Raw genomic sequence first — 53,068 nt, 5'->3', positions numbered from 1 at the left:
TCTACAAGAGCCGCATCGCGAACGAAGGCGCAACCCGCGTCTATGAACTGGTCGACCGCCCGCTCGTCGCCGTGATCGCCAGGATGGAGCATGAAGGCATCAAGGTCGATCGCGAAGCCCTCTCCCGCCTGTCTGCCGAATTCACCGCCGAAATCGCCAAGCTGGAGGGCGAGATACACGCCATCGCGGGCCAGCCCTTCGCCATCGGATCGACCCAGCAGCTGGGCGCGATCCTGTTCGACAAGATGGGCTACAAAGGGGGCAAGAAAGGCAAGTCCGGCGCATATTCCACCGACGTCACCATCCTTGAGCAGCTGAAAGCGCAAGGCGCGGAGATCGCGGGAAAAGTGCTCGACTGGCGTCAGCTGTCAAAGCTCAAATCCACGTACACCGACGCGCTCCAGGCGCAGATCAACAAGGATTCAAGCCGCGTCCACACCAGCTACTCGCTGTCCGGCGCGCAGACCGGCCGCCTCTCCTCGACCGACCCCAATCTCCAGAACATCCCGATCCGTACCGAAGTCGGCCGCCAGATTCGCCACGCCTTCGTTGCCGAACCCGGCAATGTGATCCTCGCGGCTGACTATAGCCAGATCGAACTGCGCCTCGCCGCCCATATCGCGGACGTTCCCGCCCTCCGCGAAGCCTTCCTCGCGGGCGAGGACATTCACGCCGCGACCGCCGAGCAATTGTTCGGAGAAGTGAACCGCGACACCCGCAGCCGGGCCAAGACGATCAATTTCGCCATCCTCTACGGCATCTCCCGCTGGGGCCTTGCCGGGCGGCTGGAAATCACCGCCGACGAAGCGCAAGACATGATCAGCCGCTATTATGAGCGCTTCCCGGGCATCAGCCTCTACATCACCGACACGCTCGAGAAGGCGCGCGCGCGCGGCTACACTGAAACGCTCTTCGGCCGCAAAACCTGGTTCCCGCGTATCAAGGCACCGATCCAGCACGAACGCCAGGGTGCCGAACGCGCCGCGATCAACGCGCCGATCCAGGGCACCAGCGCCGACATCATCAAGCGCGCAATGGTCCGCATGGGCCCAGTGCTCGCGGCTGAGGGTCTGCACAATGTGAAGATGCTGCTTCAGGTCCATGACGAACTGGTCTTCGAACTGCCCGAAGCTGATGTGGAACAGGCCAGCACCGTCATCCGTCAGGTGATGGAAACGGCAGCCGAACCGATCGTGAAGCTCAGCGTGCCCCTAGGCGTGGAAATCGGACACGGCCCCAGTTGGGGAGCGGCCCACTAGCCTAACATCGTCATCCGGAGCGGAAGCTGGGATCTCGTGAGCCGGACCCGGCCCTCATCTCAGTTCCCAACCGCAGCGGGACCAATGCAGATCAATTGCGCGCGTAACGATCCTCATAGCGCACAATGTCATCCTCGCCCACATAGGACCCGGTCTGCACCTCGATGAACACCATCGGGATACGCCCCGGGTTCTCGATCCGATGCACTGCCCCCACCGGCACATAGACGGATTGGTTCTCTGACAGCAACTGCACCTCCTCGCCCACCGTCACCTTAGCCGTGCCCTCGACGATGATCCAATGTTCAGACCGGTGGAAATGGCTCTGCAAGCTGAGAGACGCGCCGGGCAGCACGGTGATGCGCTTCACCTGAAAGCGCGAGCCGACCACCAGGCTCTCATACCAGCCCCATGGCCGGTGATCCTTCGGAAATGCCTCCGCCTGCGATGCGCCTTTGCGTTGCAGCGCTTCCACGACCAGCTTCACATCCTGCGTGCGCGACTTGTCTGCGATCAACACCGCATCGTTCATCGCAACCGCGACGATATTGTCGAGACCGAGCCCGACCAACTCCAGCCCCTCGCTTTCCGACCGCAGCAATGTGTCGCGGCAATCCAACGCCGTCGCCGCGCCCGAGAGCGCAACCCCATTGTCATCAGGCTGCGAATGGCTCCAAACGGCGTCCCAACCGCCCAGATCAGACCATTCGGCGTCAAACGGTACGACCGACAGATTGGCCGCCCGCTCCATAATCGCATAATCGATTGCGACGCTTTCCGCCTCTCCCCAAGGTTCCGGGGCCAGCCGCAGGAAGCCGAGATCGCTTTCCGCCTGTTCGACAGCCCCGCGCACAGCCGTGAGGATGCGCGGCGCATGCTGCTCGAAGGCCGCGATCAAATCCTTGGCAGCGAACAGGAAAATGCCCGCATTCCACAGATAATCACCTGTCGCCAGCATCTCTTCCGCCCGGGCCGCATTGGGCTTTTCAACGAAGCTAGCAAGCTTGATCGGCTCGCCCGTTCCGTCAGGCTTACTCTGCGCCTGAAGATAGCCATAGCCGGTTTCCGGGCGCGTCGGCTTGATCCCGAAAGTCACAAGGTCGCCACCCTGCGCCGCCCCGAGGCCCTTGCCGACAGCTTCATGAAATGCCGACACATCGGGCACGACATGGTCCGAAGGCGCCACCAGCATGACAGCATCCGGCTTGCTCGCCACCAGATGCAGCGCCGCGGCCAATATCGCAGGGGCCGTATTGCGCCCTTCCGGCTCGATTAGGATGGCCTGCGGATCGATATTCTCCTTTGCCAACTGCTCGGCGATGATGAAGCGGAATAGCGAGTTGGTGAGGACCAACGGCCGACCAAAGGAAAATTTCTCAGCCTTGCCGGAAAGACGCCGCGCGACCGACTGGAACAATGTCGTTTCGCCCAGCAGCGGCACGAACTGCTTGGGATAGGATTTGCGCGACAACGGCCAAAGGCGAGTGCCAGATCCCCCGGCGAGAATGACGGGGGTGACCTCCATCTGAGGTGCATTGCTTATCGACATTAAAATCCTGGCCGCGAAGTGGAACTGAAGGAAAGCTCTAAAGGATCAGCGGGCAGAGGCAAGCGCTTCAAAAAAGGGACGGCGCAACGGCCGTCCTAATCGAACAGTTCTTCCAGGAAGCTCTTCTTGCGCTTCTTCTGATAATATCGGCCATCGTCACGATAATCGCGATCAGGCCGATAATGAGGCTGCTGAGGCGGTGGCGCTGCGGTGGCCGTCCCCGACCGCTCGATGATCTTGTCGAGTTCACCCCGGTCCAACCACACGCCCCGGCATTGCGGGCAATAGTCAATCTCCACCCCCTGCCGGTCCGTCATCGATAGTCCGACATGACAGACCGGGCAGAGCATCGCCGACACGGCTTCGGGCGTGCGCATCATTATTCCCGTTCGCCCGTCAGGCTCAGCAGCATCTGGAACAGGTTCACGAAATTCAGGTACAGCGACAGCGCGCCCATCACCTGCATCTTCTGCGCGACCTCATGACCGGCATAGTAGAAATATTCCGACTTGATGCGCTGCACGTCCCAGGCGGTCAGGCCGGTGAAGACCACGACGCCGATGATCGAGATCACCATCTGCATGGCCGAAGAGCCGATGAAGATGTTGATGAGGCTGGCGACCAGGATACCGATCAGGCCCATGATCAGGAATGACCCCATCTTCGACAGGTCACGCCCGGTGGTATAGCCCCACAGCGCCATCGCAAGGAACATCACCGCCGCCGAGAAAAAGGCCTGCGCTATGCTGGCGCCTGTGAAGACCAGGAAAATGCTGGCCAACGACACACCCATGACGGCCGAGAAGGCCCAGAAAGCCGTCCGCGCGCCAGCCGTAGTCATCTTTTCGATGCGAAAGCTGAAGAAGAACACGAACGCCAGCGGCGCGAAGATCGCCACCCACTTCAGCGGCGTATTGAAGATCGCGGCGGCCAGCGCTGGCGTATTGCCGATAAAGGCAGCGACCAAGCCAGTGATGACCAAGCCGATCCCCATGTTGCGGAAGACGCCCAGCATGTGACTGCGCAGCCCGGCGTCATGTTGCGCCGCCTGCGTCGTCCCATAATTTGGTGTACGAACGGGATTGTTCACGGCGTAAAAACTCCATCCTTCAAAACAAACTTCTGATTGGATCGAGTGGCCCGGCGCGGTCTTCGTGGAGCTTTGAGGGGGGATAAAGCCCACGAACCTGCACCGAGCGCACTCGATGCGGTCCGACATCACGATTGGATTATCCAACCGCCAGAGGGGCCCGGCCCGCACAAGCAATATTGGAGGTCGAACACGTGAAGGCAAGGGATCGGCCCGCCGGAAACAATTTGTTACAATAAAATAATAGATATCGATTATCATTCTCATACACAGATAAGGTGAAGCATTGTCCCCCTTTTTCTTCTCGCCGCTGCGCCGTTGACGCCTCCGCATCCCATCGACGCAGCTGATTGGGTCAGAGAAGAAGATTATCCTCCAACGTCCCTGCAAGTGGCGGAGCGGGGCTATTTTCTCGCCCATATCACGACATCTTCGTCCGGAATGCCGTTACGGTGCGATCCTGTGCGCCCATCGGCCTTCTCCCGATCCGTTTGTGAAACGGTTATGCAGCGTGCCCGTTTCAGTCCGGCGATGGACAGGAAAGGGCAAGCCACGACGGGCCTGTATCTTCACCGGATCACCTTCCGCTTTCCGCGAAAAACCTGCCGCCTGCGCCGCCAAAACATGTCGTGGCGCTGACCGTGGCCCGGTTGCCTTCCGGATCGCCAGATCCGGCGGATATTCGCGTTGCACTTGAGGTCTCTGCCGATGGAGGAATTGCCGATTGCGCGCCCCTGCCCGGCGGCTCGTCCCCACTTCAAGAACTTGGACAGCTGGGCGCTATCGCATGCCATCAGCTGACGCAAAGCTACAATCCACCTGTCGCCTACGATGGCCAGAGCCAACCGGTCTCATCCATCCAATCCGCCCTCATCCGTTTTCAAACATCTCGCTCGCTGAAGAAATAGCGCTTATCAGGCGATAGTCCGCTGTTGACCCCCGATGCGGTTCGCGACATGGCTTCACCATGCCCCATGATCAGCATGCCGACGCCCCGCTGCGCCTGTTCAACAGCCTTACCCGCGCCGTCGAACCTTTTGCCCCGATCGACCCCGGCCATGCGCGCGTCTACAGTTGCGGCCCGACCGTCTACAACTACGCTCATCTCGGCAATCTGCGCGCTTATGTGTTCACTGACACGCTGCGCCGTACATTGCTGTGGAAAGGCATGCACGTCACCCACATCATCAACATCACCGATGTCGGGCACCTGACCAGCGACGCAGACGCGGGCGATGATAAAATGGAGGCTGCCGCCCGCGCTCAGGCAAAAAGCATCTGGGACATAGCGGCGCATTATACCGACGCGTTCAAGCAGAACATCGCGGACCTCAACATCATCGAGCCAAGCGAATGGACGGTCGCCACCGACTATGTCCCGCAGATGATCGAGTTCGCGAAGAAGATCGCCCCTGCGCATTGCTACGAACTGGAAAGCGGCCTCTATTTCGACAGCAGCAGCGTGCCCGATTACGGCGCCCTGGCTGGCGGGCGGGACGACGCCGCCCACGCCCGGATCGATCCGGTCGCGGGCAAGCGCAATCCCTCCGACTTCGCCATCTGGCGCAAGTCCCCACCCGGGGAGCAGCGGCAGATGGAGTGGGACAGCCCTTGGGGCACAGGTGCGCCGGGGTGGCACCTTGAATGCTCGGTAATGAGCGAGGCGCGCCTTGGCCACCCGTTCGATATCCACACCGGCGGCATCGACCATCGCGAAATCCACCATCCCAACGAGATCGCACAAAATCAGGCCTATTGCGGCTGCACCGACGCCCAGCCCGGCTTCACTGGCGCACGCTGGTGGATGCACAACAACTTCTTGGTCGATCGCCAGGGCAAGATGAGCAAGTCGAAGGGCGGCTTCACCACCCTCTTCTCGCTGATCGACGCGGGCGTGCATCCGCTCGCCTATCGCCTGCTATGCCTTGGCGCTCATTATCGCAGCGAACTGGAATTCAGCGCGGAAAGCGTCGGCGCGGCCCTCACCCGTCTAAAGCGGCTGGTGATGGCTGTCGAGGGTCTCAAAGCGCGAGCAGAGGGCGTGACCTGGCAGTCTCCGCGCCTCGACTATCTTCGCACCAACCTGCACCCCAAGCTTTCTCCGCTGCTCGAACAATTTGACGCGGCGATCAGCGACGACCTGATGACGCCTCGCGCCCTGCCCCTTCTGGAAGAAGCCATTGCGCTCAAGAAGGTGCCGGTGGATGAAAAGCTCTGCCTCGTCGCCGCCTTTGATCAAGCCCTCGGGCTCAACCTTCTGGAGCTTAGCCGGGCCGACTTGCGTGTCATGCCAAAGGGTGCGCAAATCACGCCTGAAGAGATTGAAGCGGAACTGGACCGTCGCCAGTCCGCGCGCGTTGCGAAGGATTTCGCTCTGTCCGACGAGATCAGGGACCTTCTGATCGCTCGTGGAGTGGAGGTCATGGACGGCGACCCGCTGCGCTGGGATTGGCGGCTGGAACTAGGGTAATGCCCTTATTTACCATATGGTTACGAAACCGTTATGATGCGGTGGGCCGTGCCACGATTGCGCTTGTCCGGCTGGACAGGATCATGGCGGAAGGGCACCATCGACCCATGAAATTGCAACTCGCAGCGGCGCTGCTTCTTTCGGCTGTAAGCCCCGCTGCCGCGTCCCCGGTAGCTGCGCAGAATTTCATGTTCGAAACTGGCAGCACATTGCTTGCGAAGTGCCGCAACAAGGCGCCCGAATATGCGCTGGCTTGCACCGCCTACATCGTCGGGGCGGTGGATGGCATCAAGAAAGACGTGTTCATCGGCCGCGCGCTCCCCAATTGCTGGCCCGACAAGATGCAAGCTGAAGAAGTGCGAAAGATCGTCGTTGCCTATCTCCAACGCTATCCTGACCAACGCAACGCGCCCGCTTCGGTTCTGGTCAGCGTGGCCTTGAACGGACATTATCCGTGCGAGAAGTGACGCCGCGATAGGGCGGGTGGAGAGGCTGCGGGTTTACCAAGCCCCATATCGCTTTCGTGCCCGCCGCGCCTCAGCGCCACCCGTTGCCCTCCGCCGCTGGTATAAACTTGCTTTAGCCCCTACATCAGCGTAGGGGCGGCCCCTATTTCTATAGCTTTGGGAGAAAAGACGTGACGGCGAAGTGGACGCCGGAAAGCTGGCGCGAGCATAAGGGCATTCAGATGCCCGTCTATCGTGACGCACAGGCGCTTGCCGCCGTGGAAGGTCAGCTCAGCCAGTTTCCCCCGCTCGTCTTTGCCGGCGAAGCGCGCAACCTGAAGGCTGAACTCGCCAAGGTCACGACCGGCGAGGCCTTCCTGCTGCAGGGCGGCGACTGCGCCGAAAGCTTCGCCGAGTTTCACCCCAACAACATCCGCGACACTTTCCGCGTGCTGTTGCAGATGGCGGTGGTGCTGACCTTTGCGTCCAAGCTGCCGGTGGTGAAGGTCGGCCGCATGGCGGGCCAGTTCGCCAAGCCCCGCTCGGCCGATACGGAAACGATCGGCGGCGTGGAGCTGCCCAGCTATCGCGGCGACAATGTCAACGACATCGGTTTCACAGCAGAGTCGCGCGAACCCGATCCGGAACGCATGGTCCGCGCCTACAACCAGTCGGCCGCGACGCTCAACCTGCTGCGCGCTTTCTCGACGGGGGGCTATGCGAGCCTGGACCGTGTCCATGGCTGGATGCTCGATTTCATGGGCCGCAGCCCGCTCGCCGCGAAGTTCGACGCGGTCGCTGACCAGATCGGTGCGGCGCTCGACTTCATGCGCGCCTGCGGCCTTTCGCCCGAAACCGTGCCGCAGCTTGGCGGGACCAGCTTCTACACCAGCCACGAAGCGCTGCTGCTCCCCTATGAGCAGGCGCTGACCCGGCAGGATTCGCTGACCGGCGACTGGTACGACACGTCCGCGCACATGCTCTGGATCGGCGATCGCACGCGGTTCGAAGGGTCGGCGCATGTCGAATATCTGCGCGGCATCGGCAATCCGATCGGCATGAAGTGCGGCCCGAGCCTTGAGCCCGACGCGCTGATCCGCCTGCTCGACATCCTGAACCCCTCGCGTGAGGCCGGGCGCATCACCCTCATCACGCGCTACGGTCATGACAAGATCGAGGCGGGCCTGCCCAAGCTCGTTCGCGCGGTCATGAAGGAAGGTCATCCGGTCGTCTGGTCTTGCGACCCGATGCACGGCAACGTCATCAAGGCGGCCAATGGCTACAAGACGCGGCCCTTCGACCGCATCCTGGCCGAAGTGCGCGGCTTCTTCGCCGTGCACCGCGCCGAGGGCAGCTTCGGTGGCGGCATCCATGCCGAAATGACCGGGCAGAATGTGACGGAGTGCACCGGCGGCGCCATCGCCATCACCGACGAAGGCCTTGCCGATCGCTACCACACGCATTGCGACCCGCGCCTTAACGCGGCGCAGAGCCTCGAACTCGCATTCCTGCTTGCGGAGATGCTGAACGAGGAACTGAAGGAACGCCGCGCCGCGGCCTGATCCTTTCGGTCGAAACAGGAAGATCCCGCCGGTCATCTCCGGCGGGATTTTTCATAAGGTCCGCGCGTCTGTCACCACAGCGTCACCAACCTATGATTGTCCGCTTGCTTTGGCGGGTCAAAGCCGTAGCTTTCACCCATGGCAAAGGAACCGGCATTGGCGACCATCGCCGTTTACAGCCTCAAGGGTGGCGTGGGTAAGACCACTTTCGCGATCAATCTCGCCTGGGCATCCGCCACCATCTCGCGGCGACGCACTTTGCTGTGGGACCTCGATCCGCAAGCCGCGTCCAGCTGGCTGATCTCCACCGACAGGCAGAGCCGCGATGCTGCCCAGGCGATCTTCAGCAAGGATGTGGAGGTCCGCAAGCTCATCCAGCCTTCGACCGTTCCCGGCCTTGACCTCATCGCCGCCGACACGTCCCTGCGCAGCCTGGACCATCTCTTCCGGGAAATGGATAAAAAGAAGCGGCTCGCCAAGCTGATCGACAGCTTAGGCCGGGATTATGACCGCATCATCCTAGATTGCCCGCCCGGCCTTACGGAAACCAGCGAGCAGGTGCTGCGCGCCGCCGACATGATCGTCATCCCGGTCATCCCCTCCCCCCTGTCGCAACGGGCCATGGGTGAAGTCGCCCGCTACCTCGTCCAGCGCGGCGGATCGCATGCGCCGATCCTGCCCGTCTATTCGATGGTCGACCGCCGCCGCGCCCTCCACCGGAAAGCGCTGGAGGAACAGCCCGGCTGGGCCGCGATCCCGATGGCGAGCCTGGTCGAACAGATGACGGTCCAGAGAAAGCCTCTAGGCTCCTTCGCTGCATCATCGCCGCCAGCGCAAGCCTTCGCGGCCTTGTGGACCACAGTCGAGCGGCAATTGTCCAAGGCTTGAGCCCAGCCGGGCAGCGGCGCGCTGGCAGGTCCGATCAAACTGGCTGGACGCTCCAATCCGCGTAGGACCGGGGAGGCAGGCCGAAAGGCTCCAAGCGCTTGTTTTCCGCCGAAGTTCACAGTGTATGCGCGCGCGTACCCGCGCGCGCGTGTAGGTGAGGGCGCGATATACCTGACATTTCAAAGACGCACGGCGATTAGGCTCTCCGGCAGGAAATAGGACAGGGAAAAATCGCGCCCTGTTGGAGAAATAGGATGGTTTTTGGATATGGATGTGGCTGTTGGGTGACACTTGCCATGAGACAGGCGTGGTCATCATGCTGCATAGTGAAAGGTCCGGGAGCGACCAACCTTAGCGATTCATGAGCACTCGAGCAGTGTGTGAAAGGAGACCGGTAACTCTCACGGATCCAAGTAATTCCAGAGCGTGCGGGCAATGCCGATTTTTGCCGCTCATTTAGGCTTACACGTCAAGGTCAACTTCTACGCGCGGCCTTGATTACGTGCGGCGCAAAGCTAATAAATGCCAGAAATATAGTTGGAGAGGTTTATGGGGCTTAGGGGCGTAGATCGCGTTGTAATCGCAGTACATAATTTGGAGAAGTCGAAGCGCCAGTATAGTGAACTATTAGGTGCCACTTTCATGGATGCTGATTGGACGGGGGAGCCTTTCGGTATCAATGTCGCCATCTCTTGGGATGCGGGGATCGAGTTGTGCGCGCCGATGGCGGGCCGAGAAGAGGATAGCGCAGTGTCGCAATTTCTTGCTCGCCGTGGAGAAGGCATTTTGACCGTCTGCTTCGGCGTCGATGATGCGGACGCGGCGCATAAGCGGGCATCGGATCGTGGCTATGGCTGTGTTAACTCATTGGACTACACACAAGAGGAAATTGATCAGCATCTTGATGGTCTGTTCAACCGATACCAAGAGTTCTTCTTAGATGCGCATTCCAGCTGCGGCTTTGGTGTCGCTCTTGTCCGGATCGATCCTAAGCAGCAGCCATAAGGTCATGCCCCAAGCGGGGCTCATAAGAATTTGATTCCGGATAGCGCACCACCTTCCTCGTTCACAACGCGACGGCGGCTTCCTCTGCTTGCCATCGCATTGCGGAGGCTCCGCTAACCACCCATCTTCGTCATCCCGCACAGACGAGCACACGGAAATTTGAGCGGGAGATCTCCACATCAGCCAGTCTCGGCTGTCCACCCTTCGATGATCTGAGCGACATATCAATCTGGCGCGACCTGCCCGTAGGCAGGCCCTGCTCAGGCCGCGATGTCGTAGGGCCTGATCTCACCTGTCAGATACAGGTTGCGCGCCTTCGACCGGCTCAATTTGCCCGAACTGGTGCGCGGCAAGGTGCGCGGCGGGACCAGTTCGACGACGCAGTTCATGCCGGTGATCGCCCGCACCCGCTCGCGGATCTCGTCGCGCAACCGCGTGCGCTCGTCATTGTCGGACGTGCGGCAGTGCACCAGCACGGCGGGCGCTTCTTCACCACCTGGCGTGGTGATGGCGAAGGCCGCGATATCGCCCTGCTTGAAGCCCGGCAACTGCTCCACCGCCCATTCAATATCCTGCGGCCAGTGGTTCTTGCCGTTGATGATGATCATGTCCTTGGCGCGGCCGACGATGTACAGATAGCCATCGCTCAGATAGCCCATGTCGCCGGTGTCGAGCCAACCGTCCGCCATGCAGGCGTCAGTCGCTTCCTGATCGCGGAAATAGCCCACCATTAGCGAAGGCCCGGTGGTCCATACCTTGCCGATCTGCCGTTCGCCGAGCGGCGCGCCATCTTCGTCGCGGATTTCCACGATCATGTCGCGGGCAGGCCTGCCGCAGTTGACGATCGACCGGAAGCGCTGAGGCCGTCCCTCGGTCGCATCGCCGCCCGAGAGATCGGTTTCCTCGACCAGTTCGACGATGATACCCTCGCCCGGCGGCATGATGGTGACGGCCAGCGTGGCTTCGGCCAAGCCATAGCTCGGCAGGAACGCCTTTGGCGAGAAACCCGCGTCGGCGAACGCATCGACGAAGCTCTGCATCACGTCGGGACGGATCATGTCCGCACCATTGCCCGCAAGGCGCCAGCGCGACAGGTCGAACCGGTCCTGCGCCTTCGTCTGGCTCGACATGCGCCGCGCGCAAATGTCGTAACCGAAAGTCGGCGAATAGCTGATCGACGTGCCCTCGTTGCGGCTGATCAGGTCCAGCCACGCCAGCGGACGGCGGGCAAAATCCTCGGTCTTCATATAGTCGGTCGACACCTGGTTCGCGACCACCGACAGGAAGCAGCCGACCAAGCCCATGTCATGATACCAGGGCAGCCAGCTGATGCAGCGATCACTGTCCTGCACCTGCATGCCATGGCTGTGCGCGGCAAGATTGCTCAGCAGCGCATGGTGCGTCACAGCGACGCCATGGGGGAAGCGGGTCGAACCGCTGGAATATTGCAGATAGGCGATCTCGTCGCCCCTCGCCTGCGGCAGATCGCAAGCCACGGCCTCGCGCGCAATGAAATCCTCGAAAGCGATGCTCTCGACATTCTTCTGCCGCCCGGACTCGCCCGCCATCTCTTCCAGTTCCTTGGGGAAGAGGAACAGCATCGGGTCGCAGCTATCCAACTGGACGTTCAGCTGGTCGATATAGCTTTCCTTGCCGCCGAAGCTGGTGGGCAGCGGCAGCGGCACTGGCCAGGCGCCCGCATAGACGATCCCGAAGAACAGTTGCGCGAAATCCGCCCCCGTTTCCGCGACCAGGGCCACCCGGTCCTCTGGCTTGACGCCATGGGCGATCAGCCGCTGAGCGCAGGCGATCGCGTCATCGCGCAATTCCGAAAAAGGATAAGGCCGCGCCAGATTGCCGCGCGCATCGTGGAAGTTCAGGCCGCGCCGGCCGCTCGCCGCATAATCGAGCGCCTCGCCCAGGGTCTCGAAATCGGAGAAGCGCCGAGGCAGGCTGTCTTCGGTCGGCGTCGGTGCCATCATGCTCTGCGAACCCGTCATATTGGCGTCACCCGATTGTCTTCATCTTGTCTTCCGGCGGGGCCGCTATCATCTTTGAAGCAGCGATGCACCGGATAGTTGCATTCCAGCGTCGCTTTCTACAGCATAAGGCGCGGTAAAATTCCGGCCCCACTGTGGCATAATCAAGGCGGCGCTTGCATAAACCATTGCCATGAAGATGCGGACATGACCGGTAGACGCCCCCGACCGCCTCTGGATGGCGACAGCTTGCGCGATCTGGCGCTGCGCTATGTCAGCCGCTTTGCAACAAGCCGCGCGAAGCTGCTCGCCTATCTCAACCGCAAGCTACAGGAACGTGGATGGGATGGCGAAGGCCCGCCCGCGCCGGAGCGGCTCGTCGAACGGCTTGCAGAACTCCGCTATGTCGATGACCGCAGCTTTGCCGTCATGAAAAGTGCTGCGCTCACCCGTCGGGGCTATGGCGCGCGGCGGGTAGCGCAGACGCTCCGTGCCGACGGCATCGCCGATGCGGACAGGGAAGAAGCGGACACGCAGCTTTCCAACGACAGCTGGGACGCGGCCGATCGATTCGCTCGCCGAAAGCGCCTCGGCCCCTATGCCGCCGCACCAGCCGATCCCAAGCAGCGTGACAAGGCTCTGGCCGCCTTCCTGCGGGCGGGGCATGGTTTCGAAACGGCGCGCCGCTGGATCGACGCGGCTCCGGGGGAACCGCCCGAACGCGACCAGTGACGGCCTGAGGCGAAATCTATGGCGCTCCTCTTCCGCTTTGGGCTAGCAGCGGGGCATGAGGATCGCTCTTCCCCTTCTCGTCGCCTTGCTGGCTGGCTGCTCCCCGACGCAGCCCAAGGCGGAGAAAACCGCCAGCGCCGCAGCCCGGCAAGACAATCTGTTGCCGCTCGAAATCCGGACGAAGGGCGGCAGCCACCGCTTCGCCGTGGAAACCGCGGTCACGCCGCAGCAGCAGGAAAAGGGCCTGATGTTCCGCAAGTCGCTGGATGCGGACGGCGGCATGCTGTTCCCCATGACGCCGCCACGCACCGCCAGCTTCTGGATGAAGGACACGCTGATCCCGCTGGACATGCTCTTCATCCGGACCGATGGCACGATAGCCTTCATCGCCGCCAACGCCGCGCCCTATTCACGCGTGCCGGTTTCCGCCGGGGTCCCGGTGACCGCCGTCCTTGAACTGCGGGGCGGGCGCGCCGCTGAACTCGGCATTTCCGAGGGGGATAGCGTATCCTGGGGCAGTTGCGTCGATCCCGCGATCAAGAGCCCCGGCGAGCTTGATTTCTGCCCCTCGCGCGCGCGCTGACGCCATATCCGCCTTGCCAATGCCCCACGGCAGGCGCTAAGCGCTTGGCGCATGGGAATCCTGGCCAAGATCTTCACCTGGTGGAATGGCGCGACCATCGGCACCGCATTTTACACCTCCCGCAAGGGTAAGAAGGTGGGCGAAGACCATCAGGGCAACATCTATTATGAAGGCGGCACGGACGTGCACGGCCGCACCCGCCGTTGGGTGATCTACAACGGCAACAACGACGCCAGCCGCGTGCCCGCGGAATGGCACGGCTGGCTCCATCACACCATTGAGGGAACGCCGGAAAGCTTCCTTCCCCCGCCGCGCATATGGGAACGCGATTTCACGCCCAACGCGACTGGCACACCCAATGCCTACCGCCCGACCGGCGCGCTCGAAAAAGGTGCGCAGCGTCAGCGCGCGACCGGCGACTATGAAGCGTGGAGCCCCGACGCATCATGATCCTGCGCCCGGCGGGGGCGGTCCTGCCGATCCTGCCCCTTGCGTTGCTGCTGTTACTGGCGGCCTGCGGCGACAATGAGCCGCCGACTGAAAATCGCACCGGTCCGGTGAAGATCGAAGGGCAAAAGATCCGCAATGGCGGGTCCGATGCCCTGCCCGGCACCCCAATGGCGGAGCGGGTGGCCGTGATCGGACTGCTCAACAAGCGCAACGGCATAACGACCGACCTCACGATGAAGCCCGGCGACGCCTTGCGCCTGGGCGACGCCATCGTCCGGCTACAAGCCTGCGAAACCAGCGCGCCGTGGGAAAATGTCCAGGAAACCGGCGCCTTCGTCCAACTCGACGTACGCAGTACCGCCGACAACAGGTGGCGCCGCAATTTTTCGGGCTGGCTGTTCAAGGAGCGGCCTGAACGCAATGTCGTGCAGCATCCGATTTACGATGTCTGGGTGAGAAGCTGTACGATGTCCTGGCCGGAAAGCGGCCCCGATACGGTCAAGCTGGGCAGCAAAGGCGAACCCCCTGCCGCTGCGTCCCCCGCCAGCGGGGCAAATGCCAGCTCCGCCCAGGCTCCCGAACCGCCAGCCAATGCTGACGAACGCCCAGCACCGAGCGGCACTTCACCGAGCGCACCTGCCAGCAACGCAAGATAGTCCTTCTGGCTGATCTCTATGGCGCCCAGGGACCGGAGATGTTCGGTCATGAACTGGCAGTCCAGGAGGGTAAAGCCGGAAAAGCGCATCCGTGCGGTAAGCCACGCAAGAGCGACCTTTGACGCGTCGGTCCTTCGCGACACCATGCTCTCACCGAAAAATGCCTGGCCGAGCGCGACCCCGTAAAGCCCGCCTACCAGTTCATCGCCGTCCCATACCTCGATCGAATGGGCGAAGCCGATCTCGTGCAAATGCCGGTATGTCTGTTCAATCTCCCTGTTGATCCATGTCGAAGGCCGGTCCTTCGCCGCCTGTGCGCACAGCGATACAATCCCGCCAAAGTCGCGATTGGCCGTTACGCGGAATCTGTCCCGGCGGATCGTCCGGGCCAGCGAATGGGACATGTGAAAGCCATGAAGCGGCATGATCGCCCGCCGCTTGGGCTCGATCCAATACACCTCCTCCGCATCCCGATCATCGGACATGGGAAACACGCCGATGGCATAGGCCTGCAACAGGACCAGAGGATCGATCGTCATTGGAAGAAGACTTAGCGAGAGGAGGGACACTGCGCCAGAGGGGGTTTACCATTCTCAAGGCGGGTCAGCAGATGATGGGGACCAGCAACACCTGGGCCGCCTGTTTCGGGTCGGTGAATAGCAGCCATTCCCCCTTCCCGCAGGCGGGAGGGGGTCAGGGGGTGGGCCAGCGCAACGGCGGGAGATTGTTCTTGAACAGCGCCCCGGAAGCTCGCTGCGCTCGCGCCCACCCCTAGCCCCTCCCGCCTGCGGGAGGGGAAGAATCCCAACATATCACCCGTTTAATACTCGCCCTAATCATCCTTACCCGCCCGAACGAACCTCAGCACCCCCGCCATCCGCGCGCGCCCGCCATTATCGCTTGGATGCTTCTCACCATCCAGCACCGGAACCTCATCGAAGTCGAAGGGGCTCATTCCTTCGAGGCCTGCGACGTTCACGCCATATTCGTTCGCATTGGAGCGGCGCTGGTGATGGGTGTAGATCCCTCACCGCGAGCAGAAGAAGTGCTCGGCTGCTCCTGTATTGAAACGATAGCTGGTAAGCATGTCCGCGCCTCGCACGACATGTAGACCATCGAGCTTTGCCGACACCGCTACGGCACCCCGCATACGGCAAAATGAGCAGGTGCAACGCCGGGCGCTGTCAAAGCCATTGCTCAGCTCAACCTCGAACGCGACCGCGCCGCAATGGCATTGGCCAGAATGTCTGTTCGGGTTCGACATCGCCACCTCCATCAATATGTCAGACGACCCAATAAACGAAAAAAGGCGAGCCTTGCAGCCCGCCCTCTCGCATCCTGCCTGAGGCAGCGTCTTAGTAAACGCGTGCCTTGGGCTTGATATATTCCGCTTCGTCGGTGAGCGTATAGTCGTGCACCGGGCGGTAATCGAGCGACACCTTGCCGCCCTTGCCACCCCAGCCCTCGAACCAGCTGACGGTGTGCTTCATCCAGTTTTCGTCGTCGCGGTTCGGGAAATCCTCATGCGCATGCGCGCCGCGGCTTTCCTTGCGATTTTCCGCGCTGACCATGGTGCAGACCGCCTGGGACATGAGATTGTCCAGTTCCAGCGTCTCGATAAGGTCAGTGTTCCAGATCAACGAGCGGTCGCTGACCGCCACATCAGCCAAGCTGGCATTGACCTGCGCCATCTTGGTGACGCCCTCGCTCAGCAGCGCGCTGTCGCGGAACACGGCGGCATGCTTCTGCATTGTGTGCTGCATTTCCAGGCGGATCTTCGCCGTGGGCGAACCGCCCTTGGCGTTGCGATAATGGTCGAGACGCGAAAGCGCCAGATCGGCCGCATCGGTCGGCAGCGGACGGTGCGAGCCATTGGGCTTGATCGTTTCCTTCAGGTGCAGGCCCGTAGCGCGGCCGAACACAACAAGGTCGATCAGCGAGTTCGAACCCAGGCGGTTAGCGCCATGGACCGACACGCAGGCCGCTTCGCCGACTGCATAGAGGCCCGGCACGACGACTTCCGGATCATCGCCGACCTTCGTCACCACCTGGCCATGATAGTTACAGGGGATGCCGCCCATATTATAATGGACGGTCGGGGTCACAGGCAGCGGCTGGCGCGTCAGGTCAACGCCCGCGAAGATTTTGCCGCTTTCGGTGATGCCAGGCAGACGCTCGGCCAGCACCTTGGGATCGATATGGTCGAGGTGCAGGTAGATGTGATCCTTGTTCGGACCCACGCCGCGTCCTTCGCGCATTTCCATCGCCATCGAGCGCGACACCACGTCACGCGACGCAAGATCCTTCGCCGAGGGAGCATAGCGCTCCATGAACCGCTCGCCTTCGGAGTTGGTGAGGTAGCCGCCCTCGCCGCGCGCGCCTTCGGTGATCAGCACGCCCGCGCCGTAGATGCCGGTCGGGTGGAACTGAACGAACTCCAAATCCTGGAGCGGCAGACCCGCGCGCAGCACCATGCCGCCACCGTCGCCGGTGCAGCTATGTGCCGAGGTGGCGGAGAAATAGGCGCGGCCATAGCCGCCCGTCGCCAGCACGACCGCATGGCTGCGGAAGCGGTGGATCGAGCCATCTTCCATGCAGATGGCGATCACGCCACGGCATTCGCCATTTTCCATGATCAGGTCGATGGCGAAATATTCGATGTAGAAGTCCGCGTCATATTTCAGGCTCTGCTGGTACAGAGCGTGCAGCATGGCGTGGCCAGTACGGTCGGCGGCCGCGCAGGTGCGCTGCACTGGCGGGCCGGCGCCCATATTCTGCATATGGCCGCCGAACGGACGCTGGTAGATCGTCCCATTCTCGTTGCGGCTGAACGGCACGCCGGCATGTTCCAGCTCGATCACGGCCGCAGGCGCTTCACGCACCATATATTCGATCGCGTCCTGGTCGCCCAGCCAGTCCGACCCCTTGACGGTGTCGTACATATGCCAGGTCCAGTGGTCGGGCGAGTTGTTGCCGAGCGACGCGGCGATGCCGCCCTGCGCCGCGACTGTGTGCGAGCGGGTCGGGAACAGCTTCGTGATGCAGGCGGTCTTCAGGCCCGCTTCGGCGCTGCCCATGGTCGCGCGCAGGCCCGATCCGCCCGCGCCCACCACGACGGTGTCGTAGGTGTGGTCGATGATCTTATAGGCTTCGGTCATTACTTGACGACCCCCGTGAGCGCGATCTTGGCGATCGCGAAGATGCCAGCGGCGGCGCCAGCAATAGTGTAGAAGTTGAGCAGCAGGATGGCGAAGAAGTTCAGCCCCTTGTCGTGAACATAATCCTCCAGCATCACCTGCATGCCAAGGCGAAGGTGCCAAAAGACACTGACGAGCATCAGCATCAGCGGCACGGCGACGAGCGGATTGGCGATCCAGTTGCGGACGCTTTCATAATCCAGGCCCGGCAGGCTGACGAGGCTGAAGATCAGCCACAGCACCAAGAGCAGATTGCTGACCGACGTATAGCGATGCGTCAGCCAATGGCTTGCGCCGTGGCGCACCGAGCCCAAGCCACGAACGCGGCCGATTCCGGTTCCCGTTCCCATCAGAATTTCCCCGCGAAGATAAAGGCCCACAGCGCGACGGTGGCCAGTGTCGATAGAAACGGGATCACCAGCGCCCACCGCTTGTTGGTGCTGAGTTCATAGCCCGCGCCCAGGTCCAGCACCCAGTGGCGGATGCCCGACATCATATGCTGAAAGAAGAACCAGCTGATGCCGACCATCACCAGATAGCCCAGGGGCGAGGTGGCGCAGTTGATGAAGCTTGCATAGGCTTCCGGCCCGATCGCCGCCGCCATCAGCCACCATACAACCCCCATCACACCAACGGTTGCAAGACCGTTGCCGGTCACGCGGTGCAGGATGGAGATCGCCATGTGCGGCCCCCATTTCCAGATCGTCAAATGCGGCGAGAGCGGCCGGCTCGTGGTTCGCGCCATATCTACCTACGTCCCTGATGCTTGTCCCTGATTCCCGTCCCCTTAGGCACGATCGGTCAAGAGGGCAAGCCGCGCTGGCCGCGCGGGCGGGCGATCTCGGCTAAGAACTGATTAACCAGATCGCGCTATGACCTCGGACACGAACAAGACAATTGAGGTTTGCCGCATATGACGTCCGTCGCACCAGCGAAGAGCGCAATGATCGCCAGCATGGCCGAAATCGATCCAACCGGCGAATTGGCCGCGGGACTGCGCGAAATTCGTGACCTGATAGGCGACGCCTCGTCGGTCGTGGCCCGCACCTTTTTCGACAGCTATATGGACCAGTCGCATCTGCGCAGCACGCTGGCCGCTTCGACGATCGCGAAGATCGAGACCGAAGCGCATGAATATGTCCGGCAGAAGCTCAGCTTTTATGAAGCAGGCAGCTGGGCGGGCAGTTGCATTGCTTGTGTGCGGCTGGCTCGCAAGCGCGGCTTGCCGCTGGGTGTCGTCCTGACGGCGGTATCGGAAGCCAACAAGAAGCTGACGAGCCTCATTTGGCAAAAGGCTGCGGATGACGCCACTCGCCAGCGGCTGGTGAATATCATCACGATGGTCAGCATGGTCGACGCCAGCATGATGACAAACGCCTTCGCCGGCGACGAAGCCGAAGCGCAACGCAACGAGCGCCAGCGTATCGGCACCCTTTTCGAACAACGGATCATGGGCGAGATCGACGGCGCTTCGCATCTGGGCGAATCGCTTCGTGAACAGGCGAAGGACGCCTCCGCCGCCACGCGCGGCATGCTCGGCAAGGCCTCTGAAGTCGCTGCGGCGGCTGAACAGTCGGCCATTGCGATGCGGGAAGCGGCGCGTACTTCGGCGGGTCTCATCCGCGCGATCGAGGACGCCCGCACCGAGGTGGAGAGCGCCGCCGACGTCGCCCAGCGCGCTGCCCGCCAATCGGGGGATGCGGTGACGATGTCCGCCACCTTGTCGGAACATGCCAAATCGATCGAATCGATCCTTGGCCTGATCCGCGACATTGCGGGCCAGACGAACCTCCTTGCCCTTAACGCCACGATCGAAGCAGCCCGCGCAGGCGACGCGGGACGCGGCTTTGCTGTCGTTGCGCAGGAAGTGAAGAGCCTCGCCAACCAGACAGCGCGTGCCACCGACGAGATTGCAGGCAAGATCGCCGATATTCAGGCTTCGACGCGGCAGTCGGTGGAAACCAACGAGCGGATTCGCGACACGGTAGGCGAAGTGCAATCGAGCGCCGATCGCATCCGCCACGCAATGGATGCGCAGGCGCAGACGGTCACCATGATCACCGCCGCTGTCGACGAGACGGCGCTGGCGGCGGACTCCATGTCGAGCACCATTTCCGCGATCCGTCAGGATACGGAGGTCGTCGCTTCGGAAATCGACCAGCTGGAACGCGGCTTCATGAGCGTCGAAGGCAAGCTTGCCAGCCTGCGCGCCGCATCGTCCGATTTCGGACGGCAAGTGGCTTGACCCACTTCTCCCCTCCTGCACGCGGGAGGGGTCGGGGGTGGGCCCTGCAGAGCCCCTCGCTAACCGTCACACTAGCGACCCGAGGGGCGGCGTCAGGCAACGCCGGGGTCTTGCACGGCTAATTCGCACCATCGATAAAAGATGCCAGCTTCCGCTGGCATGACGAAACAGGTTGAGGGAAAAGCGCCCCCGCTTCCCCTCTCCCGTTCAAAGTTCTAAAGGCCGCGCCATGACCGATGCCGCGCCCTCATCCGCTCAAAGCTGGAAAGTGACCCTCCCCTGCACCCGCGCCGAAGCGGAGGCGTTGGACGGCGACATCGCGGCCTTTGCCCTCATGGACAAGCCGCCGGTGCTGATGACCAGCGAAGCGACGCCGGACGATGAAAATGCCTGGCAACTCGACGCCTATTTCGAAGGCGAGCCCAGCCCCGCCGCGGTCAAGCTTCTTCGTTCGCTGGTGCCGAGCGCGAATGGTATCAAGCCGGTGGTCGAACAGCTGCCCGACGAGGATTGGGTAACGCTGAGCCAGCAGGGTCTGGAGCCGGTTACCGCCGGGCGCTTCCACATCCGCAACCTTGCCAGCGATCCGGAACAGCCGGGGCATGTCAACTTCCTGATCGAGGCAAGCCGGGCGTTCGGCACCGGGCAGCATGAAACAACCGCAGGCTGCCTTCAGATGCTGGATCGGATGCGTCGTGTCGGCATGCGCTTTGGCAATGTTGCGGATATCGGCACGGGAACAGGATTGCTTGCGTTCGCAGCGCTTCACCTGTGGCCCAACGCCTATGCCACAGCATCCGACATCGACCCGGTTGCCGTTGATATCAGTGCGGCAAATGCTGCCGCCAATAAAATCCAGGCCGGAAAGGGACAAGGCCAGCTCGCGCTCTATGTCGCGGCGGGCGTCGATCATCCGGCTATCGCTACCCGGGCGCCCTATGATCTGCTGATCGCGAACATCCTTGCCGGTCCGCTGATCGAACTTGCGCCCTCGCTATGTGCGCTGGTGGAAGAAGGCGGCACGATCCTGCTCGCGGGATTGCTGAAGGAGCAGGCGGATGCCGTTCTGTCGGCCTATCGGGCTCAGGGCATGCGCCTCGCGGAACGTATAGACAATGGCGACTGGCCAACCTTGCGGCTGCGCAAGCGCCCGCGCATCGGCTGGAAACGCCCTACCCGGCTGGACAAGCAGGCGCGCGGCGAAGCACCGGGATATGGCAGCCTGTAACTTTGATGAAGGCCTGAAAAAGCGGGGCTGGCCAGCTTTCCTGGAAGCTGGTGGAGCGCGATAATCCACTTTCAAGACGTGATGCAACATTGCCACAGTGCGTGGTGCAATGCGGCATGTCGTTGTTTGCGAAGCTTTACTCGCCCCCGTCAGCCTCTCTAAAGCGCGCCCAACGACAACAGGAACCCAGAGAAGGAGCCTCCTCATGAAAAAACTCATCGCTTCGGCGCTGCTGCTTGCCAGCGTTTCGGCCCCCGCTTTCGCGCAGGACGCCGTGCCGTTTTCCGGTCCCTACGTCGCCGGTGTCGTCGGACTCGACCATGTGGATTTCGACGCCGACACCCATGACAGCGGCCTGCTCTATGGCGGCATCGTCGGCTATGACGTCAACGTCAACGGCGCGGTGTTCGGCATTGAAGGCGAATATGCCGATTCCGAAGTCAAGAAGTTCGGCGTTCGCTCGGACCGTGACCTTTATGCTGGCGTCCGCATCGGCGGCGAAATCGTGCCGAACGTCATGGCCTATGCAAAGGGCGGCTATACCAATGCTCGCTTCGAAGACGCTGCTGATGACGGCATCAAGCTCGACGGCTACCGCCTGGGCGCCGGTCTGGAAACGACCGTCCAGGGCTTCATCGCTCGCGCTGAATATCGCTATTCGCGCTACGAAAACGTCGGCGGCGTGAACCCCGAGCGTCACCAGGCTGCGCTGATCCTCGGCTACCGTTTCTAAGAAACGGCTCAGCAGAAAAAGAAAGGGCGTCCCTCTCACGAGGGACGCCCTTTTCTTGTGTGGGAAATGAACGCGCGGGCGCCCTTGTCACCTGCCCGAAGCAGCCTAATGTCGGCTTCGCTCTTCTTTTCAGCGAGGCCTGCCAATGACCATCACCCGCCGTGTCACGCTTCATGAAGGCCTTGGCGGCCCCTTCGAGAGCATGGCCGTCCTGGACAAGAGCGCAGGAGGACCCCGGCCCGGCATTCTGCTCTTCCCCAACGTTCTGGGGACCAAGGAAGCGGATTTCGCCTATGCTGAAAAGGTCGCGGCGCTTGGGTACACGGTGCTTGTCGCCGACATTTACGGCCAAGGGAAGCGCGCCAGCCGCGATGATCCGGATATGGCGCGCTACATGAACGCGCTCAACGCCAACCGCGCATTGCTCCGCGACCGGGTCAAGGCGTCACACAGCGTCCTGAAATCCCTGCCCGAAGTGGATGCGAGCCGGACGGCGGCGATCGGCTTTTGCTTCGGCGGCAAATGCGTGCTCGACCTGGCGCGCAGCGGTGCGGACATTGCTGGTGGCGTCAGCTTCCATGGGGTGTACGACGCGCCGCCCTTTCCCAATGCCGCCATCACCGCGAAGCTCTTGGTCTGCCATGGCTGGGATGATCCTATCGCTCCCCCGGCCGCCACGGTCGCGCTCGCCGAAGAGCTGACGCAATCGGGCTGCGATTGGCAGGTCCACGCCTATGGTCACACCGGGCACGCGTTCACCGATCATGCAGTCAATATGCCTGACAAGGGGCTCGCCTATAATCCAGACGCCGACAAACGCAGTTTCCGGTCCATGCGCGACTTCCTGGCAGATCTGTTCGGCTAGAGCGTTTTTGAAGCAGATAGAATCATCTGCCGACTCGGAAAACGCGGCAAAACAGAAACCTAGAGCAGACGAGCCGATGCAATCGGATCGGATACTGCTCTAGGACGCCGCCCGGCGCGCCTCAAAGCTCCCCGATCATCTCCGCCAGCACCGCGAGGCAGTCCTTGGCCAGCTGCTTCGACCGCGCCGGGGACCAGCCAAATTCCGGATCGGGCAGATCGTCATTGTCCTTGAACGGCATTTCCAGCGTCATCGCGACCGCGCCGAAACGCTCAGCGACCTGGTTGGTCGACATGGTCAGATTGCCCTTGCCCGGCGCCGATGAAGGATAGCCACGCGCCGTCTGGAAATCGGGCGTTCGGGCGGCGAGCGTGTCGCGGAACCGATTATAGAGCATAAGCTGCCGCTCGCTGAGCGACGGGATGCCTTCGAATCCCGCCAGAAACACGGCGGCAATGGCTTCATCGCCATGCACGTCCATCGCGAAATCTACGCCGGTTCGGTCCATTTCCTGCCGGACAAGAAAGACCTCCGGACTACGCTCCATCGACGGCTCATGCCATTCGCGATTGAGGTTCACGCCCGCCGCATTGGTCCGCAAATGCCCCCGGCGGCTGCCGTCAGGGTTCATGTTGGGCACGATATGCAATGTCGCCCGCGCCCGGAGCAATCTGGCGACGGCGTCTTCCTCGTCGCAAAGCCGCTCAAGCGCGCCCTCCATCCACCACTCCGCCATCGTCTCGCCCGGATGTTGGCGGGCATAGAGCCAGATCTGCTTTGGCCCATCGCCCAGCGTCAGCAGGTCAAGCGGCTGCTTGTCGAGCGTCAGGCCCAATTCCCGATGCTCGACGCCGGGCTGACAGGCTGCCCAGGCGATCAGGTCATGATGCCGTTCCATCGAATAGGGCGCGAAATAGGCGACCCACAGCGCGTTGCGATCCGGCGAGAGATTGATCGTGAGGACGCCGTCGGCGTAGCTTGTATCCGCCTGCGTCCAGACCTCCCGATCCTCGCTGATGCGCGCCTTGTAGCCGGGCCAGCCATCCGGATAGGCGGATGTTCCGCCATTGACGATCGCCAGTTCCACCTCGCGCCCGGCAACGCCCGCGATGCGGAAGTGGAACCATTGGTAGAAGTCGCTCTGCCTGTCCTTGACGATTTCCAGTTCGGCCCGGACCCTGTCGCCAGTATCGACGATGGAGAGGACACGAATATTGCCGCTGTCGAAGGCATTGCTGATCGAGATGGTCATTTGACGGTTATAGTGCGCCCCGATTCCCCCGGATAGCCCCCGATCAACGCACTGGCGAGCTTTTGCGCGGCCATGCCGGGCTGCGCGGTCGGCGTGCCTTCCCGCGCCTGGGTGAAGGCACGCCCCTCCCAAATCGTGGTCGAATCAGATCGCCTGCGGATCTGCACCTGCAACTCCGTCGTCACCATATCCTTGGGCGGTCCGGACAGGTTGATACCGATGCCGACGCCCAGTCCCGAATAGCCGCCGCTGCCGACCCCGCCGCCCACACCGACGCTGACCGGCCTGCCGTCATTGCCGTAGCCAGCGGGGCGGAACGAGCGCCGGAAGCCGACCGACGCGACATATTCACTGCGCGTACCGGCGGGCACGGCACTGAATCCGGCGCGCTGCAATTCCTGCTCCACCGCAGCAGCATAAGTGCGAAATTCCAACCCGGCGTCGGGATTTGCATGCATTTCCTCTACCGCCACCGTGCCACTCTGCGCCGGATTGCCGACATGAAAGCGCGTCACCTCTACCGGCGGCACAGCCGTCGCGCACCCGGCGAGCGAGAGGGCGAGAAATGAGGGCAGGATCATCTGCTTCATCATGCTAATCTCCGACAAAGATGCGGTGGTCCATAGAGAATGCAGCACCGTGCTTACCATCAACGCGTGAAGCCATGTCTTTGCTGCACATGGCGTGAACAGGTCAAAAGTAGCGCTGGCCGCCCTTGACTTTCAGCCGCCCCACCCATAGGGGCTGCGCTTCGATTTTCCGATCACGCAAGATTCTTAAAAGGCTGGCTTCCATGAAGATCCGCAACTCGCTCAAGTCGCTCAAGGGCCGTCACCGGGACAACCGCGTGATCCGCCGTCGCGGCCGCACCTATGTCATCAACAAGACCAATCGCCGCTTCAAGGCTCGCCAGGGCTAATCAAAGCATCGCGAGGAAAAGTGGGAACCGGTTTTCCGCTTAAGCGATGCGATGGTTAAAGCGTGCGAGCCGATCTCCGCCGTCATATTCGACGTCGGACAGGTTCTGTACCATTGGGAGCCCCGGCTCCTCTACGAGCGCCTGATCGACGATGATCGGGCGCTCGACGCGTTTCTGCGCGACATCGTGTCGATGGAGTGGCATTTCCAGCATGACATTGGCCGCCCCTTCGCGGAAACCAGCGCCGAACTGATCGCTCGCCATCCTGAGCATGAGGCGCTGATCCGCATCTGGGGTGAGCGTTTCATCGACAGCGTTCAGCCCGCCGTTGCTGGCATGGCGCAACTGGTCGGCGAGTTGCACGCACAAGGCATCGCTCTATACGGCCTCACCAATTTCAGCGCGGAATTCTGGGAACCGTTCCACGCGCGAGAGGCGGAATTCTTCGCGCATTTCCGTGACATTCTGGTCTCCGGCGCCGAAGGGCTGGTGAAGCCTGACCCTGCCATATACCGGCTGGCGCTCAGTCGATTTGGCCTAAGCGCCGGAGAAACATTCTTCATCGACGATCGCGAAGAAAATGTCGCGGCGGCGCAGGCGCTGGGCATTTGCAGCCACCTGTTCCAGGACGCAGCGACCTTGCGCCGCGCCCTTGTGGCCCACCGCCTGCTGGACGCTATTCCCGCCCTCTAAGCTCGTCACCCCGAATCGTTGCGACATGCAGCACGTTCGTCGATCCCGGCGTGCCGAACGGTACTCCCGCCAGCACGACGATCTTGCCGCCCTTCTGCGTCATGTCGTGCCGCAAGGCCATGCGCCGAGCCTTGCCCACCATCTCCTCGAAATTGCCGATATCCTTTGTGCGCACCGCATGCACGCCCCAGGTGAGGCCGAGCTTGCGCGCCGTATCGAGCCGCGGCGTCAGCGCCAGGATCGGCGTCAATGGCCGTTCACGCGCCACCCGGCGCACCGTGCTGCCCGACAAGGTGAAGCATGTGATCGCGCTCGCCCCCACGACCGAGACGATGCTCCCCGCCCCTTCGGCCAGCGCGTCGGCGGTGGTGGCATCGGGCTTGGTTTCGGTAAAGTGCAGCCGCGCAAAATAGCCGGGGTCGCGCTCGACGCTGTGCGCGATGCTGTCCATCATCGCCACCGCCTCTTCCGGCCAGTCGCCCGCCGCCGTTTCCGCAGACAGCATGATGGCGTCGGCACCGTCATAGACGGCAGTGGCGACGTCCGACACTTCGGCGCGGGTGGGCGTCGGCGCCTTGATCATCGATTCGAGCATCTGCGTCGCGACCACGACCGGCCGCCCCATGCGCCGCGCCGTCGCCACGATCTGCTTTTGCAGCGGCGGCACGGCCTGGGGCGGCAGTTCGACGCCCAGATCGCCGCGCGCGACCATCACGCCATCGGCGAGCTCCAATATCTCCTCCAGGCGCTGGACCGCCGCAGGCTTCTCGATCTTCGCCATCAGCGCGCCGTGTCCGCCCATCAGCTTGCGCGCTTCCGCAAGGTCCTCCGGGCGCTGCACGAAGCTCAATGCAATCCAGTCGCAACCCTGCTCCACAGCAAAGCTGAGGTCGCGCCGGTCCTTCTCCGTCAAGGCCGGGACGGGCACGACCACGTCGGGAACGTTCACCCCCTTGCGGTTGGAAAGGGTGCCGCCCACTTCAACGACCGTGTCGATCCGCTCGTCGGATACTTTCTTCACCCGCAGCACCAACTTGCCATCATCGAGCAGCAGCCGGGTTTCAGGCACCAGCGCCGCATAGATTTCCGGATGCGGCAGGTTCACGCGCCGCGCGTCGCCCGGCTTTTCATCACGGTCGAGTATGAAGGACGCGCCTACCTCCAAAACAGCCAGACCGCTCTTGAAGGTGCCCACCCGCAGCTTGGGTCCCTGCAAGTCGCCCAATATCGTGGTCGGCCGCCCAAATTCCTTTTCAAGGCTGCGGATGATAGCGATACGGGCCGCATGATCCTCATGCGCGCCATGACTCATGTTGATGCGGAAAGCGTCTGCCCCTGCAACAAACAGCGCGCGGATCACCTCCGGCGTGTCGCTCGCGGGTCCTAGGGTCGCGAGGATACGGACCTTGCGCGAACGGGGCGGCAGTTTCGTCATTCCCAAAAAGCTCCTGGCAGTGATGGTCAGCCCTCGGCTTGCCAGGGCGCCGTTTTCGATTATCCCTACTGCACGACAGGATGATGTAGATCAGCGAAAGGATCGCCGTGGCCGACAATATGCTCAACGACGCGGTGGCTGCAACCGCCTTCCGCCGCCTGATCGCGCATTTGCAGCACAGGACCGACGTTCAGAACATTGATTTGATGGGGACGGCGGGCTTCTGCCGCAACTGCCTTGCCGACTGGATCGCCGAAGCGGACGGCAATCTCGGCAAGGAGCAAGCGCGCGAAATCATCCACGGCATGCCCTTTTCCGAATGGAAACAGCGCCACCAGAGCGATGCGACGCCGGAACAGATCGCAAAGATGCAGGAGAGTGTGGCGAAGAACGCCGACAATCATTAGGAGCGTCCGCCAACCCGATTCACATTCTACCGGAGACATATTCATATGAGCGAGGGCAACGTCGCCGCCGATCAGCTACGCCTCTTTATCGAACGCATCGAGCGTCTGGAGGAGGAGAAGAAGGGTATTGGCGACGATATCAAGGACGTTTATCTAGAAGCCAAGGCCAACGGTTACGATTCCAAGATCATGCGCCAAATCGTGCGCCTGCGCAAAATGCCGCAGCATGATCGGCAGGAGATGGAGGCTATTCTCCAAACCTACCTCGCTGCTCTTGGTATGGAGTAATTTTTATCTAAGGTTCGTCAGGTGCCCGGCGCGCTCGTTCATATAATGCGATAGTGTCGGGATCGCCTGTATTCAATTTTTCGATAAAGTCTTTTGCCTCGACATTGAAGGCCTTCAACTGTCCAAGCGTCGCCTCCATCACCATGGCAACGTTAGTCAGGAACCAGTTAAATCCGGTTTGCGCCGCGTCCAAATCCTCTAGAGAAACGGAAAGATCTTCTAGGCTTTTGGGGTGGGTAATGCGGTTACGCAGCCTGATCGCACTCCGAAGCTTACTCCAAGCGGCATCAGAAAAATCGATCTCTAAGCCTGGGCACAACTCTTCAGCAGTTCTTGTAGCTAATCGGATCATGGCTGTTGTGGCCACAAACCGCTGTTGCTCTTTGATCTTACCCTCCTCACTCACGTGGACCGACATCTCCGAGAATGCCAGCTCGAGTTTGGATGTCGACATGCCAAGGCTTTGCGCAACAGATAGAACGTGTGCCCGGTAGATCCACACAGCGCCCTCGATGGCAGAAATAATCGCTCTTAGAGCGTTGCGGTGATCAGAGCCCCTCTTTGACTGGTCAGCTTGATCAAGAGCATATTGTACATCCATCGCCAAGGTAGCGAGGAAGCTCCGTTCTGTTGCAGACTGTTCCTGATCCATAGTTTTTCTTTAAAGAGCATTCTCAGGATAGGATAGCGGTTAGCTTGACATAGGAGACGCAGCATGTCCGAGATCATCGTCAGCACCACCAGTCGTCTGGAAGGGCGTCCGGCGAAGGAATATCTCGGCATCGTCACCGGAGAGGTGATCGTTGGCGCCAATCTTTTCCGCGACCTGTTCGCCAGCGTGCGCGACATTGTCGGCGGGCGTTCGGGCGCTTATGAGGATGTGCTCCAACGGGCGCGTGAACAGGCGATTGGCGAAATGCGGATGCGGGCAGCGACGCTGGGCGCGAATGCGGTCGTCGGCGTCGACCTCGACTATGAAGTGCTGGGCTCCAACGGGTCGATGCTGATGGTGTCGGCATCAGGCACCGCGATCCTCGTCTAGTTGCGCTCGGGCGGGACGCTCGCTAGAGAGCGCGCTTCGGATCACAGACAAGTTTAGGAGCAGGCCGTGGCCGGCCATAGCAAATTCAAGAACATCATGCATCGCAAGGGCGCGCAGGACAAAAAGCGCTCCTCGATGTTCTCCAAGCTCAGCCGCGAAATCACCGTGGCCGCGAAGATGGGCATGCCAGACCCGGACATGAACCCCCGCCTCCGCCTCGCCGTCAACGCGGCCAAGGCGCAGTCCATGCCCAAGGACAATATCCAGCGCGCGATCGACAAGGCGATCGGCGGCGACATGGAAAATTATGAAGAGATCCGCTACGAGGGCTATGGCCCCGGCGGCGTGGCCATCATCGTCGAGGCGCTGACCGACAACCGCAACCGTACGGCGACCAATGTCCGCACCGCCTTCTCGAAGAATGGCGGCAACCTTGGTGCGTCGGGCGCGGTCAGCCATGGCTTCGACCGCATGGGCCTCATCACCTATCCCGCCAGCGCGGGCGACGCCGACGCTATCTTCGAAGCCGCTCTGGAAGCAGGCGCGGATGACGTGTCGTCCAACGAAGATGAGCATGAAATCTGGACCGCCATGGACGCGCTGCACGAAGTCGCCAAGGCGCTCGAAGCCAAGCTCGGTCCCGCAGAAGGCGCAAAGCTCGCCTGGAAGCCGCAGACCACCGTCGAAGTCGACGAGAGCAACGCCGCCACGCTCATGAAGCTGGTGGACACGCTGGAAGATGATGACGACGTCCAAACCGTCTGGGGCAATTATGAAGTGTCTGACGAGGTGATGGAGAAGCTGGGTTAGTGCAGGCCGATGAGCCGATCCCCTTCAGGTCAAACGAGGCATGTGACTTGTTTGGGCTGAGGTGCGGCTTGAATGCCATCCCATGATCATCCTCGGCCTGGACCCCGGCCTTGGCACCACCGGCTGGGGCCTTATCGCTGCTGACGGTAATCGCCTCACGCACATCGGCAACGGTCAGATCAAGACCGCGTCCGAAATGCCCTTGGCGAGCCGCCTATTGGCGCTCGACCTCGCACTCGCCGACCTCATCCTCGAACATCAGCCCAATGGCGCTGCGGTCGAGGAGGTGTTCGTCAATGTGAACCCGCAATCGACGCTGAAACTGGGTCAAGCACGGGGCGTCGTGCTGCTGGCCGCGTCGCGATCGGGCATGGAAGTGGGCGAATATGCCGCCCGGCTCGTCAAAAAATCGGTCGTCGGCGTCGGCAACGCGTCCAAGGAGCAGGTTCATGCCATGGTCTCACGGCTTCTGCCGGGCGCGAAGATAGCGGGACCGGACGCTTCGGACGCGCTCGCCGTCGCTATAACGCACGCCCATCATCTCGCCAGCGCCCGCCGTATTCCACGCGGTTGAGTGAACAAAATCCGCCGTCAGACCGAAATAACTGACGCCGTTAATGCCAGTCGAAGCTCAGCGGCGCTTCCCGGAAGGCGAAGCGGTCAAGATGCTCGGCCACGACCTGCTTGAAGCGGTCGACGTCAGCGCCCTCCGTGGGTTCGATGGTCACGATCAGCGTCTCTTCACCAGCCGCCATGCGGATCGGGCCCATCGGAAAGGCGATCATGCCTCGATCGGCACCGAAGTCCGTTTCAAACTTGTGGCTCCAATGCTTGCAAAGCTGCTGGAGATAGCGGCTGCCGTTTTTTGTCGGCACATTGGCGGTCAGGGTCATGGGTCAGAGCCTTTCAATCTTGCTGGCCGCTTCGTCGATCAGTGCGGCGACGTCTAACATGGTTTGGGAATCGGCCCCTTCCCTTTCAAGCCGCCCGCGTACCGCCATGGAGAGGTTGTGCATCGCCCGGCGGATGGGCGCGCCATCGACGCGTTCCGCGCGCTGAGCAAGTGATGCCAGCCGCCCCATCGCCTCTTCGACGGCAGAGGCTTGCTCGGCCAGACGATCTGTCCCGGCTTCCGTGATCTCGAACAGCTTGCGGCCGGAACCGCCTGGCTGTTCAGCGATGAGCCCCATGTCGGCAAGTAAGGTCAGCGTCGGATAAACGACGCCGGGGCTTGGCGCATAGGCTTGACCGGACAGGCTTTCGATCTTCCGGATAAGGTCATAGCCATAGCGCGGCCCCTGCGCGATCAACTTCAAGAGGATAAGTTGCAGCGCATCGTTGGTGAACAACCGCCTCCGCCCCCCACCGCCATGGCCCCCGCCCATCGGACCCCTGCCAGATCGGCCGCCCTGCCCATGAGCAGAACCGCCACCGAAGCCTCCTGGGCCGAAGAAATGGCTGCGACCGTGCAGCAGGTGCCTGCCTTTGTGAAAATGATGATGATGCGAGTGCGTCTCTATAAACTGTTCCATGATGCATCCAGATATATCTTAAATCTGTAAGGCGTCAAGAGTTGAGATATATCTTATCTGCTCTCCCCCATAATTTCTCCCGTGGGTACGAAAAAACCCGCCGGAACAAGCCCGACGGGTTTATCGCATTGTGATCAACAGGGCCGATCAGTCGGGCTTTTTAGCGACACTCACCAAAGCCGGACGCAGCAGGCGATCGCGGATCGTATATCCAGCCTGCATTTCCACCAGTACGGTGCCAGGCTCGGCATCGTCGGATGGCACTTCCATCATCGCCTGATGCTTGTTGGGATCGAGCGGCTGTCCGACGGACACCAGCTTCTCAATGCCGTTGCGGCCGAAGACGCTCTCCAGCTCACGACCAGTCGCTTCGAGGCCAGCCACCAGCCCCTTGAACTTTTCATCCTCGCGTAGATCGGCCGGAATGGCCTGCAACGCGCGGCCGAGATTGTCCGCGACGGACAGCATGTCGCGCGCGAAGGACGTCGCCGCATAAGCGCGCGTATCGGCCAGTTCCTTTTCCAGCCGCCGCCGCACATTCTGCGTCTCGGCATGGGCGTACAGGGCATCCTGCTTCGCTGCGGCCAATTCGCCCTCCAGCGCTGCCAAACGTTCTGCCGCAGCATCCCCTGCGGGCGCCGCATCCTCGGGCAGGTCGTCAACGACTTCGGTATTTTCCATATTCAGCTTGTCTTCGCTCATCTCATCAATCTCGATAACGTCTGCGCGGTGAAGTCCACCATGGGGATCACCCGCGCATAGTTCAAGCGCGTCGGCCCGATCACGCCGACCACGCCAACGACACGGCCGTCAACGCCCCGGTAGGGCGCGGCTATGACCGAAGAACCGGACAGGGAAAAGAGCTTGTTTTCCGAGCCGATGAAGATTTTGGTCGCGCTGCCCGCCAGCGCGCTTTCCAGCAGGCGCGAAATTTCCTGCTTGCCTTCAAGCTGCTCCAGCAACTGCCGCACGCGCTCCAGGTCAGCCGCCGTGCCGTCGTCCAGCAGGTGCGCCTGCCCCCGCACGATCAACACCGGGCGATCATCGGCATCCTGCGACCAGACGGCGATGCCCCGCGCCACCAGTTCGCGAGCGGCTCCCTGCAACGCGGTCCGTTCGCCCTCCATTTCCCGCTGAAGAGCATCGCCCGCTTCCCGAAGTGTCATGCCGGAAAAGCGCGCCGACATGAAATTCGCCGCCTCGCTGAGCATACCGGGCGTCACGCCCGCAGGCATGTCCAGCACGCGATTTTCGACCGAGCCATCCTGCCCGACCAACACCGCCAGCGCCTGCCGGTCATTCAGCGGAACAAAGCCGAATTGCCGCATCACTGGTTCCCGCTTGGGCACCATGACGATGCCCGCGCAAGCCGAAAGCCCCGATAACGCAGCGGTGGCGGCGGACAAGGCTTCCTCGATCGGGCCGCCTTCGGCGACGCCCGCCTCGATCGCGCGACGTTCCTCGGGCGACGGCTCGGCCGCCTGCATCATGCCGTCGATGAAGAGCCGCAAGCCGGTTTCGGTGGGCATCCGCCCAGCCGAGGTATGTGGCGCGGCGAGCAGCCCCAACTCCTCCAGATCCTGCATCACGTTGCGGATGGACGCGGGCGACAGGCTGAGCGAGGCGATCTTGCTGATGGTACGCGAGCCCACAGGCAGGCCGGTGCCGAGATAACTCTCAACCACCAGGCGGAAAACGTCGCGCGCCCGCTCATTCAATTCGGTAACCGGTGTGACCGCCATGCGCCCCTATCTAGGGGAGCAACTGGCCGCACTCAAGCCGGGCCAGGGCCGATCGACCCTAGCGAACGGCGGAGGGCTTCACCATGGCGTCGATGTCGAGCATGCGGGGAATGGCGGCGATGGTTGCCCGCAGCTTCCCATAATTGGGGTCCATGCACCCCGACTGGAACTCCAGCCGCGTGGCTGGCCGCTCCTCCCTCGTCCATTCGATGGTGTAGCCCGGCATGTCTGTCGCAAAGCGCATGCAATTCTCGCCATGGGAAATGCGCTTTACCGTCCCCGCCGGCGGCCGGAACTGCGCAAGCGCGGCACGGAAGCGGCGATATTGCGCGGGCGTGACGGTGAAACGCGTGGCGCCGGGGACAGTCGTGAACCGCTCGGGCTCCAGCAGCCCCGATCCGTCAGGCGTCACTTGCAGGCTGTAGCTCGGGCAGACGCCGAAGCAGGGCCCCGCCGAAAAACGGATCGTGTCACCGGCGGCCACAGGCTTCTCCAATTCGGGCCGCTCTGCCGCACAGCCCGCCGTCAGGGCCGCGCCCGCGAAAATCATCATCCAACGCAATTGCATGGGGTGCTTCCTAGCATTTTTCTGGCCGATCGCCACTGGCATGACGGCACGCCCCGCGCAGTTATTTCGTCATCGCATCGCTTTTCTTGCTAAAAAAACCGGTTCCCACTTTTTCGCGCAATGCGCGCAGTTATTTGAGTGCCGCATCGCTTTTTTCGAAAAACCGGTTCCCACTTTTTCGCGCGATGCTCTAAGCCCCTCGCCGACTGAACCCTTCGGAGAAAAATATCATGCGTCCTTCCGGCCGCGCGCCAGACCAGATGCGCGCCATTACCATGGAGCCCGGCTTCACCATTCATGCCGAGGGCAGCTGCCTCGTCAGCTTCGGCGACACGCGGGTGCTCTGCACCGCTTCGGTGGAAGAGAAGGTGCCGCCTTTCTTGCGGGGCAAGGGTTCGGGCTGGGTGACGGCGGAATATGGCATGCTGCCCCGCGCCACGCACACGCGCGGCAGCCGTGAAGCGGCGAAGGGCAAGCAGTCTGGCCGCACGCAGGAGATTCAGCGGCTGATCGGCCGGTCGCTGCGCACCGTGGTCGACCTCAAAAAGCTGGGCGAGCGGCAGATCGTCGTGGATTGCGACGTCATCCAGGCCGATGGCGGCACCCGTACCGCCGCCATTTCCGGCAGCTGGGTCGCGCTGCGCATCGCCATCGACAAGCTGCTGGCGTCTGGCGCACTGACGGAAGACCCGATCATTCAGAAGGTCGCCGCGATCAGCTGCGGCATCTATGAGGGCACGCCGGTGCTCGACCTCGACTATGCCGAGGACAGCAATGCCGAAACGGACGCGAACCTCATCCTGACCGGCGACGGCAAATTTGCCGAAGTGCAGGCGACCGCCGAGGGCGCGGCCTATGACGAGGAAGAGCTGCTGCGCCTGCTGCGCCTCGCACGGATCGGCTGCGCGCAGATTTTCGCCGCGCAGGACAAGGCGACAGGACGATAAGGTCTTTCACCCGTTCGCTTCGGGTGTTTCGAGAAATGCTATCTATGCACTGCGCGCTTCTCGACTATGCTCGGAGCGAACGGGGAGGATGACTTGATGAGCGACGATTTCGGACAGGAACAGGCGATCCGCAAGCTGGGGCCGGGCAAGCTGGTGATCGCCAGTCACAACCCTGGCAAAGTGCGGGAGATCGGCGACCTGCTGGCACCGTTCGGGATCGAAACGGTGTCGGCGGGGGAGCTGGACCTGCCCGAGCCCGACGAAACGGGCACGACCTTTATCGCCAACGCGGAACTGAAGGCGCTTCAGGCAGCGGACCTGTCGGGACTGCCCGCTCTGGCTGATGACAGCGGGCTATGCGTTGAAGCGTTGAATGGCGATCCGGGCATCTTTTCCGCGCGTTGGGGCGGTGAGACGAAGGACTTCGGCATCGCGATGCAGCGCGTTTGGCAGGCGATCGAAGCCAAGGGACCCGATGCCGGGCACGGCGCGCACTTCATCTGTGCGCTGGCGCTCGCCTGGCCTGATGGGCATGTCGAAGCGTTCGAAGGGCGTGTGGACGGCATCATCAGCTGGCCGCCGCGCGGCAACAAGGGGTTCGGCTATGACCCGATCTTCCAGCCGCTAGGCCACGCGATCAGCTTTGGCGAGATGGACCCGCAGAAAAAACATGCTATGAGCCATCGCGCCGATGCCTTCGCGCAGCTCGTAGCGGCGGTTTTCTGAAGCATCGTGCGGTGTGGGCGTTATTCGCCTACGCCCGCAAATAGCGCGCCACGCGGATTTTCCTCAAGGTCCAGCGGCCCCTTGCCGAAACTGTTGCCTGCCGGAAAATAGCGGCAGACGAGATAGTCGTAATTCTGCCCCTCGGCGACGGCGCACCCAAGCTTGCGCGTGCCGCGCCAGATCATCTGCGTATAATGGCCGACATCCTCCCATCGGCCTGACATGCTGATATCCGGCAGCTTGCCAGCAGCGCGAAGCAGCCGCTTTTCCTCGAGGAACGCTCCGATCATGACGCCGTAGCCATAAAGACGGCGCGGCCCCATCCAGAGATTCTCGCCGCTGGGGATGGCGCGAGACGCTCGTGGAGAATGCTGGAACCGGTTGGTGACGGCCATCTCCCTGGCGTAGCGGGCGGCATCCTGCGCAAGCGCATTGTCCCAGGCGAGCGGCGCAAGGCCGAGCGTTGCGCGCTCTTCATTATGCATGCCAAGCACGACCTCGCGCAGGAGCATGTCCCCACGCTTCGCTTCTTCCATGCCATAATAAGCGGCGGGCATGACCCTCTCCGTCGGCGCGGCCCGGCCGGAAGGGGACGCCACCGCAGGAGCGGCAATCCCCACGCTCATCATCACCGCCATTGCTGGCCGTGCAGCACAAAGCCGTCTAAGAACGCCCCCACTCATGTCCCTGCCCCCTATCGATTCTGCGGCCCGCGCGCCTGAACCCATGGCCCTATATGTGCACTGGCCATTTTGCGTTTCGAAATGTCCCTACTGCGATTTTAACAGCCATGTTCGGGCCGAGATCGACAATGATGGCTGGCGCGCCGCGCTGCTGGACGATCTTGCCCATGAAGCGGAGTTGATTGGCGGACGGCCGCTGTCCTCGATCTTTTTCGGCGGAGGCACGCCATCGTTGATGCCGCCCCAAATCGTGTCGAGCATCATCGACGCTGCGGCCAGCCATTGGCAACCGACGCCCGACATGGAGATCACGCTGGAAGCCAACCCCAGTTCAGTGGAGGCAGCGCGCTTCGCGGACCTGGCCAGCGCTGGCGTCAACCGTGTGTCGCTGGGCGTGCAAGCGCTGGATGATCAGGCGCTGCATTTCCTCGGCCGTGCCCATGATGTCGACGAAGCGCTGGCGGCACTGGATGTCGCGCAGTCGGTATTCGGCCGGGTGAATCTGGACCTCATCTATGCCCGGCCAGACCAAAGCGAGGCGGACTGGGAAGCGGAGCTGGAGCGCGCCCTTACCTTCGGCACCGATCATATGTCGCTCTATCAGTTGACGATCGAGCCCGGCACGCGGTTTGCTACATTGGTGGCGCAGGGCAAGCTGACGCCCGCTGATCCAGACCATGCCGCCACTCTCTACGAGCAGACGCAGGCGATGACGGCGGCCGCTGGACTGCCCGCCTATGAAATCAGCAACCATGCCAAGCCGGGTCAGGAAAGCCGCCATAATCTGACCTATTGGCGTTACGGCACCTATGCGGGGGTCGGTCCCGGCGCACATGGACGGCGCGGGGGCATGGCGACGCTCAGGCACAAGAAACCAGAAAACTGGATGGGCGCGGTACAGCGCAACGGCCACGGGCTTCAAAGCGAGGACATGCTGACGCCAGAAGATCGCGGGCGTGAGGCACTGCTGATGGGATTGCGGCTGGCCGAAGGTGTCGACCTTGAACGCATATCGGCACTGTCGACCCTGCCGATCGAGCAGTTGATTGATGAGGCGGCGGTGGCGCGGCTTGCGCAGCACAGTCTGATCGAGCGGCAGGGCGAGCATTTGAGGATCACGCCAGCGGCCATGCTGCTGCTAGACGCAATCCTGCCGGAAATCGTGAAAGTTTAGGACAGCATGTTTCTATTCCGGGTCCTCAACCCGTTCGGGCTAAGCTTGTCGAAGCCCGTCTTAAGCGCCTGCTGCAAGTGTCAGTCGAAAGAGCCGTCCTCTTGCTAAAAGAAGTGATGTCCTTCGACAGGCTCCGGGTAAACGGCCCTGAGCATATCCGATCCAAAGCGTGAAGCTCTGAACGACAATCCTGATCAGTTAGCTGCAGCGACCCCTTGGTCGGCCATCAGCTGCTGAAGCTCGCCAGCCTCGTACATTTCCATCATGATGTCGCTGCCGCCGACAAATTCACCCTTCACATAAAGCTGCGGGATCGTCGGCCAGTCCGAAAATGCCTTGATGCCCTGCCGCACCAGCTGGTCCTGCAGTACGTCGACCGATTCATAGGCAACGCCCAGATGATCGAGGATGGCAATTGCACGGCTGGAAAAACCACATTGGGGGAACAGCGGCGTACCCTTCATGAAGAGAACCACATCGTTGCTGTTCACAATATCGGCGATCCGTTGATGCACGGCGTCGGTCATGGGTTGGTCCAGTCCTGTCGGGCGCCGCAATCACTGGCGGCGCGCATGATAAATGATAGCGGTTAGTTGGGAACGGCAGTGGTCAGTTGCAAGGCGTGGAGCACCCCGCCCATGCGGCCGCCAAGCGCGGCATAGACGGCGCGCTGCTGCGCGACCCGGCTCATGCCGCGAAAGCTTTCGGCCACGACTCGCGCCGCGTAATGATCGCCATCACCGGCAAGGTCGGTGATTTCGACCTCAGCGTCCGGAATGGCCGCCCGGATCATATCCGCAATGTCTTCGGCAGCCATCGGCATGGCAAGCGTCCGTTCTGCTTACTGGGCTTCGATGAAGTGGCGGCGCGCGATCACCTGCTGCTCTTCCAGAGCAGAGCGAACGCCCGCCTCGTCAATGTCGAGACCAGCCTGCGTCATGTCGCCGACCAGCTTGCGGATGACATCCTCGTCACCTGCTTCCTCGAAATCGGCCTGGACCACGGCCTTGGCATAGGCGTCGGTTTCTTCCGGCGTCAGGCCCATCTTGGCTGCGGCCCATTCGCCGAGCAGCCGGTTCCGCCGCGCCTGGATGCGGAACTGCATCTCCTGGTCACGAGCGTACATATTTTCAAAGGCCTTTTCGCGATCATCGAAAGTGGTCATGCCTATGCCTTGTAAAAAGAAGCTGAAGTCTCAATCCAGATAGGAAAGTCGGGCCGCTTACGCAACGGCGGGAACAAGCCAGGGCCGTGCCCCCGCGTCCTTCGCCTCGAACTGGCTGATCGTGTCGGCCTGTCCCAGCGTCAATCCGATCTCGTCCAACCCGCCGAGCAGGCAGTGCTTGCGGAATGGATCGATCTCGAACTGAAAGCGGTCCTGGAACTGGGTCGTCACGGTCTGATGTTCCAGATCGACGTGGATAGGGTCGGTCTTCGCGACCTCCATCAGCCGGTCGATCGCTTCCTGGGGCAGGACGACCGTCAGAATGCCGTTCTTGAAGGCGTTGCCCGAAAAAATGTCGGAGAAGCTGGGCGCGATCACGACCTTGATGCCAAGGTCGGCAAGCGCCCAGGCGGCATGTTCGCGGCTGGAGCCACAGCCGAAATTGTCGCCAGCGATCAGGATCGGACTGCCCGCATATTCCGGGTCGTCGAAGACGTTACCCGGTTCCTTGCGCAGCACCTCGAACGCGCCCTTCCCCAGGCCCGCACGCGAAATGGTCTTCAGCCAATGCGCCGGGATGACGATGTCGGTATCGACATTCTTCATCCCGAACGGATAGGCCCTGCCCTCGACGATATTCAGCTTGTCCATCAATGCGCCCGCTTGGTCTCCAGGGAGCGGCTGTCTTCCGCCCGCCCGAGGGTCGCCGCCATGGCGGCACTGGCCAGCGCGCCAAGCGCCAGCACCCAGAATACCTTCTTCATGCGACCACCTCTCCCTGCTTTTCTTTCAGTAGTTCCCGGACGTCGGTCAAATGGCCGGTGATGGCCGCCGCCGCCGCCATTTCAGGCGAAACGAGATGCGTCCGCGATCCCGGACCCTGACGGCCCATGAAGTTGCGGTTGCTGGTGGATGCGCAGCGTTCTCCGGCAGGAACCTTGTCCGGATTCATGCCCAGGCACGCCGAGCAACCCGGCTCGCGCCATTCAAAGCCCGCCTCGGTGAAGACGCGGTCCAGCCCTTCGGCTTCCGCCTGCTGCTTGACGAGGCCGGAGCCGGGAACGACCAGCGCCTGCTTGATGCGTTCCGCGATATGGCGGCCCTTGAGCAGAGCGGCAGCTGCGCGGAGATCCTCGATCCGGCTGTTGGTGCAACTGCCGATGAAGATATGCTCGACCGTCACATCTTCCATCCGCTGCCCGGCAGTCAGGCCCATATAATCGAGGGACTTTTGCGCGGCGGCGCGCTTGGACGCGTCGGCGAAGCTTTCCGGATCGGGAACCACGCCCGTCACCGGCACGACGTCCTCGGGGCTGGTTCCCCAGGTGACGTTGGGCACGATATCAGCGGCATCGATGACCACCGTCTTGTCAAACTGCGCGCCTTCGTCGGTGGCCAGCGTCTTCCAATAAGCGACGGCGGCATCCCAATCGACGCCCTTGGGGGCCATCGGGCGATCCTTCAGGTAAGCGAAAGTCTTTTCGTCCGGCGCGAAGAGACCGGAGCGCGCGCCCGCCTCGATCGACATGTTGGCAACCGTCAGCCGCCCTTCGATCGACATGTCGCGGAAGACGGAGCCACGATATTCCATGACATAGCCGGTGCCGCCTGCCGTGCCGATCCGGCCACAGATGGCCAGCGCCACATCCTTGGGCGTTACGCCGAAGCCCAGTTCCCCCTCGACCACGACTTCCATCGTCTTCGATTGCTTCAGCAGCAGCGTCTGCGTGGCGAGCACATGCTCGACCTCCGACGTGCCGATGCCAAAGGCCAGCGCGCCCAGCGCACCGTGCGAGCTTGTATGGCTGTCGCCGCAGACCAGCGTCGTGCCCGGCAGGGTGAAGCCCTGCTCCGGCCCCACGACATGGACGATCCCCTGTTCCCGGTCAGCGTCGCCGATCAGGCGGACGCCGAACTCCGGCGCGTTCCGTTCCAGCGCGGCGAGCTGCTGCGCGCTTTCTGGATCGGCGATGGGAATGCGGTTGCCCTGCGCATCGCGGCGCGGCGTCGTGGGCAGATTGTGATCCGGCACCGCCAGCGTCAGGTCCGGGCGGCGCACCGGGCGGCCAGCCATGCGCAGACCTTCAAAAGCCTGCGGACTCGTCACCTCATGAACAAGGTGGCGGTCGATATAGATGAGGCAGGTTCCATCGGGACGGCGTTCAACGACATGAGCGTCCCAGATCTTTTCGTACAACGTGCGAGGATTGACCATGATATTTTCCCCCTAGACCCAGAGCGGGCGCGGCGAAAGGGGGCACGGACCAATATTTGCTGTTTCCCGGCCATGGCCTGCTTTGCGTCGGCAGTCAGGACGCACGATGATCCTCGATGATCCGGCCAGCGGCACCCACTTCCGCCTCATGGCCTTCCTCCCGCCAGGTCTCGGCTAGTGCGGCGGCTTCCCATTCGCGCATGGCGGGATGATTCAACATATGATCGACCCACCCGCGCGCCACAGGCCCGACATCAAGACCATAGGTCCGCACCCGGAACACGACCGGCGCGTAAAAGGCGTCGACCGCGCTGAACTCCGGGCCTGCGAGGAACGGCCCGCCGAAGCGCTTCAGCCCCTCCCCCCACAGTTCCGACAGCCGGGCTATGTCGCGGTTGAGGTGGGGCGAGGGCATGTCCATTTCCACGCGCACGCCCACATTCATCGGACATTCGTTGCGCAGCGTCGCAAAGCCGCTGTGCATTTCCGCGACGGCACATTGGGCGAAAGCGCGGGCAGCCTCACCCTGCGGCCAGACAGCCGGATGGCGATCGGCAAGATAGAGGGTGATGCCAAGCGAATCCCACAAGGTTCGCTCCCCGTCGATCAGCACGGGCACCTGTCCGGTGGGAGAGAAGGAGCGGAAGGCGGCATAGTTGGTGCTGTGCGCGAACGGCTCGATCCGATCATCGAACGGAATGGCGAGCGCCTTCATCAACACCCATGGACGCAGCGACCAGCTGGAATAATTCCGGTTCGCGGTGACGAGCGTATAGGGCATGGGGGCTCTCCCATCGGTTCAGACGCCTTCAGGATAAGCGTCTGCCAGTTTGGGCGAAAGCGCAAAGTCGGCAAAAGCCCGCCGCCGAGAGCCGTCGGCGGCGGGGCCCCTGTCACCGGCAAGGGCAATTAGCGCAAGCGGCCGAGCCGGTGATAGAGGTTCGCGAACTTCACCGAATCCGGCGTGTCCTTCACCTTCTGAAGATATTCCGCCACCGCGGTCCTCAGCAGCGAGAAATCCTCGGTCGAGAAAACCGCGCGGGATCTTGCAGGTTCAGTCATCTTCTTCCTCCTTTCCTAATTTAGGCAGCAAACTGGTTCATCGTGTTGTGCGCGCCGCCAGCCTTCAGCGCCGCCTCGCCAGCGAAATATTCCTTGTGATCGTCGCCGATGTCGCTGCCCGCCATATTCTGGTGCTTCACGCAGGCAATGCCTTCGCGGATTTCGCGGCGCTGGACGCCCTCGACATAGCCGAGCATCCCGGCCTCGCCGAAATAGTCCCGCGCCAGATTGTCGGTCGACAATGCAGCCGTGTGATAGGTCGGCAGCGTGATGAGGTGATGGAAGATGCCCGCCCGCGCCGCGGCGTCCTTCTGAAAGGTGCGGATCTTTTCATCAGCCTCGCGGCCAAGGTCGGTGGCGTCGTAATCCGCGCTCATCAACCGGGCGCGATCATAGGCGGACACATCCCTGCCCTCGGCCTGCCAGCGGTCGAACACCTGGCATCGGAAGTTCAGCGTCCAGTTGAAGCTGGGCGAATTGTTGTAGACCAGCTTGGCATTGGGAATGACCTCGCGGATGCGATCGACCATGGCGGCGATCTGCTCGACATGCGGCTTCTCGGTTTCGATCCACAGCAGGTCCGCGCCGTTCTGAAGCGAGGTGATGCAGTCCAGCACGACTCGATCCTCGCCGGTGCCGGAGCGGAACTGGAAGAGGTTGGAGGCGAGACGCTTGGGGCGCAGCAGCTTGCCGTCGCGGGCGATGACGACATCGCCGCGCAGGGTGGACGGGTCGGCGACCTCCTCGACATCAAGGAAGCTGTTATACTGGTCACCCAGGTCGCCGGGCTCGCGGCTGAAGGCGATCTGCTTGGTGAGGCCCGCGCCGAGCGAATCGGTACGGGCGACGATGATGCCGTCATCGACCCCCAATTCGAGGAACGCGTAGCGGCAGGCGCGGATCTTCGCGAGGAAGTCCTCGTGCGGAACCGTGACCTTGCCGTCCTGATGGCCGCACTGCTTTTCGTCCGAAACCTGATTCTCGATCTGGAGCGCGCAGGCCCCGGCCTCGATCATCTTCTTGGCGAGCAGATAGGTGGCCTCGGCATTGCCGAATCCGGCGTCGATGTCGGCAATGATCGGGACGATGTGAGTTTCGTGATTGTCGATCGCCGTGGTGAGGCGATGGACCTCAACCTCGTTGCCCGCCTCGCGCGCCTTGTCGAGGTCGCGGAACAGCATGCCAAGTTCGCGGGCGTCGGCCTGGCGCAGGAAGGTGTAGAGTTCCGCGATCAGCGCGGGAACGCTGGTCTTTTCGTGCATCGACTGGTCCGGGAGCGGGCCGAATTCGGAACGCAGCGCCGCGACCATCCAGCCCGACAGGTAGAGATATTTGCCCTTGGTTGTGCCGAAATGCTTTTTGATGCTGATCATCTTCTGCTGGCCGATGAAGCCGTGCCAGCAGCCTAGCGACTGGGTGTAGTTAGCGGGATCGGCATCATAGGCGGCCATGTCGCGGCGCATGATGGCGGCGGTGTGGCGGGCGATGTCGAGGCCGGTGGGGAAACGGTTCTGGAGGCGCATGCGGGCGACCGAGTCGGCGGCGATGCCGTTCCAGTTGGGTTCGTCGCTCAGGAGCGATGAGGCGCGGGTGATCTGTTGGGCGTAGGTCATGGAAATCCCCTGAATGAAGTAGCGAGTTGAACGCGTTTTGGGGGAAGGCGGGCCGGGCCGGGAGGGGTCGTGCGGTTCAGTTGTCGATCTTTACAAACTTCTTCTGTATAGTTGTAAGGTCTGCACAGGAGCCCCGCATTCATGGCCAAGGATCGTCCCGTCTATATGGGCCCGCGCTTGCGGCGGCTGCGGCGGGAGCTGGGGCTGACGCAGTCGGACATGGCGGCGGACCTCGAGATATCCGCATCCTATGTCGCGCTGCTGGAGCGCAACCAGCGGCCCCTGACCGCCGATATGCTGCTGCGGCTGGCGCGTACCTACCGGATGGACATGAGCGAACTGGCGGGAGACGGCGGCGCGGAGCAGACGGCCCGGCTGCAGGCGGTGCTGAAGGACCCGATGTTCGCGGACATCGACCTGCCCGCGCTCGCCATGCAGGATGTCGCGATCAACTATCCGGGGTTCAGCGAAGCGCTGCTGCGGCTGCATACCGCCTATCGGGAAGAGCAGCTGGCACTGGCGGACCGGAGCAGCGATCGCACGCAAGCAGCGGAGCAGGCCCCCGATCCTTCGGCCGATGCCCGCCGGTTCCTGGGCGCGCGGCGCAACAGCTTCCCGCCGCTCGACGATGCGGGCGAACGGCTGGCAGCGGATATCGAGCAGGCAGGCGGCACGGCAGCATGGCTCAAGAGCAAACATGGCCTGCGCATCCGCCGCCTGCCGCCTGACGTGATGGCGGGATCGATGCGCAGGCTGGACCGGCATCGCGACGCTGTGCTGGTCAATGACGCGCTGGACGGACCAAGCACCGCGTTCCAGCTGGCGCTGCAGATCGCCTATCTGGAAATGCGCGGCGAAATGGAAATGCTGCTGAAGGACGGGCAGTTTTCCAGCGCGAGCGGGCGGCAACTCGCGCGCCAGGGCATCGCCAATTATGGCGCGGCGGCCATCCTGATGCCCTATGGCAGCTTCGCCAAGGCAGTGGAGGCACGACGCTACGATGTCGAGGCGCTGGCCCGGCAGTTCGGGACGAGCTTTGAACAGACGGCGCACCGGCTGACCACCCTGCAGAAGCCGGGGCAGGAACGGGTGCCCTTCTTCTTCCTGCGCGTCGACAAGGCGGGCAATATCAGCAAGCGGCTGGACGGCGCGGGCTTTCCCTTTGCCCGACATGGCGGTTCATGCCCGCTCTGGTCGATCCATCATGTGTTCGAGCGTCCGGATGAAGTGGTGACGCAATGGCTGGAGCTGCCCGATGGACAGCGTTTCTTTTCGATTGCGCGCAGGGTCGCTGCTGGCGGTGGCGGCTGGGGCGCGCCGCGCGTCGAGCGGGCGATTGCGCTCGCCTGCGCCGCGGACCATGCCCATCGGCTGATCTACACGCAGGGAATGGGGCCGTCCGAGCCGACACCCATCGGGCTCACATGCCGCCTGTGCCACCGGAACCAGTGCATGGCGCGATCAGCGCCGCCGATCGGCCGTGAAATGCTGCCGGAGGATTTCCGCCGTGGCTATGCGCCGTTCGGCTTTGCGGATGGGTGAATATCAGCCCGTTTCCGTCGCTCCCGGACTTGATCCGGGTTCGACTGCCTGCAGCGTCCAGAAAAGCGAGACCCCGGATCAAGTCCGGGGTGACGATCACATCATGGTCGCGCACTGAGGCGCTGATGATCGCCTCAGCCAACCGCACGGGTCGGCGACGCCACCGCTTCGGCAGGTGTCGCGAGCCAGTCGAGGGCTTCCTGTTCGGTTGCGAAATAGCCGTAGCTGGTGATGACATTCTCCAACCGTTTGGTCTGCATGCGCAGCAGCATCGAAGGCGAGACGACCGCGATCCGGCCCGTTTCTGAATCCTTGTTAGAATAAGCGAGGCGGCCCAGCGCCTCGCTGACTTCCGCCGAGTGGATTTCCGTGCGGCTGTTGACGAGGGTATCACACAGGGGATCAGCGGTGCGCATGACATCGGCTATAGCGCGACCGAACTGATCGACCACATCCAGATTCCAGAAGCCGAAAGTGGAGATAAGCAGGAGGTTGCGATCGCTGTCATAGCGGACTTCGAAAAAGCCATCCAACTTGCGCATCTATCCCTCCTACTTCGAAGGGCTCGTCAGTCCCCCCGCAAATCCAACCAGGCAACCACATCATTGTCGGTGGCGATGAAAAGCCCGTCCTGAATCTCTTCGGGCTGTTGCTGCGCGATATGCACGGCTTCGCTTAACGGGCCGTAAAAAAGCGTCGTGGCGGCGCCGCCTTCTTCGCTGTCGCTCAAATGATAGAGGCGGACGGTGGCGGAATCATAGGTCGTGCGCATACCGCATTATCGGTTCCGGCCTGGCCGCGCGCAAGACGGCCGGTCAGCGGAGGGCCAGTCAGCGGCGATCCGTGACCTTGATGCCGCCCGCCAGCCGATTCGCGCCGATCTTCACCGGGTCAGCGGTGAAGTTGGCGACGAAGCTGCTGCCCCGTTGCAGTCCAGGCACGAAAGATGCGCTGTTGCCGGTGATCGAAAGGCCGCTGCTGTCATGTTCGCGCCCTTCGGGTGCGACGGTGATGAAGGCGCTGTGATTGTCCTTGTCCCGGCCCTGCACCATTTCATTGCCGCTGATCTCTCCGCTCGCGCCGTTGGAGAGGTCGATCATATAGTTGGTGAGATGGCCATGGCTGTCGTCGAAACTGTTGCCGGTGATGGTGACGCGCGCCGTGCGGGTTTTCAGATAATGGCCGCCATCGCCCTGGTCGAAGCGCGAGCGCGTGACCTTCAGGCTGCCATAACGGCCGATATAGATGCCATGGGCGCAATCCAGATCACGGTCGCACCGGCCAAGATGGCGGAAGGTGGATTTGTCGATGGTGACGCTGTTGCCCGGCGCATCGCCGCTCAATATGCCCTGTTCGCTGTTGCGGAACAGGCTGTTGGTGACGGTGAGGTTGCCGCTTTCCAGCCGGATGCCCGCGCCATTGCCGTCCGGCACGCGCAGATTCTGGAAGATGATGCCATCGATGCTGCTTGACCGGCCACGCAGCACCAGCGCCGCCTTGCCCTCGCACGGCACGCCGTCGAGAATGACGCTGCCCGGCGCCTGGGCGCGGAAGGCGACGTCGCCGCCCTGCTGCACCGCGCATTGGGCATAGGTGCCCGGCGCGATCAGGATCGTGCCCTTGCCATTGCCGATCGCCGCCACCGCATCCTTGAGCGCGCTGTAGCCGCGCCCGCTCTCCGCCACGGTAAAGGGCGTCGGCATCCCTTGCGCCAGGGCAGCGGCGCCAGCGGCGGCGGAAATGAGCAGGATCGTGGACAGGATACGCATATCCAAAGACATAAGCGCGGCAGGCAGAGCGGCCAATGCGGAGTCGTGGTTAACAAAATCCTGTTCCGGGACAGGTAAGATAAGGGCCGATCTTCCTACGCCGACGGGAACGGCGCGCGCCCGAGCCGCTTTAATGCATGTACATGCTTCAACTTCACCGCCATTGACCCTAAGCCAGTCATACGAATGACCGTGGCTGCTCCCCTGCTTCGATCCATGGCTGTCCTTCTGGGCACGGCCGCGATGATCGCGGGCTGCTCACAGGAGGCGAGCGGGCCCGTGACGGTGAGCGTGATCGGATCGCCCGCCGATTTTTCCAAGCCGCTCGAAAACCTGCCGGACCCCGGCGCGAAGCTGATGCTGGAGGCGACGGCGCAGGGACTGGTGGCCTTCGACGCGAGCGGCGAGATCTTGCCCGCGCTTGCCCAGCGGTGGATCGTCGAGGAGGATGGGCGAAGCTATATCTTTCGCCTGCGCCGTGCCGAATGGCCCGATGGGTCGAAGGTGACGGCGGGCGATGTCGCCCGGCTGCTGACCGCCCGGATCGATGCGTTGCGGCGGCTTGACCCCGATGGGCCGCTGGATGCGGTGGAGGCGGTCGTGCCGATGACCGGCGAGGTGATCGAAATCCGCCTGTCCCAGCCTCGGCCCTATTTGTTGCAGATGCTGGCGCAGCCGCAGATGGGCCTGTTGTCGCGCCAGGGCGGCACTGGCCCCTACCGGCGCGAAAAATGGGGCAAGGCGCTGATCCTGACGCCGGTCGACAGGGCAAGCAACGGCGAAGAGGGCGAGGAGGCGAAGGCGGCGGGCTGGGAAACGCGTATCCTGCGCGCGGAACGGGCGGCGCTGGCGATCATCCGCTTCCGTGAAGGCAGGGCAGAGGCGGTGCTGGGCGGGCGCTTCGCCGACCTTCCGCTGCTGGTGCCCGCAGGCGTGGACCGCGATGCCGTGCGGGTCGATCCGGTGCAGGGGCTGCTGGGCTTCGCGGTGACGGGCAAGGGCAAGCTGCTCGACGATGACGGCGTGCGGCGGGCGATCAACATGGCGATCGACCGCAGCCAGTTGCCGATCCTCTTCCCCTTGGGAGGGTGGGCGATCACCGAGCAGATCGTCCCCGCGCAGATGGACCTGCCCCGCATGCCGACGGCGCCGGATTGGCCGGGGCTGTCGCTGGATGACCGGCGCGCGGCGGCAAGCGCCGCCATCCGCCGCTGGCGCAGCGACAATGGCGATCCGCCGCCGCTGCGCGTGGCATTGCCCGAAGGACCGGGCGCAACCAGCCTGTTCGCGCTCATTCGCCATGATCTGGGGCTGATCGGCCTTGATGCCGAGCGGGTGGGGATGAAGGCGGACGCCGACCTGCGCTTGATCGATGAGGTCGCCGCCTATGACAGCGTTCTCTGGTATCTCGGCCGGGTGGGCTGCGCGCGGAAGGTGCATTGCTCGCAAGAGGCCCATGCGCAGTTGCAGGCGGCAAGTCTCGCGACCAGCGCCGCAGAGCGGATGGCGCGGGTGGCGCAGGCCGAGGCGCTGATGCAGGCGCATAACGGCTACATCGCGCTGGGCGCGCCTGTCCGCTGGTCGCTGGTCACGCGGCGGCTGACCGGTTTCATGCCATCGCCCCGTGCGCGGCATCCATTGAACCATCTGTTCCGCGGCACCAATTAGGCCGTGAGCCCAAGGACGAGGAGGATCAGCCATGGCGTTATCGCAGGATCAGTTCGACCGGATGGTGCGTGACATGCCGGGCTTTGGCCGCGATCCCGCGTCCGTGCGGCGGCGGATCGAGGCGATGGAAGCGATGCTGGAGGGGATGTTCGTCATCCCCGGCACGAACCGGCGCGTGGGGCTGGATAGCCTGGTCGGCCTGATCCCGGTGGTCGGCGACATCGCTACTGCGGCCATGGGTGCCTGGATCGTGTGGGAAGCGCGCAACCTCGCCATGCCGAAATGGCAGCTGACGCGGATGGCGGCCAATGTCGGGTTCGACACGCTGGTGGGCGCGATCCCCTTTGCGGGCGATGTGTTCGACTTTCTGTTCAAGTCCAACACCAAGAACCTGCGGATCATCCGCAAGCATCTGGACAAGCATCATCCTTCGACGGTGACGATCGACGCCTAGGCGGCGTTAGTCGGAGGGGATTTGCGCGTTGGGATCCAGGTCCAGCTTGAGCGCCGGGCGGCGGGCAGGTGCGGCGCGGGCCTTGGGCGGCAGGATGTTGGGGCCGGGCCGAATGCGCAGCTTGGCCGCTTCGGGCGCGCCGCGCTGGCTGGCGGGGCAGCGGGCATAATCCATCGCGCGGTCCATGCAGAGCGAGACTTCGCTCAGCCAGCCGCCACGCGCGGTCTTCACCCGGATCATGCCGGGGGAAAGCCCCTTGTTCGCGCGGGCGAACGCGGCGGTGAACTGCTTGACGGTGAGTGTGTCGCGCCGGGCCAGTTGAGCCATGTCGGGATAGCGGATGCCCTCGTACAAGGCGCGGGCGAGGTTGAAATAGAGCTCCGGCCGGGTCGTCATGCAGCTGCCATGCTTGGCCCATTCATGCTGGAGCAGCTGGGCAGACGGCGTGACGCAGAGATTCTGGCGGATGACTTGCCGAGGCAGAAGGTCGGCGGCGCGGCAATATTGCGGCCACTCGCGCCCGCTGCCTTCGGGCCAGAGGCCGTGCAGGACGAAGCCGAACTTGCCGTTGCGCCCGCCGCACTGGAACGCGCTGTCGCCGCCTCGCACGGTCGCACAATATTGCGGGGACCAGCTGAGCGCGAGGGTGTAGCCCGCGATTGGGAGCAGGCGGCGCGGCTCGTTGGTCGGCGGCAGTTCGATGCGCGGGCGGGGAACTTGCTGCGGGATCGAACAATAGGCCGCCTGCGCCAGCGCGGGGGCTGGCGCGGCGAGCAGGAGCAGGGCCAGCAGCCCTTTACGCAAAGGCGAAGTCCAGGCCGATGTCGGCGGCGGGGGCCGACTGCGTCAGGCGGCCGACGCTGATATAGGTGACGCCGGTTTCCGCCTTGGCGCGGATGGTCTGGAGCGTGACGCCGCCCGATGCTTCGGTCGGCACACGGCCTCCCACCAGCGTGACCGCGCCGCGCAGGGTGGGCGCGTCCATATTGTCGAGCAGCAAATGCGTGGCCCCGGCGGCGAGCGCGGGTTCGATCTGGTCGACGCGGTCGACTTCGACGATTATGCGCTCGATCCCCGCGGCGGCGGCGCGGCGGACGGCTTCCTCGACCGATCCTGCGACCGCGACATGATTGTCCTTGATCATCGCCGCGTCCCACAGGCCCATGCGGTGATTGGTCGCCCCGCCCTGCCGCGTCGCATATTTTTCCAGCACGCGCAGGCCGGGGATGGTCTTGCGCGTGTCGAGCAGGGTCGCGCCGGTGCCCATGATCGCATCGACATAGGCGCGGGTCATGGTGGCGATGCCGGTCAGGTGCTGGACGGTGTTGAGGGCGGAACGCTCCGCCGTCAGCATGGCGCGCGCCTTGCCCCGGATGCGCATGATGTCGGTGCCCGCCGCAACGCGATCGCCGTCTTGCCGGAGCAGTTCGATCTCAACCTCCGGGTCGAGCGCACGGAAGAAGGCGGCGGCAATAGGGAGCCCCGCCAGCGTGACAGCGTCGCGGCTGTCCATCACCCCTTCGAAGATCGCATCGGCGGGAATGACGGCCTCGCTCGTGACGTCGCGGCCGTCAGGGCCGAGATCCTCGGCGAGAGTGGAGGCGATGAAGGCGTCGAGGTCGAAGCCGGGCAAGGTGAAGGTCATGGAAATCCCCTTAGGGTCCAGATGAAATTTTGACCCCGTTCGCCCTGAGCCTGTCGAAGGGCTCTCCCTCCTTGCCAGGAAAGGGGCTTCGACAGGCTCAGCCCGAACGGATTATTGTTCGGTAACAGAAATTCAGCGGTTGCCCACGTCGCCCTTGCCCACCGTGCCGCTGGCGAGTTCCAGCATCCGGTCGAGGCTCTTCTTGGCGGCGAGGCGCAGGCCTTCCTCCATCTCGATGCGGGGCTGGAGGTCGCGCAGCGCGAGGTAGAGCTTTTCCATCGTGTTGAGCGCCATGTAGGGGCACACGTTGCAGTTGCAGTTGCCGTCGGCACCGGGCGCGCCGATGAAATTCTTTTCCGGCACCGCCTTGCGCATCTGGTGGATGATGTGCGGTTCGGTCGCGACGATCAGCGTGTCGCCGGTCATCGTCTTGGCATATTGCAGGATGCCGCTGGTCGAACCGACATAATCGGCATGGTCGACGATATAGGGTGGGCATTCCGGGTGCGCGGCGATCGGCGCGTCGGGATGCTGGGCCTTGAGCTTGAGCAGCTCGGTCTCGCTGAACGCCTCATGGACGATGCAGACGCCGGGCCACAGCAGCATGTCGCGGTTGAACTTGCGCTTCAGATAACCGCCCAGATGCTTGTCGGGACCGAAGATGATCTTCTGGTCGCGCGGGATCTGGGACAGGATGGTTTCGGCGGACGAGCTGGTGACGATGATGTCGGACAGCGCCTTCACCTCGGCCGAGCAGTTGATGTAGCTCAAGGCGATATGATCGGGATGCGCCTCGCGGAACGCCTTGAACTGGGCGGGCGGGCAGCTGTCTTCAAGGCTGCAACCGGCGTCCATATCGGGCAGAACGACGATCTTTTCCGGGCTCAATATCTTCGCGGTCTCTGCCATGAAGCGCACGCCGCAAAAGGCGATGACTTCCGCGTCGGTTTCCGCCGCCTTGCGCGATAGCTCAAGGGAGTCGCCGACAAAGTCGGACAGGTCCTGAATTTCCGGCTTCTGGTAGTAGTGGCCGAGGATGACGGCGTTGCGTTCCTTGCGCAGCCGGTCGATCTCCGCGCGCAGGTCAGTCCCCTGTGGAATTCCAGTGATGGCGTTCATGTCCCTAACTCCTCACGGGCCTTACCCTGCGCGCCCCTAGCGGGCGGCGCGGCGGTTGGCCAGTACCTCATTGATCGGCGTCGTAACGTCCCATTGGTCGCGATTGTCGCCAGCGCGCTCCGCCGGGAAGGTGACGATCACCCGCGCGCCACCCTGCCCGGCCGCTTCCAGTGGCGCCGCCATCAGCTTTGCGAGCGCGGCGCGGCCATATTCCCGGGCGCGCGCCATGCGGGCGGGAGAGCGCGCCTCCTGCTCGGCCCGGCCCTGCGCATGGGCGGACACACGGCGGCTCAATTCCTCGCCCGCCTGCCGGGTGACGAACAGGCCGCTGGTGCGCACCAGCGTCCTTGCCGCCTCATCGACATTGGGCCTGGCGGGCTTCACGTCCGGTGCGTTGACGATCAGCGTGCGGCTGTCGGCATTCCATTCCAGATCGTCCGCGCCGATGCGGCTGACGTCGATGAAATAATCCACGGAAAAGGGCATCTTCACGACCTGATCCGACTTCAGCAAGCCAAAGCCGCGCACGTCGCGCGCCGTGCTCTGGATCGTGCCGGACATTTCGGACACCTTGAGGCTCGATGCGCCCGCAAAGCGGTCCGCTATGATCTTCGTGACGGCCGACCCATCATCCTCGACGCTGACCACATAATCGCGGTCATAGCTGCGCAAGCCGAGCAGCAGCGCGCCGCCGATCATCAGGACCAGCAGGGCGGCAAGGACGGGCGTCCGAAACCTGTTCAGCGCAACCGCCATCGGCCATCCTCCGCCGCAGCGGCAATGCCGCGCCCGTCGAGGTCGATCAGATGGGCAAGGACCGATCGTCCCGCCGCCGAATAGAGGCGCGGATCAACGCCCTTGTACATCTCCGCCACCATGGCGGGGATCTGTGACGCGCCGTTGCGCTCAAGGAACCGGACGATCTGGCCTTCGCGCTGCTTGCGATGGCCCATCATGCCGCGCACCAGCCGCTGCGGGTTCTGCACCGGCTCACCATGGGCGGGATAATAGATCGCATCCTGCCGGTCGAGCAGGCGCTGCATTGATCGCATATAGTCGGCCATGTCCCCGTCCGGCGGCGAGATGACGCTGGTCGACCAGCCCATCACATGATCGCCGGTGAACAGCGCATTTTCCTCCAGCAGCGCGAAACAGAGATGGTTGGAGGTGTGGCCGGGCGTCGCCAGCGCTTCGAGCGTCCAGCCTTCCCCCGCCACCTGTTCGCCGTCGCCAAGGATGCGGTCCGGACTATAGGTCGGGTCGAACGCGGCGTCCGCTCGCGGGCCGTCATCGTCCAGAACGAGCGGCGCGCAACCGATAACGGGCGCCCCGGTCTGCGCCGAAAGCGGCGCGGCGGCGGGGCTGTGGTCGCGATGGGTGTGAGTGCAGAGGATCGCCCGGACGGGCCGGTCGCCGATGGCGGCAAGCAATGCGTTCAGATGCGCGTCATCCTCCGGCCCCGGATCGATGACGGCGAGGTCGGTCGTGCCGATCAGATAGGTCTGCGTGCCCGTATAGGTGAAGGGCGACGGATTGGGCGCGAGGACGCGGCCGATCCGCGGCGCGATCTGCAGCAGCGTGCCGGTGGGCATGTCGGCCATGTCAGGAGCGGTTGCCATGCGCCTCATGTGCCCATCTGGCGCGGATTTTCAAGGTCCGGT

At 62.8% G+C, this 53,068-nt stretch carries 63 protein-coding genes and 1 pseudogene (1 of these 64 running past the window's edge); 28 read left to right on the top strand and 36 right to left on the bottom strand.

Features of this window, described 5'->3' with window-relative positions:
- Positions 1-1,259: the final stretch of a DNA polymerase I gene (polA, locus tag ACYU8T_RS00865; protein ID WP_461158218.1), read on the top strand. It extends 1,528 nt beyond the left edge of the window; only the last 1,259 of its 2,787 coding nucleotides appear in the window; its start codon lies beyond the left edge, outside the window; it ends in the stop codon at positions 1,257-1,259.
- Positions 1,260-1,350: 91 nt separating this feature from the next.
- Here the strand turns inward: polA and ACYU8T_RS00860 are convergent, their stop codons facing one another.
- From ACYU8T_RS00860 to ACYU8T_RS00850, 3 genes are all read right to left on the bottom strand, one after another.
- Positions 1,351-2,808: a mannose-1-phosphate guanylyltransferase/mannose-6-phosphate isomerase gene (locus ACYU8T_RS00860; RefSeq protein ID WP_461158217.1), complete on the bottom strand. Its 1,458-nt coding sequence runs from the start codon at positions 2,806-2,808 to the stop codon at positions 1,351-1,353.
- Between the two features lie 95 nt (positions 2,809-2,903).
- Complete coding sequence (locus tag ACYU8T_RS00855) at positions 2,904-3,185, bottom strand: TFIIB-type zinc ribbon-containing protein (RefSeq protein WP_097092677.1); 282 nt, start codon at positions 3,183-3,185, stop codon at positions 2,904-2,906.
- A gap of 2 nt (positions 3,186-3,187) precedes the next feature.
- Positions 3,188-3,898: a Bax inhibitor-1/YccA family protein gene (locus ACYU8T_RS00850; protein ID WP_201515018.1), complete on the bottom strand. Its 711-nt coding sequence runs from the start codon at positions 3,896-3,898 to the stop codon at positions 3,188-3,190.
- Positions 3,899-4,865: 967 nt separating this feature from the next.
- Between ACYU8T_RS00850 and cysS the strand changes: the two genes are divergently transcribed.
- The 5 genes from cysS (at position 4,866) to ACYU8T_RS00825 (ending at position 10,269) form a co-directional block, all read left to right on the top strand.
- Entirely contained in the window at positions 4,866-6,368 is a 1,503-nt protein-coding gene (cysS, locus tag ACYU8T_RS00845; protein ID WP_461158216.1) for a cysteine--tRNA ligase, read from the top strand.
- A gap of 107 nt (positions 6,369-6,475) precedes the next feature.
- Entirely contained in the window at positions 6,476-6,835 is a 360-nt protein-coding gene (locus ACYU8T_RS00840) for a Rap1a/Tai family immunity protein (protein ID WP_247234813.1), read from the top strand.
- A gap of 170 nt (positions 6,836-7,005) precedes the next feature.
- Positions 7,006-8,376, top strand: coding sequence for a class II 3-deoxy-7-phosphoheptulonate synthase (locus ACYU8T_RS00835; RefSeq protein ID WP_461158215.1), 1,371 nt, complete (start codon positions 7,006-7,008; stop codon positions 8,374-8,376).
- A gap of 138 nt (positions 8,377-8,514) precedes the next feature.
- Positions 8,515-9,264 carry a ParA family protein gene (locus tag ACYU8T_RS00830; RefSeq protein ID WP_201515021.1) on the top strand — a complete coding sequence of 250 codons (750 nt, stop codon included), beginning with the start codon at positions 8,515-8,517 and terminating at the stop codon, positions 9,262-9,264.
- 549 nt (positions 9,265-9,813) lie between these two features.
- Entirely contained in the window at positions 9,814-10,269 is a 456-nt protein-coding gene (locus ACYU8T_RS00825; protein ID WP_236575033.1) for a VOC family protein, read from the top strand.
- Between the two features lie 260 nt (positions 10,270-10,529).
- Here ACYU8T_RS00825 and ACYU8T_RS00820 read toward each other — a convergent pair whose 3' ends face one another.
- Complete coding sequence (locus ACYU8T_RS00820; RefSeq protein ID WP_461159714.1) at positions 10,530-12,251, bottom strand: fatty acyl-AMP ligase; 1,722 nt, start codon at positions 12,249-12,251, stop codon at positions 10,530-10,532.
- Positions 12,252-12,455: 204 nt separating this feature from the next.
- On the opposite strand from ACYU8T_RS00820, the gene ACYU8T_RS00815 reads away from it, so the two are divergent.
- The 4 genes and pseudogenes from ACYU8T_RS00815 to ACYU8T_RS00800 form a co-directional block, all read left to right on the top strand.
- Positions 12,456-12,980, top strand: coding sequence for a regulatory protein RecX (locus tag ACYU8T_RS00815; protein ID WP_461158214.1), 525 nt, complete (start codon positions 12,456-12,458; stop codon positions 12,978-12,980).
- A 55-nt stretch (positions 12,981-13,035) separates the two neighbouring features.
- Positions 13,036-13,563, top strand: coding sequence for a DUF192 domain-containing protein (locus ACYU8T_RS00810; protein ID WP_461158213.1), 528 nt, complete (start codon positions 13,036-13,038; stop codon positions 13,561-13,563).
- Positions 13,564-13,614: 51 nt separating this feature from the next.
- Positions 13,615-14,013 carry an NADH:ubiquinone oxidoreductase subunit NDUFA12 gene (locus ACYU8T_RS00805; RefSeq protein ID WP_097090948.1) on the top strand — a complete coding sequence of 133 codons (399 nt, stop codon included), beginning with the start codon at positions 13,615-13,617 and terminating at the stop codon, positions 14,011-14,013.
- Positions 14,010-14,417, top strand: a pseudogene (locus ACYU8T_RS00800) (DUF2155 domain-containing protein); the annotation flags it as partial. The gene ACYU8T_RS00805 and the pseudogene ACYU8T_RS00800, both read left to right, overlap by 4 nt.
- Before the next feature lie 35 nt (positions 14,418-14,452).
- Here ACYU8T_RS00800 and aat read toward each other — a convergent pair.
- From aat to sdhC, 6 genes are all read right to left on the bottom strand, one after another.
- On the bottom strand, positions 14,453-15,208 hold the full coding sequence (gene aat, locus ACYU8T_RS00795; RefSeq protein WP_097090947.1) for a leucyl/phenylalanyl-tRNA--protein transferase: 756 nt from the start codon (positions 15,206-15,208) through the stop codon (positions 14,453-14,455).
- A gap of 293 nt (positions 15,209-15,501) precedes the next feature.
- Complete coding sequence (locus ACYU8T_RS00790) at positions 15,502-15,624, bottom strand: hypothetical protein (RefSeq protein ID WP_461158212.1); 123 nt, start codon at positions 15,622-15,624, stop codon at positions 15,502-15,504.
- Positions 15,625-15,696: 72 nt separating this feature from the next.
- Positions 15,697-15,933, bottom strand: coding sequence for a GFA family protein (locus ACYU8T_RS00785; RefSeq protein WP_461158211.1), 237 nt, complete (start codon positions 15,931-15,933; stop codon positions 15,697-15,699).
- A gap of 91 nt (positions 15,934-16,024) precedes the next feature.
- A complete protein-coding gene (sdhA, locus tag ACYU8T_RS00780; RefSeq protein ID WP_097090946.1) occupies positions 16,025-17,827 on the bottom strand; it encodes a succinate dehydrogenase flavoprotein subunit in 1,803 nt (600 codons plus the stop codon).
- Entirely contained in the window at positions 17,827-18,216 is a 390-nt protein-coding gene (gene sdhD / locus ACYU8T_RS00775) for a succinate dehydrogenase, hydrophobic membrane anchor protein (RefSeq protein WP_201515029.1), read from the bottom strand. The genes sdhA and sdhD overlap by 1 nt, the downstream gene beginning before the upstream one ends.
- A complete protein-coding gene (sdhC, locus tag ACYU8T_RS00770; protein ID WP_461158210.1) occupies positions 18,216-18,611 on the bottom strand; it encodes a succinate dehydrogenase, cytochrome b556 subunit in 396 nt (131 codons plus the stop codon). The genes sdhD and sdhC overlap by 1 nt, the downstream gene beginning before the upstream one ends.
- Positions 18,612-18,779: 168 nt before the next feature.
- Between sdhC and ACYU8T_RS00765 the strand changes: the two genes are divergently transcribed.
- The 4 genes from ACYU8T_RS00765 (at position 18,780) to ACYU8T_RS00750 (ending at position 22,937) form a co-directional block, all read left to right on the top strand.
- Positions 18,780-20,111, top strand: coding sequence for a methyl-accepting chemotaxis protein (locus ACYU8T_RS00765; protein ID WP_097090943.1), 1,332 nt, complete (start codon positions 18,780-18,782; stop codon positions 20,109-20,111).
- A gap of 229 nt (positions 20,112-20,340) precedes the next feature.
- Positions 20,341-21,339: a 50S ribosomal protein L11 methyltransferase gene (locus ACYU8T_RS00760; protein ID WP_461158209.1), complete on the top strand. Its 999-nt coding sequence runs from the start codon at positions 20,341-20,343 to the stop codon at positions 21,337-21,339.
- A gap of 205 nt (positions 21,340-21,544) precedes the next feature.
- Complete coding sequence (locus ACYU8T_RS00755; RefSeq protein WP_461158208.1) at positions 21,545-22,072, top strand: porin family protein; 528 nt, start codon at positions 21,545-21,547, stop codon at positions 22,070-22,072.
- Between the two features lie 145 nt (positions 22,073-22,217).
- Positions 22,218-22,937, top strand: coding sequence for a dienelactone hydrolase family protein (locus tag ACYU8T_RS00750; RefSeq protein WP_461158207.1), 720 nt, complete (start codon positions 22,218-22,220; stop codon positions 22,935-22,937).
- Between the two features lie 121 nt (positions 22,938-23,058).
- On the opposite strand, the gene ACYU8T_RS00745 is transcribed toward ACYU8T_RS00750, so the two are convergent.
- Together ACYU8T_RS00745 and ACYU8T_RS00740 are read right to left on the bottom strand one after the other, a co-directional pair.
- A complete protein-coding gene (locus ACYU8T_RS00745; protein ID WP_461158206.1) occupies positions 23,059-24,189 on the bottom strand; it encodes a M14 family metallopeptidase in 1,131 nt (376 codons plus the stop codon).
- Positions 24,186-24,782 carry a hypothetical protein gene (locus ACYU8T_RS00740; RefSeq protein WP_461158205.1) on the bottom strand — a complete coding sequence of 199 codons (597 nt, stop codon included), beginning with the start codon at positions 24,780-24,782 and terminating at the stop codon, positions 24,186-24,188. The genes ACYU8T_RS00745 and ACYU8T_RS00740 overlap by 4 nt, the downstream gene beginning before the upstream one ends.
- 200 nt (positions 24,783-24,982) lie before the next feature.
- Between ACYU8T_RS00740 and ykgO the strand changes: the two genes are divergently transcribed.
- Both ykgO and ACYU8T_RS00730 read left to right on the top strand, forming a co-directional pair.
- Positions 24,983-25,108, top strand: coding sequence for a type B 50S ribosomal protein L36 (ykgO, locus tag ACYU8T_RS00735; protein ID WP_004210176.1), 126 nt, complete (start codon positions 24,983-24,985; stop codon positions 25,106-25,108).
- 51 nt (positions 25,109-25,159) lie between these two features.
- Positions 25,160-25,801, top strand: a complete 642-nt coding sequence (locus ACYU8T_RS00730) for an HAD family hydrolase (protein WP_461158204.1) — start codon at positions 25,160-25,162, stop codon at positions 25,799-25,801.
- On the opposite strand, the gene pyk is transcribed toward ACYU8T_RS00730, so the two are convergent.
- Positions 25,785-27,236, bottom strand: coding sequence for a pyruvate kinase (gene pyk / locus ACYU8T_RS00725; RefSeq protein ID WP_461158203.1), 1,452 nt, complete (start codon positions 27,234-27,236; stop codon positions 25,785-25,787). The genes ACYU8T_RS00730 and pyk overlap by 17 nt on opposite strands.
- A gap of 119 nt (positions 27,237-27,355) precedes the next feature.
- Between pyk and ACYU8T_RS00720 the strand changes: the two genes are divergently transcribed.
- Positions 27,356-27,643: a DUF1244 domain-containing protein gene (locus ACYU8T_RS00720; RefSeq protein WP_461159713.1), complete on the top strand. Its 288-nt coding sequence runs from the start codon at positions 27,356-27,358 to the stop codon at positions 27,641-27,643.
- A 45-nt stretch (positions 27,644-27,688) separates the two neighbouring features.
- Positions 27,689-27,931, top strand: a complete 243-nt coding sequence (locus ACYU8T_RS00715; protein ID WP_461158202.1) for a DUF2312 domain-containing protein — start codon at positions 27,689-27,691, stop codon at positions 27,929-27,931.
- Positions 27,932-27,938: 7 nt separating this feature from the next.
- Here ACYU8T_RS00715 and ACYU8T_RS00710 read toward each other — a convergent pair whose 3' ends face one another.
- Positions 27,939-28,583 (bottom strand): hypothetical protein, encoded by a 645-nt coding sequence (locus tag ACYU8T_RS00710; RefSeq protein WP_461158201.1) that lies wholly within the window; start codon positions 28,581-28,583, stop codon positions 27,939-27,941.
- 63 nt (positions 28,584-28,646) lie between these two features.
- On the opposite strand from ACYU8T_RS00710, the gene ACYU8T_RS00705 reads away from it, so the two are divergent.
- The 3 genes from ACYU8T_RS00705 (at position 28,647) to ruvC (ending at position 30,357) form a co-directional block, all read left to right on the top strand.
- On the top strand, positions 28,647-28,973 hold the full coding sequence (locus tag ACYU8T_RS00705) for a heavy metal-binding domain-containing protein (protein WP_174525906.1): 327 nt from the start codon (positions 28,647-28,649) through the stop codon (positions 28,971-28,973).
- Positions 28,974-29,039: 66 nt separating this feature from the next.
- Complete coding sequence (locus tag ACYU8T_RS00700) at positions 29,040-29,783, top strand: YebC/PmpR family DNA-binding transcriptional regulator (RefSeq protein ID WP_201515039.1); 744 nt, start codon at positions 29,040-29,042, stop codon at positions 29,781-29,783.
- Positions 29,784-29,865: 82 nt separating this feature from the next.
- Positions 29,866-30,357 (top strand): crossover junction endodeoxyribonuclease RuvC, encoded by a 492-nt coding sequence (gene ruvC / locus ACYU8T_RS00695; RefSeq protein WP_461158200.1) that lies wholly within the window; start codon positions 29,866-29,868, stop codon positions 30,355-30,357.
- Between the two features lie 40 nt (positions 30,358-30,397).
- On the opposite strand, the gene ACYU8T_RS00690 is transcribed toward ruvC, so the two are convergent.
- Both ACYU8T_RS00690 and ACYU8T_RS00685 read right to left on the bottom strand, forming a co-directional pair.
- Positions 30,398-30,676, bottom strand: coding sequence for a DUF2218 domain-containing protein (locus ACYU8T_RS00690; RefSeq protein ID WP_461158199.1), 279 nt, complete (start codon positions 30,674-30,676; stop codon positions 30,398-30,400).
- 3 nt (positions 30,677-30,679) lie between these two features.
- A complete protein-coding gene (locus ACYU8T_RS00685; protein ID WP_461159712.1) occupies positions 30,680-31,255 on the bottom strand; it encodes a PadR family transcriptional regulator in 576 nt (191 codons plus the stop codon).
- Here ACYU8T_RS00685 and ACYU8T_RS00680 point away from each other — a divergent pair.
- Positions 31,199-31,345: a hypothetical protein gene (locus ACYU8T_RS00680; protein ID WP_461159816.1), complete on the top strand. Its 147-nt coding sequence runs from the start codon at positions 31,199-31,201 to the stop codon at positions 31,343-31,345. The two genes, ACYU8T_RS00685 and ACYU8T_RS00680, sit on opposite strands and share 57 nt — an antisense overlap.
- 117 nt (positions 31,346-31,462) lie before the next feature.
- Here the strand turns inward: ACYU8T_RS00680 and grpE are convergent, their stop codons facing one another.
- Genes grpE through ACYU8T_RS00665 form a run of 3 tightly spaced genes read right to left on the bottom strand, consistent with a single transcriptional unit; the run spans position 31,463 to position 33,625 of the window.
- A complete protein-coding gene (gene grpE, locus ACYU8T_RS00675; protein ID WP_461158198.1) occupies positions 31,463-32,017 on the bottom strand; it encodes a nucleotide exchange factor GrpE in 555 nt (184 codons plus the stop codon).
- Positions 32,014-33,057 (bottom strand): heat-inducible transcriptional repressor HrcA, encoded by a 1,044-nt coding sequence (hrcA, locus tag ACYU8T_RS00670; protein ID WP_461158197.1) that lies wholly within the window; start codon positions 33,055-33,057, stop codon positions 32,014-32,016. The genes grpE and hrcA overlap by 4 nt, the downstream gene beginning before the upstream one ends.
- Positions 33,058-33,115: 58 nt before the next feature.
- Positions 33,116-33,625, bottom strand: a complete 510-nt coding sequence (locus tag ACYU8T_RS00665) for a DUF6438 domain-containing protein (RefSeq protein WP_461158196.1) — start codon at positions 33,623-33,625, stop codon at positions 33,116-33,118.
- 230 nt (positions 33,626-33,855) lie between these two features.
- Here ACYU8T_RS00665 and rph point away from each other — a divergent pair, with 230 nt between their 5' ends.
- Both rph and rdgB read left to right on the top strand, forming a co-directional pair.
- Positions 33,856-34,572: a ribonuclease PH gene (gene rph / locus ACYU8T_RS00660; protein WP_097090926.1), complete on the top strand. Its 717-nt coding sequence runs from the start codon at positions 33,856-33,858 to the stop codon at positions 34,570-34,572.
- A gap of 96 nt (positions 34,573-34,668) precedes the next feature.
- Positions 34,669-35,298, top strand: a complete 630-nt coding sequence (rdgB, locus tag ACYU8T_RS00655) for an RdgB/HAM1 family non-canonical purine NTP pyrophosphatase (RefSeq protein WP_461158195.1) — start codon at positions 34,669-34,671, stop codon at positions 35,296-35,298.
- A 20-nt stretch (positions 35,299-35,318) separates the two neighbouring features.
- Here rdgB and ACYU8T_RS00650 read toward each other — a convergent pair whose 3' ends face one another.
- A complete protein-coding gene (locus ACYU8T_RS00650; protein WP_461159711.1) occupies positions 35,319-35,927 on the bottom strand; it encodes a CAP domain-containing protein in 609 nt (202 codons plus the stop codon).
- A gap of 52 nt (positions 35,928-35,979) precedes the next feature.
- On the opposite strand from ACYU8T_RS00650, the gene hemW reads away from it, so the two are divergent.
- A complete protein-coding gene (hemW, locus tag ACYU8T_RS00645) occupies positions 35,980-37,155 on the top strand; it encodes a radical SAM family heme chaperone HemW (RefSeq protein WP_461158194.1) in 1,176 nt (391 codons plus the stop codon).
- Positions 37,156-37,349: 194 nt separating this feature from the next.
- Here the strand turns inward: hemW and grxD are convergent, their stop codons facing one another.
- The 8 genes from grxD to ACYU8T_RS00605 all read right to left on the bottom strand — a co-directional run bounded on the left by grxD (position 37,350) and on the right by ACYU8T_RS00605 (position 43,210).
- Entirely contained in the window at positions 37,350-37,682 is a 333-nt protein-coding gene (gene grxD / locus ACYU8T_RS00640; RefSeq protein WP_097090924.1) for a Grx4 family monothiol glutaredoxin, read from the bottom strand.
- A 62-nt stretch (positions 37,683-37,744) separates the two neighbouring features.
- Complete coding sequence (locus ACYU8T_RS00635) at positions 37,745-37,978, bottom strand: BolA/IbaG family iron-sulfur metabolism protein (protein WP_097090923.1); 234 nt, start codon at positions 37,976-37,978, stop codon at positions 37,745-37,747.
- An 18-nt stretch (positions 37,979-37,996) separates the two neighbouring features.
- Positions 37,997-38,320, bottom strand: a complete 324-nt coding sequence (locus ACYU8T_RS00630; protein WP_097090922.1) for a DUF1476 domain-containing protein — start codon at positions 38,318-38,320, stop codon at positions 37,997-37,999.
- Positions 38,321-38,377: 57 nt separating this feature from the next.
- Entirely contained in the window at positions 38,378-38,971 is a 594-nt protein-coding gene (gene leuD, locus ACYU8T_RS00625; RefSeq protein WP_097090921.1) for a 3-isopropylmalate dehydratase small subunit, read from the bottom strand.
- A gap of 109 nt (positions 38,972-39,080) precedes the next feature.
- The gene (gene leuC / locus ACYU8T_RS00620) at positions 39,081-40,535 is read right to left on the bottom strand and encodes a 3-isopropylmalate dehydratase large subunit (RefSeq protein ID WP_461158193.1); all 1,455 of its coding nucleotides are present in this window, start codon (positions 40,533-40,535) and stop codon (positions 39,081-39,083) included.
- Between the two features lie 94 nt (positions 40,536-40,629).
- Positions 40,630-41,316, bottom strand: a complete 687-nt coding sequence (locus tag ACYU8T_RS00615) for a glutathione S-transferase family protein (RefSeq protein ID WP_097090919.1) — start codon at positions 41,314-41,316, stop codon at positions 40,630-40,632.
- 128 nt (positions 41,317-41,444) lie between these two features.
- A complete protein-coding gene (locus tag ACYU8T_RS00610) occupies positions 41,445-41,597 on the bottom strand; it encodes a hypothetical protein (protein WP_176502165.1) in 153 nt (50 codons plus the stop codon).
- A gap of 20 nt (positions 41,598-41,617) precedes the next feature.
- A complete protein-coding gene (locus ACYU8T_RS00605; protein WP_097090918.1) occupies positions 41,618-43,210 on the bottom strand; it encodes an isocitrate lyase in 1,593 nt (530 codons plus the stop codon).
- A gap of 141 nt (positions 43,211-43,351) precedes the next feature.
- Here ACYU8T_RS00605 and ACYU8T_RS00600 point away from each other — a divergent pair, with 141 nt between their 5' ends.
- Entirely contained in the window at positions 43,352-44,752 is a 1,401-nt protein-coding gene (locus ACYU8T_RS00600) for a helix-turn-helix domain-containing protein (RefSeq protein ID WP_461158192.1), read from the top strand.
- Between the two features lie 134 nt (positions 44,753-44,886).
- Here the strand turns inward: ACYU8T_RS00600 and ACYU8T_RS00595 are convergent, their stop codons facing one another.
- From ACYU8T_RS00595 to ACYU8T_RS00585, 3 genes are read right to left on the bottom strand one after another with little or no spacing between them, the layout of a single operon-like run.
- The gene (locus ACYU8T_RS00595) at positions 44,887-45,294 is read right to left on the bottom strand and encodes a hypothetical protein (RefSeq protein ID WP_461158191.1); all 408 of its coding nucleotides are present in this window, start codon (positions 45,292-45,294) and stop codon (positions 44,887-44,889) included.
- A 26-nt stretch (positions 45,295-45,320) separates the two neighbouring features.
- Positions 45,321-45,524: a hypothetical protein gene (locus tag ACYU8T_RS00590; RefSeq protein WP_097090915.1), complete on the bottom strand. Its 204-nt coding sequence runs from the start codon at positions 45,522-45,524 to the stop codon at positions 45,321-45,323.
- A 58-nt stretch (positions 45,525-45,582) separates the two neighbouring features.
- On the bottom strand, positions 45,583-46,521 hold the full coding sequence (locus ACYU8T_RS00585; protein ID WP_461158190.1) for a right-handed parallel beta-helix repeat-containing protein: 939 nt from the start codon (positions 46,519-46,521) through the stop codon (positions 45,583-45,585).
- 216 nt (positions 46,522-46,737) lie between these two features.
- Between ACYU8T_RS00585 and ACYU8T_RS00580 the strand changes: the two genes are divergently transcribed.
- Complete coding sequence (locus tag ACYU8T_RS00580) at positions 46,738-48,189, top strand: ABC transporter substrate-binding protein (protein ID WP_255254685.1); 1,452 nt, start codon at positions 46,738-46,740, stop codon at positions 48,187-48,189.
- 31 nt (positions 48,190-48,220) lie between these two features.
- A complete protein-coding gene (locus ACYU8T_RS00575; protein WP_461158189.1) occupies positions 48,221-48,643 on the top strand; it encodes a DUF4112 domain-containing protein in 423 nt (140 codons plus the stop codon).
- A gap of 6 nt (positions 48,644-48,649) precedes the next feature.
- On the opposite strand, the gene ACYU8T_RS00570 is transcribed toward ACYU8T_RS00575, so the two are convergent.
- The 5 genes from ACYU8T_RS00570 to ACYU8T_RS00550 form a co-directional block, all read right to left on the bottom strand.
- Entirely contained in the window at positions 48,650-49,447 is a 798-nt protein-coding gene (locus ACYU8T_RS00570; RefSeq protein ID WP_461158188.1) for a ribonuclease T2 family protein, read from the bottom strand.
- Positions 49,440-50,288, bottom strand: a complete 849-nt coding sequence (gene nadC / locus ACYU8T_RS00565) for a carboxylating nicotinate-nucleotide diphosphorylase (RefSeq protein WP_461158187.1) — start codon at positions 50,286-50,288, stop codon at positions 49,440-49,442. Before nadC ends, ACYU8T_RS00570 begins: the two co-directional genes overlap by 8 nt.
- Before the next feature lie 132 nt (positions 50,289-50,420).
- Positions 50,421-51,407: a quinolinate synthase NadA gene (gene nadA, locus ACYU8T_RS00560; protein ID WP_461158186.1), complete on the bottom strand. Its 987-nt coding sequence runs from the start codon at positions 51,405-51,407 to the stop codon at positions 50,421-50,423.
- Between the two features lie 36 nt (positions 51,408-51,443).
- Positions 51,444-52,163, bottom strand: a complete 720-nt coding sequence (locus ACYU8T_RS00555; RefSeq protein ID WP_461158185.1) for a DUF4230 domain-containing protein — start codon at positions 52,161-52,163, stop codon at positions 51,444-51,446.
- Complete coding sequence (locus ACYU8T_RS00550) at positions 52,148-53,026, bottom strand: MBL fold metallo-hydrolase (protein ID WP_461158184.1); 879 nt, start codon at positions 53,024-53,026, stop codon at positions 52,148-52,150. The genes ACYU8T_RS00555 and ACYU8T_RS00550 overlap by 16 nt, the downstream gene beginning before the upstream one ends.
- Between the last annotated feature and the right edge of the window lie 42 nt (positions 53,027-53,068).

This window comes from Sphingobium sp. TomMM35A (genome assembly GCF_054771735.1).
This window is presented reverse-complemented; position numbering and strand designations above follow the sequence as displayed.

What these genes read in the sequence shown, in the direction of transcription:
- ACYU8T_RS00860 (WP_461158217.1), bottom strand. Translation starts at nt 2,808, where the DNA reads ATGTCGATAAGCAATGCACCTCAGATGGAGGTCACCCCCGTCATTCTC.
- ACYU8T_RS00855 (WP_097092677.1), bottom strand. Translation starts at nt 3,185, where the DNA reads ATGCGCACGCCCGAAGCCGTGTCGGCGATGCTCTGCCCGGTCTGTCAT.
- cysS (WP_461158216.1), top strand. Translation starts at nt 4,866, where the DNA reads ATGCCCCATGATCAGCATGCCGACGCCCCGCTGCGCCTGTTCAACAGC.
- ACYU8T_RS00840 (WP_247234813.1), top strand. Translation starts at nt 6,476, where the DNA reads ATGAAATTGCAACTCGCAGCGGCGCTGCTTCTTTCGGCTGTAAGCCCC.
- ACYU8T_RS00830 (WP_201515021.1), top strand. Translation starts at nt 8,515, where the DNA reads ATGGCAAAGGAACCGGCATTGGCGACCATCGCCGTTTACAGCCTCAAG.
- ACYU8T_RS00825 (WP_236575033.1), top strand. Translation starts at nt 9,814, where the DNA reads ATGGGGCTTAGGGGCGTAGATCGCGTTGTAATCGCAGTACATAATTTG.
- ACYU8T_RS00820 (WP_461159714.1), bottom strand. Translation starts at nt 12,251, where the DNA reads ATGATGGCACCGACGCCGACCGAAGACAGCCTGCCTCGGCGCTTCTCC.
- ACYU8T_RS00815 (WP_461158214.1), top strand. Translation starts at nt 12,456, where the DNA reads ATGACCGGTAGACGCCCCCGACCGCCTCTGGATGGCGACAGCTTGCGC.
- ACYU8T_RS00810 (WP_461158213.1), top strand. Translation starts at nt 13,036, where the DNA reads ATGAGGATCGCTCTTCCCCTTCTCGTCGCCTTGCTGGCTGGCTGCTCC.
- ACYU8T_RS00805 (WP_097090948.1), top strand. Translation starts at nt 13,615, where the DNA reads ATGGGAATCCTGGCCAAGATCTTCACCTGGTGGAATGGCGCGACCATC.
- aat (WP_097090947.1), bottom strand. Translation starts at nt 15,208, where the DNA reads ATGACGATCGATCCTCTGGTCCTGTTGCAGGCCTATGCCATCGGCGTG.
- ACYU8T_RS00790 (WP_461158212.1), bottom strand. Translation starts at nt 15,624, where the DNA reads ATGAGCCCCTTCGACTTCGATGAGGTTCCGGTGCTGGATGGTGAGAAG.
- ACYU8T_RS00785 (WP_461158211.1), bottom strand. Translation starts at nt 15,933, where the DNA reads ATGTCGAACCCGAACAGACATTCTGGCCAATGCCATTGCGGCGCGGTC.
- sdhA (WP_097090946.1), bottom strand. Translation starts at nt 17,827, where the DNA reads ATGACCGAAGCCTATAAGATCATCGACCACACCTACGACACCGTCGTG.
- sdhD (WP_201515029.1), bottom strand. Translation starts at nt 18,216, where the DNA reads ATGGGAACGGGAACCGGAATCGGCCGCGTTCGTGGCTTGGGCTCGGTG.
- sdhC (WP_461158210.1), bottom strand. Translation starts at nt 18,611, where the DNA reads ATGGCGCGAACCACGAGCCGGCCGCTCTCGCCGCATTTGACGATCTGG.
- ACYU8T_RS00765 (WP_097090943.1), top strand. Translation starts at nt 18,780, where the DNA reads ATGACGTCCGTCGCACCAGCGAAGAGCGCAATGATCGCCAGCATGGCC.
- ACYU8T_RS00760 (WP_461158209.1), top strand. Translation starts at nt 20,341, where the DNA reads ATGACCGATGCCGCGCCCTCATCCGCTCAAAGCTGGAAAGTGACCCTC.
- ACYU8T_RS00755 (WP_461158208.1), top strand. Translation starts at nt 21,545, where the DNA reads ATGAAAAAACTCATCGCTTCGGCGCTGCTGCTTGCCAGCGTTTCGGCC.
- ACYU8T_RS00750 (WP_461158207.1), top strand. Translation starts at nt 22,218, where the DNA reads ATGACCATCACCCGCCGTGTCACGCTTCATGAAGGCCTTGGCGGCCCC.
- ACYU8T_RS00745 (WP_461158206.1), bottom strand. Translation starts at nt 24,189, where the DNA reads ATGACCATCTCGATCAGCAATGCCTTCGACAGCGGCAATATTCGTGTC.
- ACYU8T_RS00740 (WP_461158205.1), bottom strand. Translation starts at nt 24,782, where the DNA reads ATGATGAAGCAGATGATCCTGCCCTCATTTCTCGCCCTCTCGCTCGCC.
- ykgO (WP_004210176.1), top strand. Translation starts at nt 24,983, where the DNA reads ATGAAGATCCGCAACTCGCTCAAGTCGCTCAAGGGCCGTCACCGGGAC.
- ACYU8T_RS00730 (WP_461158204.1), top strand. Translation starts at nt 25,160, where the DNA reads ATGGTTAAAGCGTGCGAGCCGATCTCCGCCGTCATATTCGACGTCGGA.
- pyk (WP_461158203.1), bottom strand. Translation starts at nt 27,236, where the DNA reads ATGACGAAACTGCCGCCCCGTTCGCGCAAGGTCCGTATCCTCGCGACC.
- ACYU8T_RS00720 (WP_461159713.1), top strand. Translation starts at nt 27,356, where the DNA reads ATGCTCAACGACGCGGTGGCTGCAACCGCCTTCCGCCGCCTGATCGCG.
- ACYU8T_RS00715 (WP_461158202.1), top strand. Translation starts at nt 27,689, where the DNA reads ATGAGCGAGGGCAACGTCGCCGCCGATCAGCTACGCCTCTTTATCGAA.
- ACYU8T_RS00710 (WP_461158201.1), bottom strand. Translation starts at nt 28,583, where the DNA reads ATGGATCAGGAACAGTCTGCAACAGAACGGAGCTTCCTCGCTACCTTG.
- ACYU8T_RS00705 (WP_174525906.1), top strand. Translation starts at nt 28,647, where the DNA reads ATGTCCGAGATCATCGTCAGCACCACCAGTCGTCTGGAAGGGCGTCCG.
- ruvC (WP_461158200.1), top strand. Translation starts at nt 29,866, where the DNA reads ATGATCATCCTCGGCCTGGACCCCGGCCTTGGCACCACCGGCTGGGGC.
- ACYU8T_RS00690 (WP_461158199.1), bottom strand. Translation starts at nt 30,676, where the DNA reads ATGACCCTGACCGCCAATGTGCCGACAAAAAACGGCAGCCGCTATCTC.
- ACYU8T_RS00680 (WP_461159816.1), top strand. Translation starts at nt 31,199, where the DNA reads ATGAGCAGAACCGCCACCGAAGCCTCCTGGGCCGAAGAAATGGCTGCG.
- grpE (WP_461158198.1), bottom strand. Translation starts at nt 32,017, where the DNA reads ATGAGCGAAGACAAGCTGAATATGGAAAATACCGAAGTCGTTGACGAC.
- hrcA (WP_461158197.1), bottom strand. Translation starts at nt 33,057, where the DNA reads ATGGCGGTCACACCGGTTACCGAATTGAATGAGCGGGCGCGCGACGTT.
- ACYU8T_RS00665 (WP_461158196.1), bottom strand. Translation starts at nt 33,625, where the DNA reads ATGCAATTGCGTTGGATGATGATTTTCGCGGGCGCGGCCCTGACGGCG.
- rph (WP_097090926.1), top strand. Translation starts at nt 33,856, where the DNA reads ATGCGTCCTTCCGGCCGCGCGCCAGACCAGATGCGCGCCATTACCATG.
- rdgB (WP_461158195.1), top strand. Translation starts at nt 34,669, where the DNA reads ATGAGCGACGATTTCGGACAGGAACAGGCGATCCGCAAGCTGGGGCCG.
- ACYU8T_RS00650 (WP_461159711.1), bottom strand. Translation starts at nt 35,927, where the DNA reads ATGATGAGCGTGGGGATTGCCGCTCCTGCGGTGGCGTCCCCTTCCGGC.
- hemW (WP_461158194.1), top strand. Translation starts at nt 35,980, where the DNA reads ATGTCCCTGCCCCCTATCGATTCTGCGGCCCGCGCGCCTGAACCCATG.
- grxD (WP_097090924.1), bottom strand. Translation starts at nt 37,682, where the DNA reads ATGACCGACGCCGTGCATCAACGGATCGCCGATATTGTGAACAGCAAC.
- ACYU8T_RS00635 (WP_097090923.1), bottom strand. Translation starts at nt 37,978, where the DNA reads ATGCCGATGGCTGCCGAAGACATTGCGGATATGATCCGGGCGGCCATT.
- ACYU8T_RS00630 (WP_097090922.1), bottom strand. Translation starts at nt 38,320, where the DNA reads ATGACCACTTTCGATGATCGCGAAAAGGCCTTTGAAAATATGTACGCT.
- leuD (WP_097090921.1), bottom strand. Translation starts at nt 38,971, where the DNA reads ATGGACAAGCTGAATATCGTCGAGGGCAGGGCCTATCCGTTCGGGATG.
- leuC (WP_461158193.1), bottom strand. Translation starts at nt 40,535, where the DNA reads ATGGTCAATCCTCGCACGTTGTACGAAAAGATCTGGGACGCTCATGTC.
- ACYU8T_RS00615 (WP_097090919.1), bottom strand. Translation starts at nt 41,316, where the DNA reads ATGCCCTATACGCTCGTCACCGCGAACCGGAATTATTCCAGCTGGTCG.
- ACYU8T_RS00610 (WP_176502165.1), bottom strand. Translation starts at nt 41,597, where the DNA reads ATGACTGAACCTGCAAGATCCCGCGCGGTTTTCTCGACCGAGGATTTC.
- ACYU8T_RS00605 (WP_097090918.1), bottom strand. Translation starts at nt 43,210, where the DNA reads ATGACCTACGCCCAACAGATCACCCGCGCCTCATCGCTCCTGAGCGAC.
- ACYU8T_RS00600 (WP_461158192.1), top strand. Translation starts at nt 43,352, where the DNA reads ATGGCCAAGGATCGTCCCGTCTATATGGGCCCGCGCTTGCGGCGGCTG.
- ACYU8T_RS00595 (WP_461158191.1), bottom strand. Translation starts at nt 45,294, where the DNA reads ATGCGCAAGTTGGATGGCTTTTTCGAAGTCCGCTATGACAGCGATCGC.
- ACYU8T_RS00590 (WP_097090915.1), bottom strand. Translation starts at nt 45,524, where the DNA reads ATGCGCACGACCTATGATTCCGCCACCGTCCGCCTCTATCATTTGAGC.
- ACYU8T_RS00585 (WP_461158190.1), bottom strand. Translation starts at nt 46,521, where the DNA reads ATGCGTATCCTGTCCACGATCCTGCTCATTTCCGCCGCCGCTGGCGCC.
- ACYU8T_RS00580 (WP_255254685.1), top strand. Translation starts at nt 46,738, where the DNA reads ATGGCTGTCCTTCTGGGCACGGCCGCGATGATCGCGGGCTGCTCACAG.
- ACYU8T_RS00575 (WP_461158189.1), top strand. Translation starts at nt 48,221, where the DNA reads ATGGCGTTATCGCAGGATCAGTTCGACCGGATGGTGCGTGACATGCCG.
- nadC (WP_461158187.1), bottom strand. Translation starts at nt 50,288, where the DNA reads ATGACCTTCACCTTGCCCGGCTTCGACCTCGACGCCTTCATCGCCTCC.
- nadA (WP_461158186.1), bottom strand. Translation starts at nt 51,407, where the DNA reads ATGAACGCCATCACTGGAATTCCACAGGGGACTGACCTGCGCGCGGAG.
- ACYU8T_RS00555 (WP_461158185.1), bottom strand. Translation starts at nt 52,163, where the DNA reads ATGGCGGTTGCGCTGAACAGGTTTCGGACGCCCGTCCTTGCCGCCCTG.
- ACYU8T_RS00550 (WP_461158184.1), bottom strand. Translation starts at nt 53,026, where the DNA reads ATGGCAACCGCTCCTGACATGGCCGACATGCCCACCGGCACGCTGCTG.